This window comes from Pseudolysinimonas sp. 10J20-29, assembly GCF_055809595.1.
Genome location: NZ_CM147917.1, coordinates 448,558 through 504,705 on the forward strand (window position 1 = coordinate 448,558; position 56,148 = coordinate 504,705).

At 69.8% G+C, this 56,148-nt stretch carries 57 protein-coding genes, 1 pseudogene and 2 riboswitches (2 of these 60 cut by a window edge); of the genes and pseudogenes, 40 read left to right on the forward strand and 18 right to left on the reverse strand.

Translation table 11 applies throughout. The annotated features are described in order from the left end of the window. Together greA and AC0L6Y_RS02245 are read right to left on the reverse strand one after the other, a co-directional pair. A protein-coding gene (gene greA / locus AC0L6Y_RS02240) for a transcription elongation factor GreA (protein ID WP_473554529.1) crosses the window boundary here: on the reverse strand, positions 1-191 show its beginning. It extends 301 nt beyond the left edge of the window; only the first 191 of its 492 coding nucleotides appear in the window; its start codon is at positions 189-191; its stop codon lies beyond the left edge, outside the window. A 96-nt stretch (positions 192-287) separates the two neighbouring features. Next, complete coding sequence (locus tag AC0L6Y_RS02245; RefSeq protein ID WP_473554534.1) at positions 288-683, reverse strand: DUF4307 domain-containing protein; 396 nt, start codon at positions 681-683, stop codon at positions 288-290. Between the two features lie 39 nt (positions 684-722). On the opposite strand from AC0L6Y_RS02245, the gene AC0L6Y_RS02250 reads away from it, so the two are divergent. Next, the gene (locus AC0L6Y_RS02250; RefSeq protein WP_473554539.1) at positions 723-971 is read left to right on the forward strand and encodes a hypothetical protein; all 249 of its coding nucleotides are present in this window, start codon (positions 723-725) and stop codon (positions 969-971) included. Here the strand turns inward: AC0L6Y_RS02250 and trhA are convergent. Continuing rightward, a complete protein-coding gene (gene trhA, locus AC0L6Y_RS02255) occupies positions 943-1,710 on the reverse strand; it encodes a PAQR family membrane homeostasis protein TrhA (protein WP_473554544.1) in 768 nt (255 codons plus the stop codon). The two genes, AC0L6Y_RS02250 and trhA, sit on opposite strands and share 29 nt — an antisense overlap. Before the next feature lie 72 nt (positions 1,711-1,782). Here trhA and AC0L6Y_RS02260 point away from each other — a divergent pair, with 72 nt between their 5' ends. The 3 genes from AC0L6Y_RS02260 (at position 1,783) to AC0L6Y_RS02270 (ending at position 5,282) form a co-directional block, all read left to right on the forward strand. Continuing rightward, complete coding sequence (locus tag AC0L6Y_RS02260) at positions 1,783-2,568, forward strand: isoprenyl transferase (protein WP_473554549.1); 786 nt, start codon at positions 1,783-1,785, stop codon at positions 2,566-2,568. A 24-nt stretch (positions 2,569-2,592) separates the two neighbouring features. Then, positions 2,593-3,714, forward strand: coding sequence for an aminotransferase class V-fold PLP-dependent enzyme (locus AC0L6Y_RS02265; RefSeq protein ID WP_473554553.1), 1,122 nt, complete (start codon positions 2,593-2,595; stop codon positions 3,712-3,714). 218 nt (positions 3,715-3,932) lie between these two features. Then, complete coding sequence (locus tag AC0L6Y_RS02270) at positions 3,933-5,282, forward strand: PhoH family protein (protein WP_473554556.1); 1,350 nt, start codon at positions 3,933-3,935, stop codon at positions 5,280-5,282. A 13-nt stretch (positions 5,283-5,295) separates the two neighbouring features. Here the strand turns inward: AC0L6Y_RS02270 and AC0L6Y_RS02275 are convergent, their stop codons facing one another. The 6 genes from AC0L6Y_RS02275 to xseA form a co-directional block, all read right to left on the reverse strand. Next, positions 5,296-6,045 carry an endonuclease/exonuclease/phosphatase family protein gene (locus AC0L6Y_RS02275; RefSeq protein ID WP_473554560.1) on the reverse strand — a complete coding sequence of 250 codons (750 nt, stop codon included), beginning with the start codon at positions 6,043-6,045 and terminating at the stop codon, positions 5,296-5,298. 70 nt (positions 6,046-6,115) lie between these two features. Further along, positions 6,116-7,474, reverse strand: a complete 1,359-nt coding sequence (locus AC0L6Y_RS02280) for a class II fumarate hydratase (protein WP_473558634.1) — start codon at positions 7,472-7,474, stop codon at positions 6,116-6,118. A gap of 83 nt (positions 7,475-7,557) precedes the next feature. After that, positions 7,558-8,136 (reverse strand): carbonic anhydrase, encoded by a 579-nt coding sequence (locus AC0L6Y_RS02285; RefSeq protein WP_473558639.1) that lies wholly within the window; start codon positions 8,134-8,136, stop codon positions 7,558-7,560. 38 nt (positions 8,137-8,174) lie between these two features. Next, the gene (locus AC0L6Y_RS02290) at positions 8,175-8,828 is read right to left on the reverse strand and encodes a DUF4245 domain-containing protein (RefSeq protein ID WP_473554564.1); all 654 of its coding nucleotides are present in this window, start codon (positions 8,826-8,828) and stop codon (positions 8,175-8,177) included. After that, positions 8,825-9,052: an exodeoxyribonuclease VII small subunit gene (locus tag AC0L6Y_RS02295; protein WP_473554569.1), complete on the reverse strand. Its 228-nt coding sequence runs from the start codon at positions 9,050-9,052 to the stop codon at positions 8,825-8,827. The genes AC0L6Y_RS02290 and AC0L6Y_RS02295 overlap by 4 nt, the downstream gene beginning before the upstream one ends. A gap of 10 nt (positions 9,053-9,062) precedes the next feature. Beyond that, positions 9,063-10,301, reverse strand: coding sequence for an exodeoxyribonuclease VII large subunit (gene xseA, locus AC0L6Y_RS02300; protein WP_473554574.1), 1,239 nt, complete (start codon positions 10,299-10,301; stop codon positions 9,063-9,065). A gap of 81 nt (positions 10,302-10,382) precedes the next feature. Between xseA and AC0L6Y_RS02305 the strand changes: the two genes are divergently transcribed. After that, positions 10,383-11,462, forward strand: coding sequence for a 4-hydroxy-3-methylbut-2-enyl diphosphate reductase (locus tag AC0L6Y_RS02305; RefSeq protein ID WP_473554580.1), 1,080 nt, complete (start codon positions 10,383-10,385; stop codon positions 11,460-11,462). Then, a complete protein-coding gene (locus AC0L6Y_RS02310; RefSeq protein WP_473554584.1) occupies positions 11,462-12,040 on the forward strand; it encodes a DUF6264 family protein in 579 nt (192 codons plus the stop codon). The genes AC0L6Y_RS02305 and AC0L6Y_RS02310 overlap by 1 nt, the downstream gene beginning before the upstream one ends. Before the next feature lie 49 nt (positions 12,041-12,089). Here AC0L6Y_RS02310 and fbaA read toward each other — a convergent pair whose 3' ends face one another. Next, positions 12,090-13,121: a class II fructose-bisphosphate aldolase gene (gene fbaA / locus AC0L6Y_RS02315; protein ID WP_473554588.1), complete on the reverse strand. Its 1,032-nt coding sequence runs from the start codon at positions 13,119-13,121 to the stop codon at positions 12,090-12,092. A gap of 218 nt (positions 13,122-13,339) precedes the next feature. Further along, positions 13,340-13,678: pseudogene (locus AC0L6Y_RS02320) on the reverse strand (RbsD/FucU family protein); the annotation flags it as partial. A gap of 161 nt (positions 13,679-13,839) precedes the next feature. Here AC0L6Y_RS02320 and AC0L6Y_RS02325 point away from each other — a divergent pair. The 5 genes from AC0L6Y_RS02325 (at position 13,840) to glpX (ending at position 19,637) form a co-directional block, all read left to right on the forward strand. Then, positions 13,840-14,526 (forward strand): FadR/GntR family transcriptional regulator, encoded by a 687-nt coding sequence (locus AC0L6Y_RS02325; RefSeq protein WP_473554595.1) that lies wholly within the window; start codon positions 13,840-13,842, stop codon positions 14,524-14,526. Positions 14,527-14,636: 110 nt separating this feature from the next. Then, the gene (locus AC0L6Y_RS02330; protein ID WP_473554599.1) at positions 14,637-16,079 is read left to right on the forward strand and encodes a four-carbon acid sugar kinase family protein; all 1,443 of its coding nucleotides are present in this window, start codon (positions 14,637-14,639) and stop codon (positions 16,077-16,079) included. A gap of 20 nt (positions 16,080-16,099) precedes the next feature. Next, positions 16,100-16,999 (forward strand): NAD(P)-dependent oxidoreductase, encoded by a 900-nt coding sequence (locus AC0L6Y_RS02335; protein ID WP_473554604.1) that lies wholly within the window; start codon positions 16,100-16,102, stop codon positions 16,997-16,999. A gap of 49 nt (positions 17,000-17,048) precedes the next feature. Further along, positions 17,049-18,497, forward strand: coding sequence for a GntP family transporter (locus AC0L6Y_RS02340; RefSeq protein ID WP_473554608.1), 1,449 nt, complete (start codon positions 17,049-17,051; stop codon positions 18,495-18,497). A 144-nt stretch (positions 18,498-18,641) separates the two neighbouring features. Continuing rightward, positions 18,642-19,637, forward strand: coding sequence for a class II fructose-bisphosphatase (gene glpX, locus AC0L6Y_RS02345; RefSeq protein ID WP_473554613.1), 996 nt, complete (start codon positions 18,642-18,644; stop codon positions 19,635-19,637). Between the two features lie 256 nt (positions 19,638-19,893). On the opposite strand, the gene AC0L6Y_RS02350 is transcribed toward glpX, so the two are convergent. Beyond that, positions 19,894-21,207, reverse strand: coding sequence for a DNA recombination protein RmuC (locus AC0L6Y_RS02350; protein ID WP_473554619.1), 1,314 nt, complete (start codon positions 21,205-21,207; stop codon positions 19,894-19,896). Between the two features lie 196 nt (positions 21,208-21,403). Here AC0L6Y_RS02350 and AC0L6Y_RS02355 point away from each other — a divergent pair, with 196 nt between their 5' ends. Both AC0L6Y_RS02355 and AC0L6Y_RS02360 read left to right on the forward strand, forming a co-directional pair. Beyond that, positions 21,404-22,897, forward strand: coding sequence for a CoA-acylating methylmalonate-semialdehyde dehydrogenase (locus AC0L6Y_RS02355; protein ID WP_473554622.1), 1,494 nt, complete (start codon positions 21,404-21,406; stop codon positions 22,895-22,897). Between the two features lie 73 nt (positions 22,898-22,970). Continuing rightward, complete coding sequence (locus AC0L6Y_RS02360; protein WP_473554626.1) at positions 22,971-23,363, forward strand: glutaminase; 393 nt, start codon at positions 22,971-22,973, stop codon at positions 23,361-23,363. Positions 23,364-23,416: 53 nt separating this feature from the next. Here AC0L6Y_RS02360 and AC0L6Y_RS02365 read toward each other — a convergent pair whose 3' ends face one another. Next, positions 23,417-24,010, reverse strand: a complete 594-nt coding sequence (locus AC0L6Y_RS02365) for a 3'-5' exonuclease (RefSeq protein ID WP_473554631.1) — start codon at positions 24,008-24,010, stop codon at positions 23,417-23,419. Between the two features lie 69 nt (positions 24,011-24,079). Between AC0L6Y_RS02365 and AC0L6Y_RS02370 the strand changes: the two genes are divergently transcribed. From AC0L6Y_RS02370 to AC0L6Y_RS02390, 5 genes are all read left to right on the forward strand, one after another. Beyond that, positions 24,080-24,628, forward strand: coding sequence for a hypothetical protein (locus tag AC0L6Y_RS02370; RefSeq protein ID WP_473554639.1), 549 nt, complete (start codon positions 24,080-24,082; stop codon positions 24,626-24,628). A gap of 241 nt (positions 24,629-24,869) precedes the next feature. Next, complete coding sequence (locus AC0L6Y_RS02375; RefSeq protein WP_473554643.1) at positions 24,870-25,745, forward strand: NHL repeat-containing protein; 876 nt, start codon at positions 24,870-24,872, stop codon at positions 25,743-25,745. Positions 25,746-25,772: 27 nt separating this feature from the next. Then, entirely contained in the window at positions 25,773-26,849 is a 1,077-nt protein-coding gene (gene ychF / locus AC0L6Y_RS02380; RefSeq protein WP_473554648.1) for a redox-regulated ATPase YchF, read from the forward strand. After that, complete coding sequence (locus AC0L6Y_RS02385) at positions 26,842-27,213, forward strand: zinc ribbon domain-containing protein YjdM (RefSeq protein WP_473554652.1); 372 nt, start codon at positions 26,842-26,844, stop codon at positions 27,211-27,213. Before ychF ends, AC0L6Y_RS02385 begins: the two co-directional genes overlap by 8 nt. 162 nt (positions 27,214-27,375) lie before the next feature. Further along, the gene (locus AC0L6Y_RS02390) at positions 27,376-28,149 is read left to right on the forward strand and encodes an SDR family NAD(P)-dependent oxidoreductase (protein ID WP_473554656.1); all 774 of its coding nucleotides are present in this window, start codon (positions 27,376-27,378) and stop codon (positions 28,147-28,149) included. A gap of 12 nt (positions 28,150-28,161) precedes the next feature. On the opposite strand, the gene AC0L6Y_RS02395 is transcribed toward AC0L6Y_RS02390, so the two are convergent. Further along, positions 28,162-28,623, reverse strand: a complete 462-nt coding sequence (locus tag AC0L6Y_RS02395) for a DUF4395 domain-containing protein (protein ID WP_473554661.1) — start codon at positions 28,621-28,623, stop codon at positions 28,162-28,164. Between the two features lie 119 nt (positions 28,624-28,742). Here AC0L6Y_RS02395 and AC0L6Y_RS02400 point away from each other — a divergent pair, with 119 nt between their 5' ends. Together AC0L6Y_RS02400 and AC0L6Y_RS02405 are read left to right on the forward strand one after the other, a co-directional pair. Beyond that, positions 28,743-29,195, forward strand: a complete 453-nt coding sequence (locus tag AC0L6Y_RS02400; protein ID WP_473554666.1) for a hypothetical protein — start codon at positions 28,743-28,745, stop codon at positions 29,193-29,195. A 37-nt stretch (positions 29,196-29,232) separates the two neighbouring features. Next, entirely contained in the window at positions 29,233-29,754 is a 522-nt protein-coding gene (locus tag AC0L6Y_RS02405; RefSeq protein ID WP_473554669.1) for a GNAT family N-acetyltransferase, read from the forward strand. Here AC0L6Y_RS02405 and AC0L6Y_RS02410 read toward each other — a convergent pair. After that, entirely contained in the window at positions 29,751-30,194 is a 444-nt protein-coding gene (locus AC0L6Y_RS02410) for a hypothetical protein (protein ID WP_473554675.1), read from the reverse strand. The two genes, AC0L6Y_RS02405 and AC0L6Y_RS02410, sit on opposite strands and share 4 nt — an antisense overlap. Before the next feature lie 354 nt (positions 30,195-30,548). Between AC0L6Y_RS02410 and AC0L6Y_RS02415 the strand changes: the two genes are divergently transcribed. From AC0L6Y_RS02415 to gcvP, 7 genes are all read left to right on the forward strand, one after another. After that, positions 30,549-31,745: an SHOCT domain-containing protein gene (locus AC0L6Y_RS02415; RefSeq protein WP_473554681.1), complete on the forward strand. Its 1,197-nt coding sequence runs from the start codon at positions 30,549-30,551 to the stop codon at positions 31,743-31,745. A gap of 18 nt (positions 31,746-31,763) precedes the next feature. After that, positions 31,764-32,978 (forward strand): TFIIB-type zinc ribbon-containing protein, encoded by a 1,215-nt coding sequence (locus AC0L6Y_RS02420; RefSeq protein WP_473554687.1) that lies wholly within the window; start codon positions 31,764-31,766, stop codon positions 32,976-32,978. 8 nt (positions 32,979-32,986) lie between these two features. Continuing rightward, positions 32,987-33,310, forward strand: coding sequence for a hypothetical protein (locus AC0L6Y_RS02425; protein WP_473554693.1), 324 nt, complete (start codon positions 32,987-32,989; stop codon positions 33,308-33,310). A gap of 39 nt (positions 33,311-33,349) precedes the next feature. Next, positions 33,350-33,898, forward strand: a complete 549-nt coding sequence (locus AC0L6Y_RS02430; protein ID WP_473554698.1) for a DUF4190 domain-containing protein — start codon at positions 33,350-33,352, stop codon at positions 33,896-33,898. 63 nt (positions 33,899-33,961) lie between these two features. Further along, positions 33,962-34,050, forward strand: a riboswitch (glycine riboswitch). Further along, positions 34,051-34,204, forward strand: a riboswitch (glycine riboswitch). A gap of 36 nt (positions 34,205-34,240) precedes the next feature. Beyond that, the gene (gene gcvT, locus AC0L6Y_RS02435; RefSeq protein ID WP_473554701.1) at positions 34,241-35,374 is read left to right on the forward strand and encodes a glycine cleavage system aminomethyltransferase GcvT; all 1,134 of its coding nucleotides are present in this window, start codon (positions 34,241-34,243) and stop codon (positions 35,372-35,374) included. Continuing rightward, positions 35,371-35,730, forward strand: coding sequence for a glycine cleavage system protein GcvH (gene gcvH, locus AC0L6Y_RS02440; protein ID WP_473554707.1), 360 nt, complete (start codon positions 35,371-35,373; stop codon positions 35,728-35,730). The genes gcvT and gcvH overlap by 4 nt, the downstream gene beginning before the upstream one ends. Before the next feature lie 6 nt (positions 35,731-35,736). Further along, positions 35,737-38,784, forward strand: a complete 3,048-nt coding sequence (gene gcvP, locus AC0L6Y_RS02445) for an aminomethyl-transferring glycine dehydrogenase (RefSeq protein ID WP_473554712.1) — start codon at positions 35,737-35,739, stop codon at positions 38,782-38,784. A gap of 22 nt (positions 38,785-38,806) precedes the next feature. Here gcvP and AC0L6Y_RS02450 read toward each other — a convergent pair whose 3' ends face one another. After that, a complete protein-coding gene (locus AC0L6Y_RS02450; RefSeq protein WP_473554718.1) occupies positions 38,807-39,604 on the reverse strand; it encodes a CPBP family intramembrane glutamic endopeptidase in 798 nt (265 codons plus the stop codon). Further along, positions 39,597-39,995 (reverse strand): thiol-disulfide oxidoreductase DCC family protein, encoded by a 399-nt coding sequence (locus AC0L6Y_RS02455; RefSeq protein ID WP_473554724.1) that lies wholly within the window; start codon positions 39,993-39,995, stop codon positions 39,597-39,599. The genes AC0L6Y_RS02450 and AC0L6Y_RS02455 overlap by 8 nt, the downstream gene beginning before the upstream one ends. A gap of 256 nt (positions 39,996-40,251) precedes the next feature. Between AC0L6Y_RS02455 and AC0L6Y_RS02460 the strand changes: the two genes are divergently transcribed. The 3 genes from AC0L6Y_RS02460 to AC0L6Y_RS02470 all read left to right on the forward strand — a co-directional run bounded on the left by AC0L6Y_RS02460 (position 40,252) and on the right by AC0L6Y_RS02470 (position 44,936). Beyond that, positions 40,252-42,027 carry an ABC transporter family substrate-binding protein gene (locus tag AC0L6Y_RS02460; protein ID WP_473554728.1) on the forward strand — a complete coding sequence of 592 codons (1,776 nt, stop codon included), beginning with the start codon at positions 40,252-40,254 and terminating at the stop codon, positions 42,025-42,027. Between the two features lie 189 nt (positions 42,028-42,216). Further along, positions 42,217-43,755, forward strand: coding sequence for an ABC transporter permease (locus AC0L6Y_RS02465; RefSeq protein ID WP_473554732.1), 1,539 nt, complete (start codon positions 42,217-42,219; stop codon positions 43,753-43,755). A gap of 2 nt (positions 43,756-43,757) precedes the next feature. Next, entirely contained in the window at positions 43,758-44,936 is a 1,179-nt protein-coding gene (locus tag AC0L6Y_RS02470; protein WP_473554738.1) for an ABC transporter permease, read from the forward strand. A gap of 5 nt (positions 44,937-44,941) precedes the next feature. Here AC0L6Y_RS02470 and AC0L6Y_RS02475 read toward each other — a convergent pair whose 3' ends face one another. Then, the gene (locus AC0L6Y_RS02475; protein WP_473554744.1) at positions 44,942-45,538 is read right to left on the reverse strand and encodes a PH domain-containing protein; all 597 of its coding nucleotides are present in this window, start codon (positions 45,536-45,538) and stop codon (positions 44,942-44,944) included. A gap of 47 nt (positions 45,539-45,585) precedes the next feature. Here AC0L6Y_RS02475 and AC0L6Y_RS02480 point away from each other — a divergent pair, with 47 nt between their 5' ends. The 10 genes from AC0L6Y_RS02480 to AC0L6Y_RS02525 form a co-directional block, all read left to right on the forward strand. After that, positions 45,586-47,250, forward strand: a complete 1,665-nt coding sequence (locus AC0L6Y_RS02480) for an ABC transporter ATP-binding protein (protein WP_473554749.1) — start codon at positions 45,586-45,588, stop codon at positions 47,248-47,250. 34 nt (positions 47,251-47,284) lie between these two features. Further along, positions 47,285-48,925 (forward strand): ABC transporter substrate-binding protein, encoded by a 1,641-nt coding sequence (locus AC0L6Y_RS02485; RefSeq protein ID WP_473554754.1) that lies wholly within the window; start codon positions 47,285-47,287, stop codon positions 48,923-48,925. Between the two features lie 21 nt (positions 48,926-48,946). Then, positions 48,947-50,734: an ABC transporter substrate-binding protein gene (locus AC0L6Y_RS02490; protein ID WP_473554760.1), complete on the forward strand. Its 1,788-nt coding sequence runs from the start codon at positions 48,947-48,949 to the stop codon at positions 50,732-50,734. Positions 50,735-50,791: 57 nt separating this feature from the next. Beyond that, complete coding sequence (gene typA / locus AC0L6Y_RS02495) at positions 50,792-52,693, forward strand: translational GTPase TypA (protein ID WP_473554765.1); 1,902 nt, start codon at positions 50,792-50,794, stop codon at positions 52,691-52,693. A gap of 166 nt (positions 52,694-52,859) precedes the next feature. Beyond that, positions 52,860-53,513 carry a hypothetical protein gene (locus tag AC0L6Y_RS02500; protein WP_473554770.1) on the forward strand — a complete coding sequence of 218 codons (654 nt, stop codon included), beginning with the start codon at positions 52,860-52,862 and terminating at the stop codon, positions 53,511-53,513. A gap of 108 nt (positions 53,514-53,621) precedes the next feature. Further along, positions 53,622-54,092 carry a hypothetical protein gene (locus AC0L6Y_RS02505; protein WP_473554774.1) on the forward strand — a complete coding sequence of 157 codons (471 nt, stop codon included), beginning with the start codon at positions 53,622-53,624 and terminating at the stop codon, positions 54,090-54,092. After that, complete coding sequence (locus tag AC0L6Y_RS02510) at positions 54,089-54,511, forward strand: hypothetical protein (protein ID WP_473554780.1); 423 nt, start codon at positions 54,089-54,091, stop codon at positions 54,509-54,511. The genes AC0L6Y_RS02505 and AC0L6Y_RS02510 overlap by 4 nt, the downstream gene beginning before the upstream one ends. A gap of 9 nt (positions 54,512-54,520) precedes the next feature. Further along, on the forward strand, positions 54,521-54,841 hold the full coding sequence (gene fdxA / locus AC0L6Y_RS02515; RefSeq protein WP_473554782.1) for a ferredoxin: 321 nt from the start codon (positions 54,521-54,523) through the stop codon (positions 54,839-54,841). A 6-nt stretch (positions 54,842-54,847) separates the two neighbouring features. Continuing rightward, positions 54,848-55,945, forward strand: a complete 1,098-nt coding sequence (dapC, locus tag AC0L6Y_RS02520) for a succinyldiaminopimelate transaminase (RefSeq protein ID WP_473554785.1) — start codon at positions 54,848-54,850, stop codon at positions 55,943-55,945. A 91-nt stretch (positions 55,946-56,036) separates the two neighbouring features. Continuing rightward, positions 56,037-56,148 carry the 5' end (the start) of a citrate synthase gene (locus AC0L6Y_RS02525; protein ID WP_473554790.1) on the forward strand. It continues 1,187 nt past the right edge of the window, so the window shows 112 of its 1,299 coding nt (coding positions 1-112); its start codon is at positions 56,037-56,039; the stop codon falls past the right edge of the window.

Sequence of the window (56,148 nt, forward strand, 5' to 3'; positions counted from 1 at the left end):
GCCTCGATCTTGCCCTGCTCGTCCTTGGCGGCGTGGTAGCCGCCGTTCTCCTTGAGGTCGCCCTCTTCGCGCGCCGCCTCGATCTTCTTGGCGATCTCGATCCGGGCCGGGCCGCTGAGGTGCTCCAGCTCGGCGGAGAGTCGATCGAATGACTCCTGCGTCAGCCACGTGGTTGCTGCGGTGTCGCTCATGCGGGTTCTCCTGGTGCGCAAATGGACGAAGACGCTCCCTCAACAAATGAGACCGGCCAGAGGCCGGTCCGGATGCTGCGTGAGAGTTGATTCAGACTAGGTCAGGCGGCACTCGGAGATCAAGCCGACGACCGCGGGCTCCGAGGTGATGATCCGCTCTTCGAACACCCGCGTGTAGGTGTCCGAGGCGGGCAGGTCGACGATCTTCCAGCCGACGATCGCGTGCTGCTCGTTCTGCACCTCGAGTGCGCAGCGCACCGTGGCACCCGGGGTGACGGAGACCTCGAAGCGCAGCAGGACCTCGTCGTCGCTGACCAGGTCGTAGCCGACGTCGCGGGTTTCGAGCGTCGCCTCCGGCGAGAACAGCCCGGCCCACACGACCCACGCGCCCACGACCACGGCGGTGCCGATCCCGGCCGCGATCGCGATCAGGCGGTGCCGGCGGGCACGCGTGGGAGTTCGGCCGTATCGGGCATCTAGGTCGGTCGTCATAAGCTGGTCTCAGGCTATTCGGTTTCGGGAAGGCACGACGTGTTCTGGACTTTTTCCGCGGTGACGGGCGTTCCCGCTCTCCGCTTCGAGGTGGACGAGAATGCCGTCACCCCCGGCGTCATCGGCTTCGTCGTGACCTTCCTCTTCATCATCGCGGTCGTGCTGCTGCTGCTGGACATGGTGCGGCGGATGCGGCGCCTGCGCTATCGCACCGAGATCCGCGCGCGGCTCGAGGCAGAGGCGGAGGCCGAGGCGGAGGCTAGCTCGTCACCGGATTCAGCACGATGAGCAGGATCGCGGTCCAGTGGCACAGGAACGCGATCACCGTGCACGAGTGGAAGATCTCGTGGAAGCCGAAGACGCCCGGCACCGGGTTGGGGCGCTTGAGCGCGTAGAACACGGCGCCGACGGTGTACGACAGCCCGCCGACGACGACGAGCACCATCATGGCGATGTTGGCGTTGAACAGGTCGACGATGTAGAGCATCGCCGCCCAACCGAGCGCGATGTACAGCGCGACGTACAGGATGCGCGGCGCCTTCAGCCAGAAGATGCGGAAGGCGATCCCGAGCAGTGCGCCGGCCCAGATGATCGCGAGCAGGATGACGCTCTTCGGGTAGGGCAGCGCGTTGATCGCCAGCGGGGTGTACGTGCCCGCGATGAGCAGGAAGATGTTGGAGTGGTCGAGCCGCCGGAACACGGCCTTGACCTTGGGGCTCCAGTTGATTCGGTGGTAGACCGCCGAGATGCCGAACAGCAGCAGCGAGCTCGCCATGAACACGGCGGAGCTCCACTTGGCCGCCGCGCCGTCGGCGAGCACGATGAGCACGATGCCGGCCGCGATCGCGAGGGGGAACGTGCCCGCGTGGATCCAGCCGCGCCAGGTGGGCTTCGCCTCCGACTGATGCAGGTCGGTGGCGTCGTCGAGCAGCGGGATGTTCGGCAGGTCGGTGCCGTCGCCGAGCGGCTTCGTCGCGGCCGAGAGCGCGCTCTCGGGGAGTTTCGGGGTGCGGGGTGCGCGGCTCATGCCGCGATCCTAGAACGTCGCGTGAACTCGAAGCTGAATGCCGGGCCGCCCCGAGCGGACTAACGTGGTCTCGTGACTGTGCGGCAGAGCAAGACCGGCCGGGGGCTCCTCTACGGCCTGTACATGCGGCGACTGCGTCGCCAGCTCGAGGGCGCCGCTCCGCCGCACCACGTCGGCATGATCGTCGACGGGAACCGTCGCTGGGCGCGCGAGCGGGCGCTCGAGACGGCCGCGCACGGGCACCGCGCGGGCGCCGAGAAGATGCGCGAGTTCCTCAGCTGGTGCGACGAGGCCGGCATTCGCGTGGTCACGATCTATCTGCTGTCCACCGACAACCTGTCGGGCCGCCCCGACGAGGAGCTGCATCAGCTCTTCGAGATCATCGGCGACCTCGCCAACGATCTCTCCCGCGCCGCCGACTGGCGCATCCAGCACGTCGGAACGAGCGAGGGTCTGCCCGAGCCGCTCGTCGCGACGCTGCGCGCCGCGGAGGACCGCACGGCCGGCAACGGCGGGCTCCACGTGAACCTCGCGGTCGGCTACGGCGGCCGACGCGAGATCGCGGATGCGATGCGCAGCATCGTGCGCGCCCACGGCAAGAACGGCGGCAGCATCGACGACCTCGCCGAGCTGCTCACGCCGGAGCTGATCGGCGACCATCTGTACACGCAGGGTCAGCCCGACCCCGACCTCATCATCCGGACCTCGGGCGAGCAGCGGCTCTCCGACTTCCTTCTGTGGCAGAGCGCGCACAGCGAGTTCTACTTCGTCGAGGCCCTGGGACCGGACATGCGCGAGGTCGACTTCCTGCGCGCCCTTCGCAACTTCGCCACCCGCGAACGGCGTTTTGGGCAATGATGGAGGGTTCCCCGAGGAGGCCCCATGAACATGGACGACTACGTCGCACGCTTTGACACCGAGCCTGGCTACCTCGACTTCGCGAACCTCGGTCCGATCGGCACCGCCGTGCAGGACGAGCTTGCCGCGCACCTCGGACTGCTCTCGCACGCCCGCTTCGGCGCTTTCGAGGCGCTGCGCGCGCTCGACGTGCGGATGCGCGACGCCGTCTCCGCGCTCGTCGGCGTTCCGGCGGATCAGATCTCGGATCAGCCCAACACGAGCCAGGGCCTCATGCACGCGATGTTCGGGGTCACCGGCGGCGTGGCGCTCTCGCCCGCGGACTACCCGGGCCTGACCTTCGCCGCCCAGCGCGCCGCGGATGCGCTGGGGGTGCTCACCCCGCGCTGGATCGAGACGGATCACGGCCGCATCACCCCGGGGAACCTGCGCGAGCAGCTCGACGACTCGATCACCGCGGTCGCGCTGAGCCTGGTCGATTTTCGCACCGGCTACCTCGTCGATCTGGAGGGCATCCGCCAGGTGATCGGCGACCGACTGCTGATCCTGGACGCGATGCAGGGCTTCGGCGTCGTGGACGCGCCGTACGAGCTGGCCGATGTCGTGGTCGGCAGCGGGCGCACCTGGGTTCGGGCGGGCTGGGGCACCGGCTTCATGGTGCTCAGCGAACGCGCCCTCGACCAGCTGACCCCGGTCTGGACGGGATACGTCCCGGACGGCAACACCCTGGAGGAGCCGAACGAGGTGCCCCCGCCGGTGCGCGGTGCGCGCGCGTTCGGCCTGAGCGACCCGGATCCGCTCGCCCAGGCCCGCCTGTCGGCGGCGCTGGAGGAGATCGATCGGGTCGGCGTCGCCGCGATCGGGGCGAAGGTCGCCGAGAAGGTGTCGCGCCTGATCGACCTCGCCGACGAGTTCGCCCTGCCGGTGGTGTCGCCGCGCGCCGAGCACGAGCGCGCCGGGATCGTCGTGGTGGAGCCCGAGCCCGAGCACCTCACGGTGCTGGCGGCGGCGCTGCACAATCACGGCATCAGCGCGGCGGTCGGCGGCGGTCGGGTGCGACTGAGCGCCCACGCGACGACGAACGATGAGACGCTCGCGATGCTCCGCTCGGCGTTCCTGTCCTTCTCGACCGCGATCCCGGGCTGAGCGGGCCCCGCACGGCGTCGACCGCCGGGGGAGCGTTCACCCGTTCGTAACACTCCTCGCGCGTGTCGAAACACGGCCGTCTCACGAACGGGCATAGCGTCAGAGCATCAGACACGGCGTCTGATCGGAACGGCCACCTATAAGTTCGTTCCGCGAGGTTTGTGGCCGTTTCGCTCACAGGATCCAGGTGCCCCCGGGCGCTTGGGGATGGAGTGGATGTGCCAGCGCTCGATAACCCCCAGCACCAGCAGTTCACCGCAACGTCGCAGAAGCAGGGGGAGCGCACGTACGTGCTCGACACCTCCGTCCTGCTCAGCGACCCGAAGGCGATCTACCGCTTCGCGGAGCACGCCGTCGTCTTGCCGGTGGTCGTCGTCACCGAACTCGAGGCGAAACGCCACGATCCGGAGATCGGCTACTTCGCGCGGCAGGCCCTGCGGCTGCTGGACGAACTGCGCGTCGAGCACGAGCGCCTCGACTTCCCGATCGCGGTGGGCGACGCCGGCGGCTCGGTGCGCGTGGAGCTCAACCACTCCAACATGTCGGTGCTGCCCTCGGGGCTGCAGCTGAACGACAACGACTCCCGCATCCTCGCGGTGGCCTCGAACCTGGCGGCCGAGGGGCTGCATGTGGTGGTGGTCTCCAAGGACCTGCCGCTGCGCGTCAAGGCGTCCTCCATCGGCCTCGCGGCCGAGGAGTACCGCGCCGAGCTCGCCGTCGACTCCGGCTGGACGGGCATGGCCGAGATCGCCGTCTCGGGCGAGCAGATGGCTGACCTGTACGACGCCGACACCCTCACCACGAAGCTCGTCGCCGACATGCCCATCAACACCAACCTCGTCATCACCTCGGAGCGCGGCTCGGCGCTCGGCCGGGTGACCGGCGAGCGCGAGCTGAAGGTCGTTCGCGGCGATCAGGACGTGTTCGGCCTGCATGGCCGCAGCGCCGAGCAGCGCCTGGCGATCGATCTGCTGCTCGACCCGGAGGTCGGCATCATCTCGCTCGGCGGCAGCGCGGGCACCGGCAAGAGCGCCCTCGCCCTGTGCGCGGGACTCGAGGCGGTGCTCGAGAAGCAGCAGCACCGCAAGATCATGGTGTTCCGCCCGCTCTACGCGGTCGGCGGCCAGGAGCTGGGATACCTCCCGGGCGACAAGGACGAGAAGATGAACCCGTGGGGCCAGGCGGTGTTCGACACGCTCGGCGCCCTGGTCTCGGACAACGTGCTCGAGGAGGTCGTGGACCGCGGCATCCTGGAGGTGCTGCCGCTCACCCACATCCGCGGCCGGTCCCTGCACGACGCCTTCGTGATCGTCGACGAGGCGCAGTCGCTGGAGCGGAACGTGCTGCTCACGGTGCTCAGCCGGATCGGCCAGAACTCGCGGGTGGTGCTCACCCACGATGTGGCCCAGCGCGACAACCTGCGGGTGGGGCGTCACGACGGTGTCGCGAGCGTGATCGAGACGCTCAAGGGGCATCCGCTGTTCGCGCACATCACGCTCACGCGCAGCGAGCGCAGCGCGATCGCGGCCCTGGTGACCGAGCTGCTGGAGGGCAACCCGGTCGCTTGACGAACACGCGACCTCAGCGGGCCGAGCGGAACCAGCCGTTCGCTCGGCCCCGAGGCTGAGGCCGCGCCGCCCGGATGACGTGCTGCTCGTCGCTCTCGGGCAGCTTCGACGTCACCAGGATCGCCATGTGGTCGGAGGCGCCCTGCGGAAGCGTCGTGACGCTGTCGATCGAGAGCCGCGCCGAGGTGGCGAAGTCGAAGTGCCCGCGGAAGAACTTGTAGCGGGTGTAGGTGAGCGAATCGCTCAGCGACAGGTCGTAGCCGGACTTGGCGATGCGGTTGCTCAGCGAGTTCTTGAAGATCGGGTAGTTGTAGTCGCCCACCATGAGGTGCGGCAGCTCCGGACCGAGCTCCTCGATCTGCGCGTGCGCGGCGGCGATCTGCGCGCGCCGCAGCGAGTTGAGCGCCGTGAGCGGGGCGGCGTGGAACGACGCGACGATGAACTCCCGACCGGAGTCGGTGTCGAGCATGCGGCTGGCGAGCAGTCGTTCCGCGGCCGGGCGGGCGAGACGGTCGTGCAGCGACTTCTTCAGGGCGAAGGCCTGCGAGGCCTGCGCCTCGAACCGATCCTTGCGGTGGTAGATGGCCAGGCCGAGCCGATTGCGCTGGGTCGCCTCGGCGAGGTGCATCGGTCCCAGCTCGTCGGGCAGCGCGAGGGTGTCGGCCTCCTGCAGGCACAGGAAGTCGAGGTCGAGTTTCTCGGCAAGCTCGACGAGCTCACCGCTCGCCTTGTGCTTCTCGAGGTTGTAACTGAGAGTCCTCACGCTCTCAAACTACGCCTGTCGCGCGGCGTCCGGCGACATCCGAACGCCGCGTGAAGCGATCTCGGAGCGATCACCCGGGGTGGGTCATGCTCAGCACGTCGAGCGCCGCGTCGAGCTGCTCGAGGGTGAGCTCGCCGCGCTCGACGAAGCCGAGGTCGAGCGTCGCCTCGCGCACCGTGATGCCCTGCTTGACGGCGTGCTTGGCGATCTTGGCCGCGTTCTCGTAGCCGATGAACTTGTTGAGCGGGGTCACGATCGAGGGCGACATGCCGGCGAGGGCGGCCGCGCGGTCGAGGTTCGCCTCGAGTCCGTCGATCGTCTTGTCGGCGAGCGCGCGCATCGAATTGGCGAGCAGGCGGTTCGACTCGAGCAGCGCCGTGCCCATGACGGGGATGGCGACGTTGAGCTCGAAGCTGCCGGAGGCGCCCGCCCAGGCGATCGTCGCGTCATTGCCGATGACGCGCGCCGCGACCATGAGCACCGCCTCGGGGATGACCGGGTTGACCTTGCCGGGCATGATCGACGAGCCCGGCTGCAGGTCGGGGATCGCCAGCTCGCCGAGGCCGGTGTTGGGGCCCGAGCCCATCCAGCGCAGGTCGTTGCAGATCTTGGTGAGGCTGACCGCGATGACGCGCAGCGCGCCGGAGGCCTCGACGAGGCCGTCGCGCGCTCCCTGGGCCTCGAAGTGGTCGAGGGCTTCGGTGATCGGCAGCTGGCTGGAGCTGGCGAGCTCGGCGATGACCTTCTGCGAGAAGCCCGCGGGGGAGTTGATGCCGGTGCCGGTGGCGGTGCCGCCGAGCGGCACCTCGGCGACGCGCGGAAGCGCCGACTGCACGCGCTCGATGCCGAGGCGGATCTGGCGGGCGTAGCCGCCGAACTCCTGGCCGAGCGTGACCGGGGTGGCATCCATCAGGTGGGTGCGACCCGGCTTCACGGCCGTCTTCCACAGCTCGGCCTTCGCCTCCAGCGCGACCGCGAGGTGCTCGAGCGCCGGGATGAGCTCGCCGAGCAGCGCGCCCGTGACGGCGAGGTGCACCGAGGTGGGGAACACGTCGTTCGAGGACTGCGACATGTTCACGTGATCGTTGGGGTGCACCGGCGAGCCGAGCTTGGCGGTCGCGAGCGTCGCGAGCACCTCGTTCATGTTCATGTTCGAGCTGGTGCCGGAGCCGGTCTGGTAGGTGTCGACCGGGAAGTGCTCGTGGTGCTGCCCCGCGATGATCTCGTCGGCGGCCGCGACGATCGCGCCCGAGATGCCCTCGTCGAGGTTGCCGAGCTCGTGGTTCACGATCGCGGCCGCGCGTTTGATGCGGGCGAGCGCCACGATCTGCGCGGGCTCGAGGCCCGATCCGGAGATCGGGAAGTTCTCGACGGCGCGCTGGGTCTGCGCGCGGTACAGCGCGGAGGCCGGAACGCGCACCTCGCCCATCGTGTCGTGCTCGATGCGGAACTCTTCGTTGGTCACGGCGGTGTGCTGCCTTTCAGGCTCGCGGATTCGGTCTGCGGTGGCGTCTAGGCGGGGTCGATCGACCCCACGACGAAAGCCGCGTCGACGCGGCCCTCATCGAGTCGGTAGTTCGCTCCGACCACGGCCAGCGTACCCGCGGCGATGGCGTCGGAGATCAGTTCGGAGTCGGCGACGAGGCCGGCCACCGTGTTGTTGAGGTGCTCGCGCCCGACCTGCTCGGCGTCGCGCGACTCGATGGCGCGGACCGCGCGGCGGATCGGTGCGATGTGGCCGGCGATGTGCGGCGGAATCGGCCCCGTCTCGGGGTTGTCGAGGTCGATCGCCGCCTGCACGGCGCCGCACGCGTCGTGCGCGAGGACGACGATGAGCGAGACGCCCAGCACGGCGACGGCGTACTCGAGCGAGGCGATCGCCGAGGCGGAGACCACCTGGCCCGCGTTGCGCACGACGAACAGGTCGCCGAGGCCCTTGTCGAAGATGATCTCGGCGGCGAGACGGGAGTCGCTGCAGCCGAAGAGCGCGGCGTTCGGCGCCTGACCGCCCGCGAGCTCGTTGCGGTGCTCGGCATCCTGACGCGGGTGCAGCGGCGTGCCGGCGACGAATCGCTCGTTGCCGCGCGCCATCTCGCGCCAGACCTGGGCCGGGGTGCGTCGTTCGATCGTCACGGGAGGACCTCCTTGCCGATGGCTTCCGCCAGGATTGCGAATTCGGTGTCGTCGGCGGTGCCGCTGATCACCACGGTCGAGCCGTCGATCTCGGTCACGAGCGCGAACTCCACGTTGCCCGGATCGTCCACGTCGCGCCGGTCGTAGCTGATCCAGTCGAGCCCGCCGAGGCGCACGGTGGGGCCCGCCGCAGCATCCAGGACCTGCTCGGCGACCCAGGACGGGTTCGCGGCGATGCCCTGCGTGATCGCGAGGTACTGGGTCTCGGCGGTCACGAAGCCGATCTCCCAGCGGACGACATCGTCGGCGGTGTCGGTCGCGAGCCGGGCGCGGTTGGCGTACCACTCGGCGGGAACGACCGGGGCGATCAGCGGCTCATCGACCGCGGGCTGGGCGTCGTCGGCGGCGGCGAGATAGTCGACGGGCTGCTGCGTCGGCCCCGCGTCGGGACGAACGACGACGAGCACGAGGAAGGCGACGATGCCGAAGGAGGCCAGGAGCGCGAAGATCAGGCTGAACACCGAGCGGTTGCCGCGGTGCCGGGCCGTGGCGGCGGCCTTGCGCGCCGCCGTCTCCTCGGGAGTCTCGGCGCGACCGAGCTCGGCGACGATGGGCCGGCCCTGCTCGTCGCGCGTGGGGTACTTGCTCACGAGGTGGCGTCCTCGGCCGCGGCACGGGCCTGGTCGAGCCGTGCCTTCGCGCCGAGCAGCCACTCCTCGCAACGGCGCGCGAGCGCTTCGCCGCGTTCCCACAGGGCGAGCGACTCTTCGAGGGTCGCGGAGCCCTGCTCCAACTCGGTCACGACACGGACAAGTTCGTCGCGCGCCTGCTCGTAGCTCAGCGCGGCGACGTCCGGGGGAGAAGTGTCGGCCACGACTCCCACTCTAATCGCGGGAGGCGCCCTCGTTCGCCGCCTCGTCAACGGTGGTGGAGACGCGTCCGTCGGCGAGGGTCAGCACGAGGCGATCTCCCGGAGCGGCCTGGTCGGCCGTGCGCAGGATCGCGCCATCCGCGCGCTGCGCGATGGCGTAGCCGCGCTCGAGCGTGCGCTTCGGCGACAGGGCGCGCAGCTGCCCGACCAGTTCGGCGGTGCGCAGCTGGGCGCGCTCGATCCGGTAGTCCATCAGCTCCGCCCCGCGTGCGACCCAGCGCGTCAGCTCCTCGGCGCGCGAGTCGACGAGGGTGCGCGGGTCGACGAGCACCGGACGCGAGCGCAGCTGGCCGATGCGATCGATCTCGTGCGTGATCAGCCCGGTCACCCGCATCGCGATGCGTCCGCGGGCCTGCTGCACCCGCGCCAGCTCCTCGGCCACATCCGGCACGACCCGCTTCGCGGCATCGGTCGGCGTCGAGGCGCGCAGGTCGGCGACCTCGTCGAGCAGCGGTCGGTCGGCCTCGTGGCCGATCGCGCTCACGAGCGGCGTCACGCACGCGGCGGCGGTGCGCACCAGCTGCTCGTCGCTGAACACCAGCAGGTTCTGGAAGTCGCCGCCGCCGCGGGCGACGATGATGACGTCGACCTCGGGATCCGCATCCAGCGTGCGGATCGCGGCCGACACCTCGCCGGCGGCCCGATCGCCCTGCACGGCCGCGTGCACGACCCGGAAGCGCACCTCCGGCCAGCGCAGCTGGGCGTTCCGCAGGACGTCCTTCTCGGCGTCGGAGTCCTTGCCGGTGACCAGGCCGATGCACTGCGGAAGGAACGGCAGCCGCACCTTGCGGTCCGGCGCGAACAGCCCTTCGTCGGCGAGCTTCCGGCGCAGCTTCTCGAGGCGCTCGAGCAGGTCGCCGAGCCCCACGTGGCGAAGCTCGTAGACCTGCATGGTCAAGGTGCCGCCCTTGACCCAGAAGTTCGGCTTGACGAGCGCGATGACGCGGTCGCCCTGGGCGAAGTCGGAGGTGAGCTTGGCGCGCGTCGACGACCACACGGTGAAGCTGACCGTGGCATCCATGCCGAGGTCTTTGAGCTTGCCGTAGACGTTGCCGCCGGAGACGCCCCACTGCGTGATCTCGCCCTCGACCCACACGGTGCCGAGACGGTCAATGTAGCCCTTGAGCTCGTGCGAGAGTCGCGCGACGGGCCAGGGCGCTTCGGCGGTGGCGGGGGCGGTCGGATCGGTCATTGCCGTCAGGGTACCGCTCGCGGCGGACCGCGGCCGGGGTCTCCCCAGGCGCGGGGCAACTCGCCCCCGTAGAATCGGGGCGTGTCCTCCATCACGAACGGCGCGCTCGGCGTCACCCTCGAGCCTCCCCGCGAACGCGTTCGCCGCGAACCGCTGCCCAACCTGAGCGTCGAGGGCACCAAGCGCGTTCTGCTCGCGGCGCCCCGCGGCTACTGCGCCGGGGTCGACCGCGCCGTGATCGCCGTCGAGAAGGCCCTGGACCACTACGGCGCTCCCGTCTACGTGCGCAAGCAGATCGTGCACAACGTGCACGTCGTGAGCGAGCTCGAGCAGCGCGGCGCGATCTTCGTCGACGAGGTCGACGAGGTTCCGCCCGGCTCGCATCTCGTCTTCAGTGCCCACGGCGTCTCCCCGATGGTCGTCCAGGCGGCCGCCGATCGCGAGCTGCAGGCGATCAACGCCACCTGCCCGCTGGTGACGAAGGTGCACCGCGAGGCGACGCGCTTCGCGGGCCAGAACAAGCAGATCCTGCTGATCGGCCACGCCGGTCACGAAGAGGTCGAGGGCACGATGGGGCACGCCCCCGAGCGCACGATCCTGGTCGGAACCCCCGAGGACGCGGACACCATCCAGGTGGATGACCCCGACAACCTGGTGTGGATCTCGCAGACCACGCTGAGCGTCAACGAGACCATGGAGACGGTGCGCCGCCTCCGCGTGCGCTTCCCGAACCTGCAGGATCCGCCGAGCGACGACATCTGCTACGCCACCCAGAACCGCCAGGTCGCGATCAAGAAGGTCGCGCCCGGCGCCGACCTGGTGATCATCGTCGGCAGCGCCAACAGCTCCAACTCCGTGCGACTCGTCGAGGTCGCGCTCGAGCACGGCGCGAAGGCCGCCTACCGCATCGACTACGCCGACGAGATGCGTCCCGAGTGGTTCGAGGGCGTCGCCTCGGTCGGCGTCTCGAGCGGCGCCAGCGTGCCCGAGGTGCTCGTGGCCGAGGTGCTCGAAGACCTCGCCGCGGCCGGCTTCGGCACGGTCGAGGAGGTGCGCACGGCCGAGGAGGACCTCATGTTCTCGCTGCCGAAGGAGCTGCGCACCGCGCCGAGCGGCGAGAAGGACGCGCGGGGCCTCGGCGGTCGCGCGCGCACCACCTGATGAGCGACACCCCCGACAAGCCCGACTCGCGGCCCGCCCCGCAGTACGGCGAGTACGCGACGCCGGAGGAGGTCGCGCGGATCACCGGGCGCCCGGTGCCCGGGAGCGAGCCCGCGCCGCCGCCCGTCCCGTCTCCGTCGCCGGCCGAGCGCTCGACCAGCTGGCCGAGCGACGAGCGGCCCGCGCGCCCGCCGCTGCGCTGGGACCCGCCGGTGACGATCGCCCTGCTGATGGTCGGGCTGTGGAACGTGATCACGTCGATTCCCGCGTTCTGGAATCTGGACCGCGAGCTCGCGCGGTCCTTCGCCGCGATGCCCGCCGACCTCGGCGTCGACCTGAGCGACGTCCAACTGGGCGAGCCGACACTGATCGGCGGGCGGATCCTGCTCGGCGTCTGGATCGTGCTGTTCCTCGTCGCCCTGGGCGTCTCGGTCACCCGGCTGCGCGCTCGCCGCCGGGCGTTCTGGGTTCCGCTCGTCGCGGGCGTCGTCGCCATCCTGGCCGTCGTCGTCGCGATCACGGCGATCATGCTGATCGATCCGGGCCTGGCCCCGCTGCTCACGACCTCCGGGGCTTAACGACAACGGGCGGCCCGAAGGCCGCCCGTTGTGGTGTTCGTGCTGAGGTCTAGCGCGAGATCGCGTTGCCGACCGAGCCGAGCTGGCGGGTCGCCTCGACGACGCGCGCGGCCATCGCCGACTCGGCGAGCTTGCCCCAGGCGCGCGGGTCGTAGACCTTCTTGTTGCCGACCTCGCCGTCGACCTTGAGCACGCCGTCGTAGTTCTTGAACATCGTGTCGGCGATCGAGCGCGTGAACGCGTACTGCGTGTCGGTGTCGATGTTCATCTTGATGACGCCGTTGGCGACCGCCTCGGCGATCTCGGCATCCGTCGAGCCGGAGCCGCCGTGGAAGACCAGGTCGAGCGGCTTCGGGCCGGTGCCGTACTTGGCGGCGATGCCGGCCTGGATCTCGCCGAGCAGCTCGGGGCGCAGCTTCACGCCGCCCGGCTTGTACACGCCGTGCACGTTGCCGAAGGTGAGGGCGGCGATGTAGCGGCCCTGCTCGCCGAGGCCGAGCGCCTCGACCGCGGCGGTCACGTCGCCGAGGGTCGTGTAGAGGGCCTCATTGCTGCCCTCGTGCTGCACGCCGTCCTCTTCGCCGCCGACGACGCCGATCTCGACCTCGAGGATCGAGTTGATGGCCTTCATGCGGGGGAGGAGGTCCTGCGCGATCTTGAGGTTCTCGTCGAGCGGCACCGCGGATCCGTCCCACATGTGGCTCTGGAAGATCGGGTTGCCGCCCGCCTTCACCTGCTCCTCGGAGGCCGCGATGAGCGGCTCGACGAATCCGCCGAGCGCGTCCTTCGGGCAGTGGTCGGTGTGCAGGGCGACCGTGATCGGGTAGTTCTTGGCGACCTCGGTCGCGAAGGCGGCGAACGCGAGCGCGCCCGAGGCGCGGGCCTTCACGCTCTGGCCGGCGAAGTAGTCGGCGCCACCGGTCGTGACCTGGATGATGCCGTCGGATCCGGCTTCGGTGAGTCCCTGGAGGACGGAGTTGATGGTCGAGGACGACGACACGTTGATCGCGGGGAAGGCGAAGCCCTTCGCCTTGGCGGTGTCGAGCATCTCGGCGTACTGTTCCGGCGTTGCGACGGGCATGGTGGATTCTCCTCGTGCGAGGCCGGCGTAGGTGGGTTCCGGCTCGTTCTGAGTCTATTGATCGTGGCTGGGGGCGCGCGAACCTGCGCCCCGATCCGTCCTGCTGGTGCCGCGCGACGACTCAGTCGCCGACGATGACGCCCTTGTGCAGGATCATCGCAGCCCCACGGCCGCGGGTCGAGGGTGTGCACGACGGCGTAGGCGTCGCGGGCGCGCCTGTAGAAGTCGAGGCGCGGGATCACACCCCACTCGAGCTCCTTCGGGTGCGAGGAGCGAGCCGCGGCGAGCGCGGCGTCGTGCGCCGGCGTGGTGGTGGCAGGGTTCCCGTCGACTTCCATGCGCTCCAGCGGATGCGTCAGGAAGGTGTCCAGCGGGAACACCTGAAGAATCGTGGCGATCGCCTCATCGACCCCGACTCGGCCGAGCCGGTGCACCGGAAGCCCGGTCGCCGCCGCCGGGTAGTTCGAGTCGACGACCACGAGCTGGTCGCCGTGTCCCATCTGATCCAGGGTGCGCAGCAGTTCCCCGTCCAGCAGCGGGTCGATTCCTTTGAGCATCAGTGCTCCTCTCGTGGGCCGATCCGGGCGCGGCCCCGGCGCACCCCGAGTGTATTGATCGCGACTCGGCGTGCGCGAACCGGTGTGAGGATGCCGCAGATACACTGGGCGCGATTCGACCGGCGGGCGGGAGGTGGCAGGCAGTGGCACGGAAATCCCTTGTGAGCGTCGTCGCTGATGCGCTGCTGGACCAGATCGTCAGCGGGGAGCTCGCCGTCGATGACGCACTGCCGACGGAGGCGGTGCTGTGCGACACCTACGACGTCAGCCGGATGACCGTCCGCGAGGCGCTCAAGACTCTTCAGGCGCAGAACGTCGTGCGGGTCGTGCCCGGACGCGGGACCTACGTGACGCCGGTCTCGCAGTGGACCGACGTCGCGCCGGTGCTGCGGATGGCATCGCACGGCGCCGACAAGGGCGAGACCTCGCTGCAGCTGGTCGAGGTGCGCCGCATGATCGAGACCGGTTCTGCCGCCTTGGCGGCGACGCGTCGCACGGAGGCGGACGTGGCCGCACTTGAACGGCACCTCTCCGAGATGCGCCAGGCGCACGAGAAGAGCGACCTCGAGGCGTTCGTCGCGGCCGACATCGCCTTCCATGACGTCATCTTCCGCGCGACCGGCAACGTGTTCGTCGGGGTCATCTTCGATCCGCTGGCGCGCGTGATGCGGGAGAAGCGCGAGCAGACCTCTGCCGTTCCCCAGATCCAGGCCAACGCGATCGCCCAGCACGCCGCCGTGCTTGAGGCCGTGGCCTCGGGAGATCCGGAGCGGGCGCGCATCGCGATGGATGCGCACATGACGCAGACCTCGGACGATCTGCGGCACTACGTGCTCGCGAACTCCTAGGGCTCCCGCCGGCGGACTCGGGCCGTCTCGATCCGGTGCTTCCGCGCCGGGCTTGACTTCGCGGACCCCGAATGTAAGATGTCTGACATCAGACTACAAGGGAGTATGTGATGGTCACCGAGCACGCCCTCCTCGCCGGGTATCCCCGCGAGACGGAGATCGATCCGCAGCGGGTCGCCGATCAGGCAGTCGCTGACGCATCCGTGCTCGTCGTCCTGGATGACGACCCCACCGGCACGCAGTCGGTGGCCGATCTGCCGGTGCTCACCTCCTGGGAGCCCGACGACTTCGCCTGGGCCTTCGGCCAGAATGCCCCCGCCGTCTACGTGCTCACCAACACGCGCAGCCTCGCCGAGGACACCGCGGCCGAGCGCAACCAGCAGATCGTCGTCAACGCGCTGGCCGCCGCCGAGCGCAGCGGCGTGACGGTCTCCTTCGCGAGCCGCAGCGACTCGACGCTGCGCGGGCACTATCCGCTCGAGACGGATGTGCTCGCCGCCACCTCCCTCGACGTCACCGGTCGCGCCGTCGACGCCGTCATCATCGTCCCCGCGTTCCCGGATGCGGGCCGCATCACCATCGACTCCGTCCACTACATGCGCACCGCCGACGGCCTCACCCCGGTCGCCGAGACCGAGTTCGCGCGAGACGCCACCTTCGGCTTCACGCACTCGGACCTGCGCGCCTACGTCGAAGAGAAGTCGGCCGGTCGCTGGAAGGCCGACGGCGTCACCGCCCTCACCCTCGACATCGTGCGCGGCGGAGCCGAGGGCATCGCCGAGGTGCTGGCCGGGCTCCGCGACTCGGCGCCCGTCGTGGTCGACATCGTCACGGAGAACGACCTGCGCGCCCTCGCGCTCGGTCTCGCCGCCGCCGAGGCCGCCGGCAAGAACCTGCTCTACCGGGTCGGCCCGCCGTTCGTGCGCGCCCGCGTCGGCCAGGCGCCGCACGCGCCGCTGACCGCGACCGACGTCTACGGCGACGCCGGCTCGGCCGCCGTCGGGGGGCTCATCGTGGTGGGCTCGCACGTGGGCCTCACGACGCGTCAGCTCGACCGGCTCACCGCTCGCCAGCCGCTGGCGCGCATCGCCGAGATCGATGTCGAGCGCGTCCTCGACGAGGAGGCTGCCGAAGGCCACATCGCGGGTCTCGTCGCCGACATCGTCTCGAGCCTCGGCGAAGGCGACGTGGTCGTCCACACCAGCCGACTGCTGCGCCGCACCGACAACGCGGACGAGAGCCTCGAGATCTCACGCCGCGTCTCGGCGGCCGTCGTCGAACTGGTGCAGCGCGTGCTCGCGGCTTGCCCGCCGCGCTTCGTGATCGCGAAGGGCGGGATCACCTCCAGCGACGTCGCCGCACACGGCCTGAGCATCCGCCACGCGATCGTGCGCGGCCCCATGCTTCCCGGACTGGTGTCGCTGTGGGAGCCGGTTGACGGCCCCGCGAAGGGCATTCCGTACATCGTGTTCGCCGGCAACGTCGGCGACGACGAGTCACTCGCCGACGTCGTCCGCATCCTGTCCCACACCTCCGTGCCCGTCGCGGCCTGAACCTCACGAGAAGAGAAACCATGTCAACGTCGACCACTTACACCGTCGCCGCGCTCGGACTCGGCGCCATGGGACTGCCCATGGCGACGCGCCTGGCCAGCCAGCTCCGCGTCAACGGCTTCGATATCGCCCCCGCGCGGCTCGAACTCGCCGAAGCCGCGGGCATCACCCCGCACACCAGCGCCGCGAGCGCCGTGACCGGGGCGGATGCCGTGCTTCTGGCGGTGCGCAACGGCGAGCAGCTGCGGGAGGTGCTCTTCGGCTCGGCCGGGATCGCCTCGTCGCTGAGCGCCGGGGCCGTCGTGATCATGACGAGCACGGTCGGAATCGACGACGTCATCGACGTCGCCACCCGACTCGACGAGCTCGGCATCCAGCTGGTCGACGCGCCGCTGTCCGGAGGACCGGCGCGCGCGGGCCAGGGCGACCTGCTCATCGTCGTCGGCGCCGAGCCGAGCGCGCGGGAGCGGGCGATGCCGGTGCTCGAGCTCCTCGCCTCGACCCTGACGATCATCGGCGACAAGCCGGGCGACGGCCAGGCCTTCAAGACCGTCAACCAGCTGCTCTGCGGCGTCCACATTGCCGCCGCGGCGGAGGCGCTGGCGCTCGCCGACCGGCTCGGACTCGACGCCGAGAAGACTCTCGAGACGCTCGCGGCCGGCGCCGCCGGCTCGTTCATGCTCGCCAACCGCGGGCCGCGCATGCTCGAGGCCTACCGCGACGGCGGAGCCGAGGTGCTCAGCCGCCTCGACATCTTCGTCAAGGACATGGGCATCGTCACCAGTGCCGCCCGCACCGCGGGCCTGCCGACGCCGGTGGCGTCGGCAGCGGAGCAGCTCTACCTGCTCGGCGCCGCACAGGGTTCCGCGGCGCTCGACGACTCGGCCGTGATCACCGTGATCGCGCCGTCCACCAACTGATCCGACAGCACTACCCTTCATCAATCGAAAGTCAAAGGAGACACCCCGCATGGAAACCCCTGTCCTTCTCGGCATCGCGGCGGCAGGCATCGCCCTGCTGCTCGTGCTGATCATCAAGTTCAAGGTGCAGGCCTTCGTGGCGCTGCTGCTCGTGAGCCTGCTCGTCGGACTCGCCGCGGGCATCCCGCTCACCACCGTCGCCGCGACGGAGGACACCCCCGAGCGGCTCGGCATCATCCAGGCGATCGTGGCCGGCATGGGCGGCACGCTCGGAACGGTCGCGATCCTGGTCGCGCTCGGCGCCATGCTGGGGCGTCTGATCGAGGTCTCCGGCGGCGCCTCCAGCCTCGCCGGTCGCTTCACCTCGCTGCTCGGACCGAAGCGGGTCTCGGCCGCGCTCACCGCCGCCGCCCTCGTGCTGGCGATTCCGGTCTTCTTCGACGTCGGCTTCATCATCCTGGTGCCGATCATCTACGGCTTCTGCAAGGCGGCCGGGGTCAACCCGGTCAAGTTCGGCCTCCCGGTCGCGGGCATCATGCTCGCCGTGCACGTGGCCGTCCCGCCGCACCCCGGCATCGTCGGCGGTGCCGCGCTTCTCGGCGCGGACCTCGGCTGGGTGACGATCATCGGCCTCGCGGTCTCGATTCCGCTCGGTGTGCTCGCCCACTTCGTGGCGAAGTTCCTGAACCGTCGTGAGTTCACGATGCTCCCGGCGACCGCCGCCCAGTTCGCCGCCTTCGGCTCGGAGTCGACGGAGCCGACCGGCGGATCCGGCTCGGGACGCACCGGCACGCTCACCAAGACCGAGGCGCCGCCGACCGCGGGCACCATCCTCACGCTCATCCTCGTGCCGCTCGCGCTCATCATGCTCGGCACCGTCGCCACCACGGTGCTTCCGGCCGGCGACGCCATGCGTCCGTTCTTCGCCTTCGTCGGCTCGCCGGTGTTCGCGCTGCTCGTCGCGCTCGTGCTCGCGTTCTTCCTGCTGACGGTGCGCCGCGGCTGGTCGCTCGCGCACACCGGACAGGTCATGGAGGCGGCGCTGCCGCCCGCCGCGATCGTCATCCTCGTCACCGGTGCGGGCGGCGCGTTCGCGCGCATCCTCACCGAGAGCGGCGTCGGCAAGGCTCTTGCCGACACGATGGCCTCGACCGGGCTGCCGATCCTCGTGCTCGGCTTCCTCGTGGCACTCGTGCTGCGCGCCTCGCAGGGTTCCGCCACGGTCGCGATCCTCACCACCGGCGGGCTGCTCGCCGCCACCGTGGCCGACGGAAACTTCTCCGTCGTGCAGGTCGCGCTCATCGCCATGGCGATCGCGTTCGGTGCGCTCGGACTCTCGCACGTCAACGACTCCGGCTTCTGGGTCGTCACGCGCTACCTCGGGCTGAGCGTTGCCGACGGACTGCGCACCTGGACCGTGCTGACCACCATCCTCGGTGTCGCGGGCTTCCTGCTCGTGAGTGTGATCTGGGGAGTGGTGAGCGCCGCGGGGCTCTGACCCGCGCCACCTCCGCTGCGGGGCGCATCGGCCACCACCGACGCGCCCCGCAGTGCTTGCCCTCCCGCGGCCCGATAGGCTGGGAGAGCGCGTTCGCCACCATCGCGCATCCCGCCCTTTCACGACGACGAAAACGGATGCCCCATGGTGACCACCGAAACCGGAACACTCTTCCTCCACCCCGACCGCAACCTCGCAATGGAGCTGGTGCGCGCGACCGAGGCCGCCGCCATCCGCGCGACCCCGTTCATCGGCCACGGCGACAAGCTGGGTGCCGACGGCGCCGCGGTGGACGCGATGCGCAAGTTCCTCGGCACCGTCAACTTCGCCGGCACCGTCGTCATCGGCGAGGGTGAGAAGGACAAGGCGCCGATGCTGTTCAACGGCGAAGTCGTCGGCAACGGGCGCGGCCCGGCCTGCGACATCGCGGTGGACCCGATCGACGGCACCTCGCTCACCGCTTCCGGTCGACGCAACGCGATCTCGATGATCGCCGCCGCCGACCGCGGCTCCATGCTCGACGCCTCGAGCGTGTTCTACATGGACAAGATCGTGGGCGGGCCGGAGGCGATCGGCGTCGTCGACATCCGCCAGTCGGTGGCCGAGAACGTGCGGGCGATCGCCAAGGCCAAGGGCAAGAGCGTCGCCGAGATCCAGGTCGGCGTGCTCGACCGGCCGCGCCACGAGGGGCTGATCGCCGAGATCCGCGCCGCGGGCGCCGGCACGCGACTGCTGCTCGACGGCGACGTCGCCGGCGGCATCGACGCGGCCAGCTACGACGGACGCCTCGACCTGTGCATCGGTGTCGGCGGCAGCCCCGAGGGTGTGGCGACGGCGTGCGCGATCAAGGCGCTCGGCGGGCTGATCCAGACGCGGATGGCGCCGCTGGACGACGACGAGAAGCAGCGCGGCATCGACGCGGGCCTCAAGTTCGACTACGTCTATGAGGCCGACGAGCTCGTCAAGGGCGACAACACCTTCTTCGTCGCGACCGGCGTGACCGACGGCAACCTGGTCGCCGGGGTCCGTCGCAAGGGCCCGATCATCCGCACCGAGTCGATCGTGCTGCGTGCGCGCTCGGGCACGATCCGCCGCATCACCGCCGACCACCTGGTCGAGAAGTGGCTCGACGAGGACTGAGCTTCAAGCCGGCCAGCGGCTGACGCTGACCGCCAGCCGTCGTTCCTCGAGACGTTGTGATCGTGGGAGAGGGGTGATCGCATCGGCGCGCCGCCGAACGGCTCCACTTGCTGCCCGCCACCATGCGGTCCTCACACGCCCCTCGAGCGGTGCCAAAAGCGCGATCTGAGCGCGCAACATCGCACCTTTCGCACCGCTCGAGTGGATGTCGCACGCACGCACATGCCCGCGTTCGCAACCTCGCGGGAAACGACGGCTAGTCGTCGTCCTCGTCGTCGGTCTCCAGCAGGCCGTCGACGAGTTCGACGGCGGTGAGGCCCTTCGGACGGTCCTCGATGAGCTTGGGTTCGCCGAGCACCTTCGCCTCGTCGAGGGCGTCGAGCTTGCGCGCGGTGACGAGCACGCGCGATTCGAGCGACGACGCGAACTGGTTGTAGCTCGACACCGTCGAGTCGATCGAGCGGCGCAGCTTCTCGGCGTGCTCGGCGAGGGTCGCCAGCCGGCCGTACAGCTCGCGGCTCAGGTCGAACAGTCGCTTGGCGTCTTCGGTGAGCACGTCCTGCTGCCAGGTGAAGGCGACCGTCTTGAGCACCGCCCAGAAGCTGACCGGGCTTGCCAGGGCGATCCGCTTGCCGAAGGCGTACTCGAGCAGGGTCGGGTCGGCGTCGAGCGCGGTCGAGAGCAGCGACTCGTTGGGGATGAAGGCGATCGTGAACTCGGGGCTCGACTCCAGCCCCGACCAGTACGTCTTGGCCGAGAGGGCGTCGACGTGGCTCTTGACCTGCTTCGCGTGCTGGGCGAGCAGGTCGCGGCGCCGCGCCTCCTGCTCAGGGCCGCCGGTGGCGGGGATCGCGGCCGACTCGATGTAGGCGTTGTAGGGCACCTTCGAGTCGACGGCGATCGACTTGCCGCCCGGCAGGTTCAGCACCATGTCGGGTCGTCGGGCGCCGGACTCCGAGGTGATGCTCGCCTGGGTCGTGAAGTCGACGCGGTTCAGCAGCCCGGCGGATTCGACCAGCGTGCGCAGCTGCGTCTCGCCCCAGACCCCGCGGGTGGCGTTGTTGCGCAGCGCGCTCGCCAGCTGCTCGGCCGTGGCGCGCAGCCGCTCCTCCGATTCGGCGGCGGTCTTCAGCTGCTGGCTCAGCTCGCCGTGTTGCTGCGAGCGCTGCGTCTCGAGCTCCGTCACCTTGGCCTGCATCGTGCGCAGCGTCTCCTGCACCGGGGTGAGCGCCTGCAGCACCTTGCTCTCGGCCTTCGCGTGCTCCTCGCGCTCGCGGCGTTCGATCTCGGTGCGGGTGACGAATTCGCGGTACTGATCCTGCTGCGCGGCGACCTGCTCGCGCAGCCCCGCCGCGGTCGCCTGCACGCGGGCCAGCTCGGAGCTGAGCTCGGCGCGAAGCGACGCCTCCTGCGTGCGCAGGTCGGCGAGGGCGGCCTGGTGCCGCGCCTCCACGACGCCGCGCGCCTCGCGCGCCGCGGTGGCCCGGGCGCGGCCGATCAGCACCCCGATGAGCACGCCGACCGCGACACCGAGCAGCAGGCCGACAAGCAGGGCGATGATCGGATCCATGCGCCCATGGTCGCACCCGGTGCCGACACCCGCCCCGACATCGCAAAGTCGGAGATTCCGTCCCGATGTCCACGAGTCGTGGACGTCAGCCCCGCGTCTCCGATTTTGCGGGGCAACGGGGCCCGCGAGTGCCACGAGTCCGGACGAAACCTGGGAGATAAATGTTCGGGAAATGTTCCGGGCGTAGGCTCACGTCATGACCACGAACATCCTCGATCACTGGGTCGCGGGCGCCGCATTCACCGGAGAATCCACGCGCACCGCCCCCGTCTACAACCCGGCGCGCGGCGTCGTCCAGAAGGACGTGCGGCTCGCCTCGACGGCCGACGTCAACGTCGCCGTCCAGGCCGCCAAAGCGGCCCTCCCGGCCTGGGCCGAAGCGAGCTGGGCGAAGCGCCAGCAGGTGCTCTTCGCCTTCCGCGAGATCGTCAACGCGCGCAAGGGCGACCTCGCGGCGATCCTGACGAGCGAGCACGGCAAGGTCACCTCCGACGCGCTCGGCGAGATCGCGCGCGGCCTCGAGGTCATCGAGTTCGCCTGCGGCATCCCGCACCTGGCGAAGGGCGAGTTCAGCCAGAACGTCTCCACCGGGGTCGACGTGTACTCGGTGCACGAGCCGGTCGGCGTCGTCGGCATCATCAGCCCGTTCAACTTCCCGGCGATGGTGCCGATGTGGTTCTTCCCGATCGCGATCGCGCTCGGCAACACGGTCGTGCTGAAGCCGAGTGAGAAGGACCCGTCCGCGGCGATCTGGATGGCCGAGGCGATGAAGGAGGCGGGCCTGCCGGACGGCGTCTTCAACGTCATGCACGGCGACAAGGAGAGCGTGGATGCTCTCCTCACCCACCCCGACATCGCGGCGATCAGCTTCGTCGGCTCGACCCCCATCGCGAAGTACATCTACGAGACGGCCTCGGCCAACGGCAAGCGCGTTCAGGCACTCGGCGGCGCGAAGAACCACATGCTCGTGCTGCCCGACGCCGACCTGGATCTGGTCGCCGACTCGGCGGTCAACGCGGGCTTCGGCTCGGCGGGCGAGCGCTGCATGGCGATCTCGGTCGTCGTCGCGGTCGAGCCGGTCGCCGATGACCTGATCGCGAAGGTCACCGAGCGCATGTCGACGCTGAAGGTCGGCGACGGCACGCGCGGCTGCGACATGGGCCCGCTCATCACGAAGGAGCACCGCGACAAGGTCGCCGGCTACCTCGATGTGGCAGCGGCCGATGGAGCCGAGATCGTGGTCGACGGGCGCGGCATCGAGGTCGACGGCGAGGCAGACGGCTTCTGGCTCGGCCCGACGCTGGTCGACAAGGTGCCGACGAGCTCGAAGGTCTACACCGACGAGATCTTCGGCCCGGTGCTCAGCGTGGTGCGCGTCGCCTCCTACGAGGAGGGTCTCGCGCTCATCAACGCCAGCCGATACGGCAACGGCACGGCGATCTTCACCAACGATGGCGGCGCGGCGCGCCGCTTCCAGCGCGAAGTGACGGTCGGCATGGTCGGCATCAACGTGCCGATTCCGGTGCCGGTGGGCTACTTCTCGTTCGGCGGCTGGAAGGACTCGCTGTTCGGCGACACCAAGGCGTACGGGCCGGATGCGATCCACTTCTTCACGCGGCAGAAGGCGATCACCAGCCGCTGGCTCGACCCGAGCCACGGCGGCATCAACCTGGGCTTCCCGCAGAACTGACGTGAATGCGGTGCGGGCCGCGGTCGCGCGACTCGCAGCCGCGAACGCGAGAACCGAACTTCGGGTCGAAATCGTGCGCGGTCGGGGGCTTCGGCGCGGCTCGTGGCGGATGGTGCCGCGCGGTGTCGTCTGGCGACTGGGCGCCCTCTGCCTCGACGAGACGGGCGCGTTGTTCGCCGCCGGCCAGGTGCTCGTGGTGACGCGTCCGACGCATCCGAACTTCCGCTCGAACCTGGCACTGGAGCGGAACGAGCTTCAGCGCCTCGCCGCCCGCGCGGGGATCGCTCCGGGCGAGACGGTCATCGTCGACGCGCGCCCGCTCGATCTGACGGCGGACGCCCTCGACCCCCCGCTCGCCGCGATCCCGGACGGGGTCGGCGTGGTGTGGGCGCCGGGCGCGACGCCGACGCCGCTGGCGCCCTACCTCGAGGAGCGAGTCGCCCTGCTGCTGGAGCCGCCCGGCTGAGCGCGCGCGTCGTCGACGGCGGCTGGCGCGCCGGTGTCGTCGCGGAGCCGGGCCTAGGGTGCCGTCGCGGCGGCGGCAGCCGGAGCCATCACACCCAGGCGAGCACCCGAGAGCTCCGCGAGCTGGTCGAGGCTGGCGGCGCCGTGTCGCGCGGCCGCGTGGACCATGATCGCCGCGCACGCCTCCGCGTCGGCGAGCGCCTCGTGGTGCGAGAAGTCGTCGAAGCCCGCGGCCAGGGCGACGCTCGGCAGTCGGTACGAGTCGAGGTGGTAGGTGCGCCTCGCGACCTGCAGGCTGCACAGGTAGCGAAGTTCGGGCAGCGCCAGCCCGGTCGCCTCGCAGCCGCCGCGGATCACGCCGATGTCGAACCCCGCGTTGTGGGCGACCAGGTCGTCCCCGTCGGTGAAGGCGAGCAGGTCATCCAGCTGATCGGCCCAGCCGGCGGCGCCGACGACCATGTCGGCGGTGATGCCGTGGATCGTGATGTTCCACGGTGCGAACTCGTCGTGGCCCGCGGGCGGCCGGATCAGCCAGCCGGTCTTGTCCACGACGCGACCGTCACGCACCTTGACGAGGCCGACGGAACACGCACTGGCGCGTGACCCGTTCGCGGTCTCGAAGTCGATTGCGGTGAAGTCCAGCGGCACGTCCCGACTCTGTCACGCACTTCCGACTTCGACGGGTGTGCGCGCCGAGAAGAGGCGACAATGGACCCGATGGCCTTCTTCCGCAAGCGCGCGCCGCGCAGGATCATCGGGCGCTACCGGGCTCCCGCGCCTTCGCCGCGCCCGCCGCTGGCGACCCTCGTGGACGAGGCGCGGATGGTCGCGCACGCGGCCGTGCGGATGGCCGTGAAGAACCGGATCATCGTCCTGGCGGCGGGGGAGCGGCGGGACTTCGACCCCGTGCTGCTGCGGGCGTTCACGCGCGAGACCCTCGAGCAGCTCGCGCAGCAGCAGCGCGCGGCGGCCGAGTACGAGCGGGCGGGACAGCACGCCATCCGGCGCGGCCCGGTGCTCGCCGGGCTCGCCGCGGCGCTCAAATCGGATGCCGTCGATCGCGAGTTCCTGGAGCAGATCGTCGAGGAGGCGCGGGACGCCGCGTGGTCGGAGCTGGCGTCGTCGCTGACGTCGCGGCTGGCCGACGACGTCGCGGCACGGCGTCAGGGGCCGAACTACCACGTCGGGCGGGACGAGCGCATCGCGGCCTTCGTGGCGCTCGACCTGCTCGACCTCGCGTACGACCGCGGTGTGACGCTGGATTGAGGGCCGCGTCGCCGCCGCGGTGTCGAGAGGGTGGACAGCTGGGTATACGCTGTGAGGATTCTTCCCCACGACGAGCGGACTGCTTTCGATGACGAGCTGGATCCCCCGAGCCGTGGCGGTCGCCGCGGGAACCGCTTTTCTGGCTTTCGCAGTGCCGGCTGCCGCGCACGCCGCGCCGCCCGCCCTTCCGAGTGGTGACGCGCTGTATGCCATCGCGTGCCCGTACTACACCGATGCGACGGTGCCCACGACGAACAATCAGCTGCTCATCGTGGACACGGCCGATGCGAGCGCCGTGAACCGCGGTTCCGGCGATGGCGGCGGCAATGCGACCTCCGACTCGAACTGCGCCGCGGGGGCGACGTGGAATCCGGTGACGGAGACGGCGTACTTCGTGTACTGGTCCGAGGATGACGAGTATCCGATGTTGGCGACGATCGATCGCGCGAGCGGCGTGGCGACCGTCATCGGCGAATTCACCGACGCGGGTGTTGTCAACGACTACATCGCGGCGATCGCGATCGGCGCCGACGGCTCCGCGTACGCAGTCGACTACGACGGGTACGAGCTGTTCTCGCTCGATCTCGCGACCGCCGAGCTCACGCTCATCAACGGCTCCGTCTCCTTCGGCGAGGACCCGTACGGCTTCGCCTTCAACCCCGCCGACGGCAAGTTCTACGCGGCCGACCAGGACGGCTACTTCTACGAGATCGATGTCAGCGATGGCACGCTGTCGCCGCTCGGCCAGCCTGCCGGCATCGCGATCGAGGGCGTCTACGGGTTCACGATCGATTCGAATGGCGTCGCGTGGTTCAACAACGACGAGGACTACCTCGACGAGTACGCGGCGCAGCTGTGGAGCGTCGACCTCGCCGACTTCGCCACCGCGGCGGAGTTCTCGGGCAACATCAGGACCGGCGCCAGCGAGTTCGTCTACACGGAGTCGTTCTTCGTCGCCCCGTTCGTCGATGCCCCGGCCGTGATCGAGCCCGCCGCCCCGGAGCTGGCCGAGACCGGGCCTGATGGCTCGGCGGCCGCACTGGCGGCATTCGCCGTGGCCAGCGTGCTGCTCGGTGCCGCTTTCCTGGCCTTGCGTCGCCGCGCGAGTCTGCGGTAGCTCCGCCCGCCGGTAGGCTCGACCCTCGTGGCTCTCACTATCGGCATCGTCGGACTGCCCAACGTCGGCAAGTCAACGCTCTTCAACGCGCTCACCAAGAACTCCGTGCTCGCGGCGAACTACCCGTTCGCCACGATCGAGCCGAACGTCGGCGTGGTGAACCTGCCCGACCCGCGGCTCGCGAAGCTCGCCGAGATCTTCGGCAGCGAGCGCATCCTGCCCGCGGCGGTGTCGTTCGTCGACATCGCCGGCATCGTGAAGGGCGCCAGTGAGGGGGAGGGGCTCGGCAACCAGTTCCTCGCCAACATCCGCGAGGCCGACGCGATCGCCCAGGTGGTGCGCGGATTCGCGGACGACGACGTCGTGCACGTCGCCGGAAAGGTTGACCCGGCCTCCGACCTCGAGGTGATCACCACCGAGCTCGCGCTCGCCGACCTACAGACTCTCGAGAAGGCGGTCGCGCGTCTCGAGAAGGAGGTCAAGGGCAAGAAAGCCGACCCGGCGGTGCTGGAGGCGGCGGTCGCCGCCCAGAAGGCCCTCGACGCGGGCACGCCGCTGTCGCGCGCGACCGGCGTGGACCTCGACCTGATCAAGGAGCTCGGCCTGATGACGGCCAAGCCGATCATCTACGTCTTCAACGTCGACGAGGCCGTGCTGACCGACGACGCCAAGAAGGCGGAGCTCGCCGCGGTCGTCGCGCCCGCGCAGGCGGTGTTCCTCGACGCCAAGATCGAGTCCGAGCTGATCGACCTCGACCCGGAGGATGCGGCCGAGCTGCTCGCCTCGACCGGCCAGGAGGAGTCGGGTCTCGACCAGCTGGCGCGCATCGGCTTCGACACCCTGGGACTTCAGACCTACCTCACGGCGGGCCCGAAGGAGGCGCGCGCCTGGACCATCGGCAAGGGCTGGAAGGCACCGCAGGCCGCGGGCGTCATCCACACCGACTTCGAGAAGGGCTTCATCAAGGCCGAGATCGTCTCGTTCGACGACCTGGTCGCGACGGGGTCGATCGCCGAGGCTCGCGCCAAGGGCAAGGCCCGCATCGAGGGCAAGGACTACGCCATGCAGGACGGCGACGTGGTCGAGTTCCGCTTCAATGTCTGAGGCTCTGCCGGCCTGCCCGGCGTGTGCCGAGAGCTACACGTACGAGTCCGGGGCGCTGCTGGTCTGCCCGATGTGCGCTCACGAGTGGATGCTCGGCGCCGAGTCGGGCGATGAAGACGACCTGGCCGAGGCTCCCGCGATCACGGATGCGGTCGGCAACGTCCTCGAGGACGGCGACACCGTCACGATCATCAAGGACCTCAAGGTCAAGGGTGCGGGCGGGGGCGTGGTGAAGGTCGGCACGAAGGTCCGCGGCATCCGCTTGATCTCGGACGGCGTCGGCGACCACGACATCGACGCGAAGGTGCCTGGCTTCGGGCAGATGCAGCTCAAGTCGAGCGTGGTCAAGAAGGTTCTCGTCTGACGAGCTGACGCCACCGCCTTGCCGTTGCGGGGATCGTCCACCCCGACGTCGACCAGGTGAAGTGCATTCTCGACGACGAGCGCCCCGCCTGTCAATGCGACGATAGTGCGGGGCGCTCGCGAGCGACCCCATCCGCTGTCGACTTCAACCGAAGGAACTTGCATGCCCGTCATCGCCATCATCGGAGCCGGACCCGGACTCGGAGCTGCGGTCGCTCGCAAGTTCGGACGGGAAGGCTTCGCCGTCGCCCTGATCGCGCGCAATCAGGCGAAGCTCGACGCACTGGCCGTGGAGCTCGAAGCGGAAGGCGTGACGGCCCGCGGCTATGCCGCCGACGTGCGGGAGCCCGCGACGCTCGAATCGGCACTCGCGCGTGCCGCCGACGAGCTGGGCCCGATCTCGACGCTGCAGTACAGCCCCCTTCCGTCCCGGGACTACCTGAAGCCGGTTCTCGACTTGACCCCGGAGCTGGCGCGGGAGGCGCTGCAGTTCTCCGCGCTCGGGCTCATCCACGCGGTGCGCGCCGTGCTCCCGGCGATGCGCGAGGCGGGCGGCGGCAGCATCATCCTGATCAACGGCGGCACCTCGGTGAAGGCGCGCGCCGGATTCGCCGGCACCTCTGTCGCTTTCCCCGCCGAGAGCGCCTACGGCGAGATGCTCTTCGAGACGCTCGAAGGTGAGAACATCCGGGTCCGTCAGCTGGTCATCCCCGGAGGGATTCCGAAGCGCAGCTGCCCAACGGCATCGACGACGTGGCGTCGCGGATCTGGGAGATTCAGCTCGCCGCGGGCCCGTTCCGCACGATGCTCATCCCGCTCGAGGACGGCCGAGAGTAGCGCCGACGTCGTTCAGTGGCCTGGCTGCACCACCCCGTTGAAAGGGACGACGTCCTGCCGGGCGGACATGTCGCCGAGTTCCACCGCAGCTCACGAGTAGGTCCGAGGTCCCTCAACCGGATCGACGCCGGAACAGCGGGTAGGCCTTGCAGCCCAGGCAGAATCCGGTGAGCGCGTTGATCGCCGCCATTCCGAAGGCGAGAGCCGTGAGGATGTAGCCGACGACATCAATGTCGATGATGAAGGCGATGAGCGCCACAGCGGTGAGCGCGAACCCGACTCCCTGAGCGAACCGCGGCGGACGGGCATCTTCCAGTGCGGTCGGCGCGGCGATCCGCGGCCACACGAAACGCGCGAAGAGCTGTGCCCACACGGACCATTGAAAACTCACGAACGCCGTGAACCCGAACACGGCCACCTGTGTTACGAGCAGGAAGATGCCCACGGGCCGAACGACGCCGACCGTCAGCAGGACGATGGCGAGCATGATCGCCGTTGCGCCGGCGCTGAACTTCAGGAGGCGCGGATCGACCCTGGCGCGAAGCGGGCAGGTGATGATTCCGGGACTCGGCATGGCGTCCTCCTCGGAAAGGATGACGCCGGTCAGGGCCCTCTGACAAGACCCCCTCCAGCTGCGAATGAACGGTGAGGTCTCCGCGTTGAACCGTCGCCTCGTCCGTGCATAATCGGGCCATGGGTGATCTCGCGGGCAGTGCCGGTCGGCCATCCGCCGCGCGGCAGCCGCTGACGGCCTATTCGCCCCCGGACCCGGAGTTGCGCGCCTTCGACCGCGGTGTGGGAACGCTGCGGGTCTCAGGTGAGCTCACGGGACATCTCGCATGCGTGGTGGGCAGGATGTGGTTCCCGCCGGGACGGGTGTGGCCGTGGTTCGTGATCGTCTGGGCCGATGGCACCAAGGAGTCGTCCTTCGAAGACTATGGGCCCTTGTGGCTCACTGTGCGTGAACTCGATGCCGGGTACTTGCAGCATCATGGCCCGAGCAAGGTCACGGAGAAGCGATTCCTCGGCATGCGGGGTCTCTCCGTCACGCCCGGTGCGCCGTGCCGCTTCGAGTTCGAATGGCTTCCGAGGGCGGAAGCGGAAGCCCAGTGGCGCCGACTCGGACTCGTCGATGCCGACTTCTGAGGGTAGGGCGCATCCAGGCGGACGCCGGAGCAGTGCCGTGACCGGATCGAGCTCACCGGTGCGCGTGCGCGCCTACGAAAGCTCCGACGCGGAGGGGACGATGCGCATCTTCCGCGATGCGATCACGATCACGGCGTCGGCGGACTACACGCCTGAACAGGTTGCCGCGTGGGCGAACACGCGTGGTCGCTCTCGCGACGAGTGGGATCGGTCGATGCGGGCGCGGGACAGCTGCGTCGCGCTCGTCGGCGAGCACCTGGCCGGGTTCTCCGATGTGGATGCCGGCGGCTACATCGACATGATGTTCGTGTCGCCGGAGTTCGCGCGACGAGGCGTGGCGCGGGAGCTGGCGAGGTTCCTGGAGGCCCGGGCGAGGGAGACCTCCGCGCGCCAGCTGTCCGCCAACGTCAGCATCACGGCCCGCCCGTTCTTCGAGTCGGTCGGCTTCCATGTCGTCGCCGAACAGCATCCGGTCGCGGGCGGTGTCGTCATGACGAACTACCGCATGGTCAAGGAACTTGAGGGAGCACCCCGGCGCTCGACGCCGCCGACCCGCTAGCGCGGGACCTCGACCGTCACCGTCGCGCCGCCGTACCCGTTCTGCTGGTCGCGAGCCTCGACGGTGACGCGGTCGACGCCCTCCGGGATCGCGACCGCACTGCTGGTCCGGGTGAAGGGCTGCTCGTTCGCGTGGTCGTGTGCGAGCTGATGCTCGGCGAGCACCTCGCCGTCGGCGGTCAGAACGCGCCACCCGTCGGCGTAGCGCTCTGCGCCGTCGTAGGGCGAGGAGATCGTCACCGCGATCGTGAACTGGTCGCCGCTTGCGGTGAGGACGGCGTCGATCACCTCGGGGAACCGCTGCGCGCTCTCGGTCTGCGACGGCTCGTCTGCCGTGCTGGACGTCGCCGACGCGACGGGGGCGGTCGTCGGATCCGGCTCCGCACCTCCGGCGCATGAGACGAGAAGCGATGCGCTCAGGATGACGCCGAGCGCACTCACGGTCCGCTGCGTCGTGGGCGTTCCGGATCGTCGCACCCGTCGACCCGCGCGCCGTTTCCGCGATGGGGCGACGACCGTCGCGCGGACCTCTGCGGAGCTGGCGCTATGGCGAAACACGTCGCCGATCGTACGCGCCCCGCGCTCGCCGCGGTTGTGGGTGCGACAGGCCGCCCGGCTTGCCAGGAGCGAGGGGCGCTCAACTAGGCTGGGTGCGCTCTGAAAAGTACTTGTGCGTGCGCGTTGCTTCAGGAGTGAGGTCGAACGATGGATCTTCTCCACGGTTGAGCGGCAGTGCGCCCTCCCGTATGGCGACCTCATTTCAGACGCAGACACCTCTCGAGACAGGAGCAATCAGTGGGACTCATTCAGGCAGCTGTCGGCGCACTCGGCGGAACACTTGCGGATCAGTGGAAGGACTTCTACACCGTTCCGACCGGCCTCGCGCCGACCGCCGCACTCGTCGCGGCAGTCCCGCAGGGTCAGAACGCTGGTCGCGGTTCGAACACCAAGGCCTCCGACAGCATCATCTCGAACGGCAGCAAGATCCTGGTCCCCGAGGGCTATGGGCTCCTCTTGATGCAGGACGGCGCCATCACCGGTTTCGCCGCGGAGGCGGGTGCCTACGAGTGGAGCAGCGAAGCTCAGGACTCCCAGTCCATCTTCGCGGGCAACGGGATCGTCAGCCCTCTGATCACGACCTCGTGGGAGCGGTTCAAGTTCGGCGGGCGGCCGGGATCGCAGCAGCGCGCCTACTTCGTGGCGCTCAAGGAGCTTCCGAATAACCGCTTCGGCACCCAGTCCGAGATCTACTGGGATGACGCGTACATGAACGCCCAGGTCGGCGCGATCACGCGCGGCACCTACACGATGAAGATCGTCGACCCGATCCTGTTCGTGAAGGCGTTCGTTCCCGCCAAGTACCTCGAGCCCGGTCAGGTCTTCGACTTCACCGACATCGAGAACGACGCGGCGTCGCAGCTGTTCAACGAGGTCGTGGGGTCGCTCGCGCCCGCCTTCTCGATGTACACGAACGACCCGTCCAAGGGCAACCGGATCACCAAGATCCAGCAGGACTCGATCGGCTTCGCCCACAGCCTCTCGGCGGCCGTGGAAGAGAACTACCAGTGGTCCTCGGCGCGCGGCCTGGAGATCGCCTCGACGGCGATCATCGCGATCGAGTACGACGAGAACACGCGTGAGCTGCTGCGCAACGTGCAGCGTGCCGACGCGCTCTCGGGCGCCCGCGGCAACTCGAACCTGCAGGCCTCGGTGGCGGCAGGCTTCGAGTCGGCGGGGGAGACGGGCGGCGCCGCCGGCATCTTCGGCATGGGGATGGCGGCCGGGGCCACCGGCCTCGGCGGACTCCAGCAGCCCGTCCCCGGTGTGGGCGCGCAGAGCACGCCTGCGGCCCCCGCGGCAGCGGCGGCTCCCGCGGCTCCCGCCGCGAACGACCCGATGGCCCAGCTCGCGAAGTTCAAGGAGATGCTCGACGCGGGGCTCATCACGCAGGAGGACTACGACGCCGCGAAGGCCAAGGCGCTCGGCCTGTAGGCGCGCGGGGTATTCGAGATGTCGAGTTCACTGCCAGCCGAACTGCCGGATTCGCAGCACCCCACCGACCCTGAGGAGTTCAGCACCCAGAACACCGACCTGACGGACGGCGTCAACCGGTGCCCGCGATGCGGGGCCACCGACATCCAACTGCGTCCGTCGGCGGGGAAGCTGATCTGCCTGTTCTGCCGGCACGAGTGGGCCGAGAGCCTGCTCGAGGAGGCGTCGGGCGACGAGGATCTCACCAGCCTGCGCGGCACGATCGTCGGGTCCGGGGCGGCAGACATCGACAACTCGGTCAGCGCCGTCGTCACCTTGAAGTGCGCGGGCTGCGGGGCCGAGGTCGTCGTCAACACCAGCGAGCAGCTGACCTCGCGCTGTCACTGGTGTCGCCATGTGCTGTCCATCAACGAGCAGATCCCGAACGGGGCGGTGCCCGACGCGGTACTGCCGTTCAGCGTGTCGCACGAGGATGCGGTCGCACGGATCAGCGCCTTCGCGAAGAAGCGCCGGATGTTCGCGCATGCGCGTTTCAAGAGCGAGTTCACGCCCGAGAACGTCGTTCCCGTGTACATGCCGTACATGGTGGTCGACGGCAACGTGAGCGCCGAGGTCTGGGGCGTGGGCGAGATCAAGACCCGGCAGTACACGCGCGGCTCGGGCGACAAGCAGAAGACGTACTACGACGCGGACATCTACCGGGTGCAGCGTCGCGTCGACTTCACGGTGGATGACCTCACCCTGGAGTCGTCGGGCGAGCGCGCGAACATCGACACGAAGCGGAACACCAACAACGTCATCAACACGATCCTGCCGTTCGACACCAAGAACGCGGTGCGGTGGAACGCGAGCTACCTCAACGGAGCCACCTCGGAGAAGCGCGACCAGGACGTGGAGCACCTCCAGCCGGCGCTCGAGAACCAGCTGCTGTCGATCGGGCGCTCCGAGGTCTCGGGCTCGGTGGCCACCTACGACCGAGGCGTCCGGTGGGAGCAGGAGCGGGTCGACGTGCACGGCACCAAATGGGTGTCGATGTACCTGCCGGTCTGGCTGTACTCCTTCCACCACGTCGAGAGAGGCAAGAGCATGGTGCACTACATCGCCGTCAACGGCCGCACCGGCGAGACCATGGGCAGCGTGCCGGTCTCGCACGGACGGCTCCTGCTCGCCGCGCTCACCGCGGGCACCTTCGTCGAATCCCTGGTGATCGCGTTCCTGGTGGTGAGCTCATGATGGAGACGATGTTCGGGACGTTCGAGCTGGCGGCGGGCATCCTGGCCTCCGTGCCCCACCTTCGCGAGGCGACCGAATCCTCGGAGGGCGGCGCGAACTGGCTGCTCGCCGCAGGTCCGGCGTCGGCCGCGGCGCTGTACGCGGCGCTCTACCGCTACTACCGCAACACGCACCGGTCGCACCAGTACGAGAAGGAGACTGCGGTCACTTCGCAGCCCGTCACGGGGAGCGACACCAAGGTCGACGAAGTGCGGGGCACCACGCGGAAGACCGTGCAGGGCGACAACGTGCGCAGTCACCGCCAGCGGGTGCAGCGTCTGACCGCGAGTTGAACTGACCCAACCTTCAGTTTGCGGTGTCAGGATGGTGACATGACCGATTTCGAAGACCTCCCGCTGTCGGCGCCCGCGCGGCGCGCTCTCGAGGCCGAGGGGCTCACCAGCCTGGAGCTCCTCGCCGCCAAGACCCGCGACGAGGTCGCGGAGGTGCGCGGCATCGCGCCCGGCACGGTGGCGATCCTCGAAGACGCGCTGCAGGCGCGCGGTCTGAGCTTCGCCGAAGCCGGGGCGCCCGTCGCCGACGCGAGCGCGGTCGAGGCCTCGCCGGTCGTGGCACCGGTCGAGCCGGTCGCCGCGGGCGCACCGGCGCCGTCCGCGCTGCCCACCTACAACGTGTTCGCGATCGTGGCGCTCGCCACGTCGTTCGTGATCCCGATCATCGGCGTCATCTTCGGCCACCTGGCGCTGCGCGAACTGAAGACGAGCGGGCAGCAGGGTCGCGAGATGGCGATCGCGGGCCTCGTGGTCGGCTACGCGCTCAGCGCCGCATATCTGCTGGCGATCTTCGCGACGCTCGCGTTCAGCTTCATGATGCTGCTCGTGCCGCTGGCGCTCATCCCGATCTCGATGATGGGCGCGTAGGCGACGTCGACTCGGTTCGGCGAGCGACCTTGCTAGGCTGAGCCCACAATCGAAGATCGGGCCGCACGCGATGCGGGAGAGCTTCCGCACGGAAGCACCGAAGGAGCAAGCCTCCCCGCCAATCTCTCAGGTACGAGTACCGCATCGACAGGCCGCTCTGGAAAGAGCTTCGCAGCGTGAAGCTGGTCGAGTAGCCGACATCGTCGGCGTATCGAGACCGGTTCCGCGCAGACGCAGCCGCCCACGGTGAAAGCGCCGCCCCTGGCCGGGCGTCGTGAAACTCTCAGGCACCGGTACAGAGGGGGAGTTCCACCCGCAGCCCGCCGTGCTCAGGAGAACTCCGTGACCGATCGACTCTCGCCCCTCGATGCGACGCATCGCGCTCTCGGCGCCAGCTTCACCGACTTCGCCGGGTGGCAGATGCCCGTGCGCTACAGCTCCGACCTGGCCGAGCACCACGCGGTGCGCAGCGCCGCGGGCATCTTCGACATCTCGCACATGGCCGAGTTCATGGTCGCAGGACCGCAGGCGGCCGCGTTCCTCGACGCCGCGCTGTGCGTCGACGCCAGCGCGATCCCGCTCTCGCGCGCCAAGTACACGATGATCCTCGCCGAGGACGGCGGGATTCTCGACGACCTGATCGTCTACCAGAACGCCCCCGGCGAGTACCTCGTGGTCGCGAATGCGGGCAACCATGACGTCGTGGCGGCGGCGCTCGCCGAGCGCATCCAGGGCTTCGAGGCGGTCGTGACCGACCTCACCGAGGCGCTCGCCCTCATCGCCGTGCAGGGCCCGAGCTCGCGCGCCATCCTCGAGGCGACCGCGGGGCTTGAGCACCGCGACGAGTGGGCGATGGGGCACACGCTCGACGAGCTGCCCTACTACGCCTGCATGGGCATGTCGTTCCAGGGCTCCGCGCTGCTGGTGGCGCGCACCGGCTACACCGGCGAGGACGGCTTCGAGCTGTACGTCGAGGCGGCCCGGGCGGCGACGCTCTGGGATGCGCTGAGCGCGGCCGGCGGCGAGCACGGCCTGGTGCCGTGCGGTCTCGCCGCGCGCGACACGCTGCGGCTCGAGGCGGGCATGCCGCTCTACGGCCACGAGCTCGGCACCGAGATCCGGCCCGCGCAGGCGGGCCTGGCGCGCGTCGGACTGCCCAAGACCAAGACCGCCGACTTCTTCGGCCGCGCCGCGCTCGAGGCCGGTGCGCCCGAGGGCGCCCGCGTCCTGGTGGGCCTCGCCGCCGAGGGCAAGCGCGCCGCGCGTGCGGGCTATCCCGTGCTGCACGCCGACGCGCCGGTCGGCGAGGTGACGAGCGGGGCGCTGTCGCCGACGCTCGGACACCCGATCGCGATGGCCTACGTCGACCCGGCCGTCTCGGCGGTCGGCACCGAACTCGAACTCGACGTCCGCGGCAGCCGCATTCCGGCCACCGTGGTTGCCCTGCCCTTCTACCGGAGAGAGTCACGATCATGAGCGAACTGCAGTACACCGCCGAGCACGAATGGATCTCGGTCGACGGCGACATCGCGACCGTGGGCATCACGCCCTACGCCGCCGACAAGCTCGGCGACGTCGTCTACGTGGACCTGCCCGCGGCCGGCGCGAGCGTCGCGGCGGGCGCCGTCGTCGGCGAGATCGAGTCGACCAAGTCGGTGGGGGAGCTGTTCGCCCCGGTCGACGGCGAGGTCGTCGAGTCGAACCAGGCCGTCGTCGACGACCCCTCGCTCGTCAACGCCGACGCGCTCGGCGCGTGGCTGATCAAGGTGCGCTTCTCGGCGCTGCCGACCCTGCTCAGCGCGGACGAGTACGCCGCCCTCACGAACGAATAGGACACCATGCGGGAGCTCTTCGCCGACCGTCACATCGGCACCGATCCGGCTGCTCAGAAGACGATGCTCGAGGCGGTCGGCTTCGACTCGGTCGACGCGCTCATGGACGCGGCGGTGCCCTCCGCCATCCGGGTGGCGGAGCACGGTCCGGGCTCGGGCGACGTGCGCGCGAGCTCCCTGCCGGCCGCCGCCACCGAGCGCGAGGCGCTCGCCGAGCTGCGGGTGCTGGCGGGCCGCAACCGGGTGCGGCGCTCGATGATCGGGCTCGGCTACGTCGACACGATCACGCCCGCGGTGATCCAGCGCAACGTGCTCGAGAACCCCAGCTGGTACACCGCGTACACCCCGTACCAGCCGGAGATCTCGCAGGGACGCCTCGAGGCGCTCATCAACTTCCAGACGATGGTCGCCGACCTCACCGGTCTCGCCACCGCGAACGCGTCGATGCTCGACGAGGCGACCGCGGTCGTCGAGGGCATGCTGCTCGCGCGCCGCGCCTCGGGCTCTGGCTCGAACGTCTTCGTCGTCGACGCGGATGCGCTGCCGCAGACGCGCGCCCTGCTGGCGCACCGCGCCGAGGCCGTCGGCATCGAGCTCGTCACCCTCGACCTCAGCGGGTCGAGCACCCCGCACACCCCGAGCGGGTCGAGTAGCCCGCAGGGCGTATCGAGACCCCCCGCCGAGACCGGGTCGAGCACCCCGCCCACCCCGAGCGGGTCGAGTAGCCCGCACACCCCGAGCGGGTCGAGTAGCCCGCAGGGCGTATCGAGACCCCCCGCCCCCGCCCTCCCCGACTGCTTCGGCGTGTTCGTGCAGTACCCCGGCGCCTCGGGCCTGCTCTGGGATCCGACCGAGGTCGCCGCCGCCGCCCACGAGCGCGGCGCTCTCGTGGTCGCCGCGACGGACCTGCTCGCCCTCACCCTGGTGACCGCTCCCGGCGAGTTCGGCGCCGATGTCGCGGTCGGCTCCAGCCAGCGCTTCGGCGTGCCGATGGGCTTCGGCGGACCGCACGCCGGCTTCATGGCCGTGCGCGCGGGCCTCGAGCGCCAGCTTCCGGGCCGCCTCGTCGGCGTCTCGCAGGACGCGGCCGGCTACCCCGCCTACCGTCTGTCGCTGCAGACGCGCGAGCAGCACATCCGCCGCGAGAAGGCGACCTCGAACATCTGCACAGCCCAGGTTCTGCTCGCGGTGATGGCCTCGATGTACGCCGTCTACCACGGCCCCGGCGGGCTCAAGCGGATCGCCCACGAGACGAACCGGCAGGCGAACCTGCTCGCCGACGCGCTGCTCGCGGGCGGCGTCGAACTGGTGCACGACTCCTTCTTCGACACCGTGCGCGTGCGCGTGCCCGGTCGCGCCGCCGAGGTGGTCGCGGCCGCCGCCGAGCGCGACGTGCTGCTCTGGCAGGTCGATGCCGACACCGTGCACGTCGCCTGCGACGAGACGACGACGAGCGAGGACCTGGATGCGGTGCTCGCCGCCGTCCTCGGTGACGCCGCCCCGACGGTCGGCTTCAAGCCGGTGCACCGCAGCATTCAGTCGGAGCTGCACCGGCAGTCGGAGTACCTGACGCATCCGGTCTTCCACACGCACCGCTCGGAGACGGGCATGATGCGCTACCTCAAGTACCTGGCCGACAAGGACTACGCGCTCGACCGCGGCATGATCCCGCTCGGCTCGTGCACGATGAAGCTCAACGCGGCGACCGAGATGGCGGCGGTCACCTGGCCCGAGTTCGCCGGGCTGCATCCCTTCGCCCCCGAGTCCGATGTGCTCGGCTACCTGGAGCTGATCGAGCAGCTGCAGGACTGGCTCGCCGAGGTGACCGGCTACGACGCGGTGTCGCTGCAGCCGAACGCCGGCTCGCAGGGCGAACTGGCCGGGCTGCTGGCGATCCGCGGCTACCACCGCTCGCGCGGCGAGGCGCAGCGCGCCGTCTGCCTCATCCCGTCGAGTGCGCACGGCACGAACGCGGCGAGCGCCGTGCTCGCGGGGATGCGCGTCGTCGTGGTCGCCTGCGACGCGCTCGGCAACGTCGACCTCGACGACCTGCGCGCCAAGGTGACCGAGCACGCGGACGACCTCGCCGCGCTGATGATCACCTACCCGTCGACGCACGGCGTCTACGAGCACGACATCCGCGAGATCACCTCCGCCGTGCACGCGGCGGGCGGTCAGGTCTACATCGACGGCGCCAACCTGAACGCGCTGCTCGGCTACGCGCGCTTCGGCGACCTCGGCGGCGACGTGAGCCACCTGAACCTGCACAAGACGTTCTGCATCCCGCACGGCGGGGGCGGCCCGGGGGTCGGGCCGGTGGCGGCGAAGGCGCACCTGGCCGAGTTCCTGCCCTCGCATCCGATGCAGCAGCGCGAGGTGGTCGCCGGACGCGACGGCGCCACGCTGCCCGAGCACGCGAACATCGTGAGCGCGGCGCCCTACGGCAGCCCGAGCATCCTGCCGATCTCGTGGGCGTACGTGCGCATGATGGGCGCCGACGGCCTCCAGCGGGCGACCGGTGCCGCGGTGCTCGCCGCCAACTACGTGGCCGCGCGCCTGCGCGAGCACTTCCCGGTGCTGTACGCGGGCGAGCACGGCCTCGTGGCGCACGAATGCATCCTCGACCTGCGGCCGCTGCGCGAGGCGACCGGCGTGAGGGTGGATGACGTGGCCAAGCGCCTGATCGACTACGGCTTCCACGCGCCGACGATGTCCTTCCCGGTGGCCGGCACCCTCATGGTGGAGCCGACCGAGAGCGAGGACCTCGCCGAGCTGGACCGCTTCGTCGACGCGATGATCCAGATCAAGGCGGAGGCGGATGCGGTGGCGGCCGGCGACTGGCCGCGCGACGACAACCCGCTGGTGCGTGCGCCGCACACCGCCCACGCGGTGATCGCGGGGGAGTGGGAGCGGCCGTACAGTCGCGAGCAGGCCGTGTACCCGGTGCCCGAGCTGGTGCACCGCAAGTACTGGCCGCCGGTGCGCCGGATCGATCAGGCCTACGGTGACCGCCATCTGGTGTGCGCGTGCCCGCCCGTGGAGGCGTTCGCCTAGCCGGGCCGGGCCGGCGCCCGGCTCAGCCGGGCAGTCCGAAGAGCTCGGGGAACGCGGCGGCCGCCCACGGGTAGCCGACGAAGATGGCGGCGTCGAGCAGCAGATGCGCGACGATGAACGGCACGACGCGGCGCGTGCGCGAGTAGATCCAGCCGAACAGGATGCCCATCGCGACGTTGCCGAGGAAGGCGCCGACGCCCTGATACAGGTGGTAGCTGCCGCGCAGGAGGGCGGCGCTGACGATGATCGTCCAGCGCCGCCAGGCCAGGTCGCCGAGCCGGGCGAAGAGGTAGCCGAGCACGATCACCTCCTCCTGCAGCGCGGCGCGCAACGCCGACAGGAGCAGCACGGGGATGGTCCACCAGTAGGCGTTGAGGCCGCTCGGGTCGACCGCGACGCTGAGACCGAGCGCGCGCCCGGCGAGGTACACGCCGATGCCGGGAATCCCGATGCCGAGCGCGAGGGCGGCGCCCCACAGCACGTCGCGCGCCGGCCGCGTCCCGTCGATCCCGAGTCGGCCGAGGTGGGGTCGCTGCGAGCTCCACAGCAGGAAGCCGACGAGCACGACGGGCACGAGGGCGAAGCCGATCGACAGCAGCTGGTAGATCAGGTCGAAGATCTCCCGGGTGCTGCGCGACGGGTTCAGGGTCGCCGTCTGCTCGGCGAGCGGCACCTCGAGGGTGAGCCGGTTGAGGATCGCGACGATCGAGTAGACGGCCGACTGCCCGAGCGAGAGCCCGAGCACGATCGCGATCTCCCAGCGGATCCGCGCGCGGCCGGGTGCGCGGACGTCGAGCCCGCGGATGGCCGACTCAGTCACGCGGCATCGCGCAGGCGGGGGTGCCTCCGGGGAGGCGGTGGCGGAAGCGGGCAACCAGGCTGTATCCGGCGGCGGCAATCCACGACCACGGCGGCGTGGCGATCAGCCAGCCGAGGAGTCGCAGTCCGAACCGCGGCTGGCGGCGCAGCAGCGCCGACAGGGCGAGGTGTCCGGCGTACTGGCGACGCGGCGTCACGTACCAGGCGTACCGCGCGACATCGTCGTCACTGAGCGCGTAGACAGATAGATCGGTCCACTGCGACGGCTGCGCCTCGGGGAATACGGGCAGCGCGTCGCGAAGCCGAGCGACCCACGTTGTGCAGAATGCACAATCGCCATCGAAGATGAGCAGGTCGGAGTGCACGGATGTCGACAGCGGGCGCGAGTTCATTGACCCCATGGTAAGCGCGGTGGGCGGTGATTTCCCGGCGTCCTCACGGCTCCGGCGCAACGAATCCGCACATCACGAGGTTTTCCTGCACACATCCGCACCGAACGCAAAGAATCTTCGTTTCCGTTTCCGCAGTGTAACGATTCCTCCCAAAGATTTTGCACCTCTCCCGTCACGTCCCTAGGGTCGGTAGTTATCTGGGCGCGGCGCGGGGGGTCCTCCTGCGCCACGCCGTCACATTGCCAGGAGGATATGCATGAATATTCGGAAGACAGCCGCCATTGGCGCTGTCGTTGCGGCGGGTGCGCTCGTACTGAGCGGCTGCACCAACCCGTATACGTCGGAGGTCATCGAGGGCACCTCGATCACCGTCGCGTACAACGACAACTTCTTCAACTACAACGACGACAGCTCCGCGGGCAACAACACCGCGAACGGCAACGTCCGGTACATGACCAGCTCGGACTTCTCGTACTACGACGCGACGCCGGAGCTCATCCGCAACACCGACTTCGGCTCCTTCGAGAAGATCAGCGATGACCCGCTGACCGTCGAGTACACGATCAACAGCAACGTGAAGTGGTCGGACGGCACCGACGTCGACGAGGCCGACATGCTGCTTCAGTGGGCGGCGCTCTCGGGCAACGTGACCGACTTCGCTCCCGCCTCGACCGCGGGCCTCTCGCTCGTGACGGCGACGCCCGAGGTTGACGACCACAAGATGACGCTCGTCTACGACGACGCGTACGTCGACTGGGAGCTCGCCTTCGGCATGGGCGTCTCGGCGCACGGCACCGTCATGCTCGCCTACCCGGACGAGTACCCGGCCGGTGAAGAGGACGCGGCCAAGGCCGACCTCATCACGGCGATCCAGGAGGGCGACACCGAGTGGCTCGCCCCCGTCGTCGAGGTCTGGAACAACGGCTACGGCTACACCACGATGCCCGACAACGAGCTCCTCTACCTCTCGAGCGGCCCGTACATCGTGTCCGACATCGCCGAGAACGAGTTCATCACGCTGACCGCGAACCCCGAGTTCAGCTGGGGCCCGTCGCCGCACTACGAGACGATCACGATCCGCACGATCAGTGACTCGACCGCGGCGCTGCAGGCCCTCGAGAACGGCGACATCCAGATCTGGACCGGCCAGCCGACCGCCGACATCCTCGAGCTCGCTCAGGGTCTCGCGGGCGTCAACGTCGAGTCCGGCGTCCAGGCCGCGTACGAGCACATCGACCTGACCTTCAACAACGGCGGTCCGTTCGACCCGGCGACCTACGGTGGCGACGAGGAGACCGCGAAGCTGGTGCGCCAGGCGTTCCTGCTGACCCTCCCGCGTGACGAGATCGTCGAGAAGATCATCTCGCCGCTCAACCCCGACGCGTCGGTTCGCAACTCGCAGCTCGTCATCCCCGGCGCCCCGTCGTACGACGGAATCGTCGCCGAGAACGGCTCGGACCTCTACGCGGCGACCGACATCGACGCGGCCAAGGCTCTCCTCGAGCAGGCCGGTGTCGACACGCCGATCGACGTCAACTTCTGGTACCCCGAGGGCAACGTCCGTCGTGGCCAGGAGTTCGAGCTCGCGCAGGCCTCCGCGGCCCTCGCCGGCTTCAACGTGATCGACACGAGCGAGCCCGACTGGGCGTTCACCGACCCCGAGGCGTTCCCCGTGAACCCGCACGACGTGGTCGTCTTCGCCTGGGCCTCGACGAGCCTCGCGATCTCTGGTTCCGACCAGATCTTTGCGTGCTACGACGAGCCGCTCAACAAGGCCGGTAACTACAACGGCTACTGCAACCCGACGGTGGACGAGCTTCTTGCGACGCTCGAGGTCACCTCGGACCCCGACACTCAGGCCGACCTGCAGCTGCAGATCGAGCAGGAGCTGTGGGGCGACGCCTACGGCGCCACGCTCTACCAGTTCCCGGGTCTCTGGGTCTCGAGCGACACCGTCACCGGTGTCAAGGGCAACCCGCTGAGCCCGGACTACTTCTGGAACTTCTGGGAGTGGGCTCCGGTCGACGCGTAGGGATCATCCCTCGCCGGCGGGAAGACGCACAGCCGTCTTCCCGCCGGTGTCGACCACTCTCGTGCGCGCGCGCCGCAGCGCATGCTCGCGGCGCGCGCGCACGTTCGGAACCGTGTCGGTTGACCATCAACCGCTCCGCCCCTGACGCAAAGAACCAGAAGATATGACTCCCCAGATCGTGGTCCGCGCATGCTGACCTTCGTGCTTCGGCGCACGCTCGCGACGTTCCTCGTCCTTCTCGCCGCCTCCTTCGTCGTCTATCTGCTGACGGCCTACTCGGGCAACCCGCTCCAAGACCTGATCGGGTCGCGGGACCCCAACCGCGAAGAGCTCATCGCCGAGCGCATTCGCGAACTGAATCTTGAGACTCCGGTGCCGCTGCGCTACTTCAGCTGGCTGGCCGGGGTCGGCGGCTGCTTCATCGGTCAATGCGACCTCGGGCAGTCCTATGTGACCAACCAGGAGGTCACCGCGGCTCTCGCGGCGGCCGTCCCCGCGACGCTGTCGCTCGTGACCGCGGCGACGTTCATCGCGATCATCCTCGGCATCGCCGTCGGCATGGTCTCGGCGCTGCGCCAGTACAGCGGCTTCGACTACACGATCACCTTCATCACCTTCGTGCTCTACTCGCTTCCCGTCTTCTGGGTCGCGGTGCTGCTCAAGGAGTGGGGCGCGATCCGGGTCAACCAGTTCATGGCCGATCCCGCGGTCCCCATCCTCGGCGTGATCGCCTTCGGCGCACTCGGCGGGCTCATCTGGCAGGCCGTCATCGGCGGGCCGGTGCGGCGTCGCGCCACGACGTTCGCGGTGGCGGGGCTCGTCTCGGGCGGCATCCTCGGCATTCTGCTGGCGACCGGGTGGTTCTCGCAGCCGTCGATCGGCATCATCGGGCTCGTCATCCTCGGCGTGGGCACGGCCGCGATCGTGCTGCTCGCCGCGGGCGGGCTGCGTCAGCGCCCATACCTGATCGCCGTCTTCGGCACCGTTGCCGTGCTGATCGGCCTCTGGTACCCGCTGCAGTTCCTGTTCTTCAGCATGCGCGAGGTCGTCTGGATCATCCCGCTGACGCTGCTGGCGAGCATCGCCATCGGCGTTCTGCTCGGCCTCATCTTCGGCGGCGAGAACCGCGCGACGCTGGCACGCTGGGCGGGCATCACCGGCGGTGTCGTCGGACTCGTGCTGATCCTCGACCGCATCCTGCTGGTCTTCGACGAGTACAGCAACAAGATCCCGCTCTCCTACGGCATCATCCCCACCATCGGGGCGACGACGCCGAACCTGAGCGGCGACATCTGGATCGACGCGCTCGACCTCATCGCGCACCTGATCCTGCCGACGCTCGCGCTGACCCTCATCTCGTTCGCGGGCTACACGCGCTACGCGCGAGCGAGCCTGCTCGAGGTGATGAACCAGGACTACGTGCGCACCGCGCGGGCCAAGGGCCTCAGCGAGCGCGTCGTCGTGCTGCGCCACGCCTTCCGCAACGCGCTCATCCCGATCACCACGATCGTCGTGCTCGACTTCGGCGCGCTCATCGGCGGCGCCGTCATCACCGAGCGGATCTTCGGCTGGCAGGCGATGGGAACCCTCTTCATCAACGGACTGACGCACACGGATGTGAACCTGGTGATGGGCTTCTTCCTGATCACCGGAATCCTGGTGGTGGTCGCGAACATCCTCGCCGACCTCGTGTACTCGGCCCTTGACCCCCGGATTCGAGTGAGCTGATCATGACGAACACCAAACCCAGCGCGGACGCCGCCGCCAACGAGATGACGATCGAGCAGCGCGAGACCGCGGGGCTCAGCCAGGGCACCATCGTCCGCCGCCGCTTCCTGCACCACCGCGGCGCTGTGATCTCGCTCGGCGTGCTGATCTTCATCACGCTCTTCGCCTTCAGCTCGGTCGGCACCGTCGTGGGCGGCTCGGGTCGCCTGATCGTCGACGCCGACACCGGCCGCCAGGTCGTGGACGGGTTCCGCCTCGCCGGCTGGTGGTGGGCCGACTGGTACACCAACTACCCGATCGTCAACGGCGGCAGCCCGACGCTCACGCTCTTCCCGTTCTCGATCGGCGAGCACCCGTTCGGCCAGGACACCCTCGGCAAGGACGTCTTCGCCCGCGTCATGCGCGGCACCCAGCAGTCGCTGACGGTCACCGTCATCGTCGGTCTGCTCTCGACGATCATCGGCATCCTTGTCGGGGCGATCTCGGGCTACTTCCGCCGCTGGGCCGACCAGCTCCTGATGCGCTTCACCGACGTCATCATCATCATTCCGCTGCTGGTGCTCGGTGCCGTGCTCGGCCGCACGATCGGCGGCAACGCGATCCTGCTGGCGATCCTGCTCGGCCTGATCGCCTGGCCGGGCCTGGCGCGTCTGGTGCGCGCCGAGTTCCTCTCGCTGCGCGAGCGCGAGTTCGTGGATGCGGCGCGGGTCGCCGGCGCCTCGGATGCGCGGATCATCTTCCGCCACATCCTCCCGAACGCGGTCGGCGTCATCATCGTCAACACGACGCTGCTGATGAGCGCGGCGATCCTGCTCGAGACCTCGCTGAGCTACCTCGGCTTCGGCATCAAGTCGCCCGACGTCTCGCTCGGCCAGATCATCACCGAGTACCAGGAGGCGTTCAAGACGCGTCCGTGGCTGTTCTGGTGGCCGGGTCTGATCATCGTGGCGATCGCGCTCACGATCAACTTCATCGGCGATGGTCTGCGCGACGCGTTCGACCCCCGCCAGAAGCGCGCCCTCACCCGCAAGGCGCGGGCGCTCGCCTCGTCGACCGCCGTCCGCACGGCCGCCGTCGGCGGGGGCACGGTCGGCGGAGCCGGAGTCGGCGAGTCCGGCGAGGAACTGCGCTCGGAGGCCGAGGAACGCGACCGGCGGAACCCGCCGCGGGACGACTCGTGACCGCGCTACGCGAACGTCGTCGCGACGAACGCCGCGGCGCCGAGGGCCGCGAACGCCGCGATCGTTCCCAGGTGCCAGCGGCGCTCCACGCTCGCGCCCTCCGCGGGCAGGCCGAGCTCGGCGCGCCGCGCCAGTTCCGTGCGAACCAGGTAGGCGGCGGCTCCCGAGTCGCTGCCGGCGCTGTCGCCGGGGCGCGCCATGCCGTCCACGTGCGTTCCCTCGGGCAGATGACGCAGATCCTCGCGCCCCACGCGCATCGCGGCGAGTCGGCCCGGAGCGGGCGCCGCCCAGGCCACGATGCGAACGCCGTCGGCCACAAGGGTGAACGCGAAGCGCGTCTCGACCTGGCTGATCGCGCTCCACGGCACGGTGAAGGTGCGCAGCACGTTGCGCACCGTGACGCCGCTGTCGTCGATGCGCACCAGGGGGCGCCAGTAGATCGCCCACGTCGCCAGCGCGATCAGGCCCAGCGTCGGCGCCAGCCGCGCCGCGTCGACGGGCTCCGGTCCGAGCGCGATGCTGACCAGGGACAGCGCGGCCAGTGCCGCGATGACCACGGTCAGGACTTTGCCCCACACCGGGGCGATGACGTGAGTCGACACAACCCCATGATTCCATCTCGCACCAGCACAGAGAGCCGAGCACGACTGTGAGCACGACAGCGACCGATCCGGCCGCCCCCATCCTCGAGGTCTCCGGACTCGGCGTCGACTTCTGGGTCGACGGCGAGTGGGTGTCCGCCGCGCGCGACATGGACTACTCGCTCAGCCCCGGAGAGGTGCTCGCCATCGTGGGCGAGTCCGGTTCCGGCAAGAGCACCAGCTCGATGGCGATCCTCGGACTGCTACCCGACAACGGGCGCGCGCTCGGCAGCGCCAAGCTCGCCGGGCAGGAGCTCATCGGGGCCGACCTGCAGACCCTGCGCAAGGTGCGCGGCAACCGCATCGCGGTGATCTTCCAGGAGCCGATGACGGCTCTGAACCCCGTCTACACGATCGGGTTCCAGATCATCGAGGCGCTGCAGGTGCACACCAACCTGTCGAAGGCGCAGGCGCGCGAGCGCGCGCTGGAGCTGCTGGAGATGGTGGAGCTTCCGGACCCGCAGAAGGCGTTCGACTCCTACCCGCACCAGCTCTCCGGCGGCCAGCGCCAGCGTGCGATGATCGCGCAGTCGATCTCGTGCGACCCGCTGCTACTCATCGCCGACGAGCCGACCACGGCCCTCGACGTGACCGTGCAGGCCGAGATCCTCGACCTGCTGCGCAACCTGCACACGCGCCTCAACTCGGCGATCATCCTGATCACCCACGACATGGGTGTCGTCGCGGACCTCGCCGACAAGATGATCGTGATGAAGGACGGCGAGGTCGTCGAGTCCGGCACCGCGATGCAGGTCTTCCGCGAGCCGCAGGTGGCGTACACGCAGGAGCTGCTCGCCGCGGTTCCCAAGCTCGCCGCCGAGGGGCCCGCCGTCAGCGTCGCGCAGCGCGACGCTGCCGTGAAGCCGGTGCTGTCGATGCGCGACCTCGTGATCGAGTACCCGAAGCGCGGCCGCGTGCCCGCGTTCCGCGCCGTCGAGGGCGCCACGCTCGACATCTACCCGGGCGAGGTTCTCGCCCTGGTCGGCGAATCCGGATCGGGCAAGACCACGATCGGCCGCGCCGTCGTGGGCCTGGTTCCCTCGCACTCGGGCGAGCTGTCGGTGGACGGCCGCAACATGGTCGGCATCTCGCGGAACGACCTGCGCGAGGTGCGCCGCAGTCTCGGCATCGTGTTCCAGGATCCCGGATCGTCGCTCAACCCGCGCTGGCCCATCGGCCAGTCGATCGGCGAGCCGCTCGTGCTGGCCGGCGAGAAGGACCAGAAGGTCGTCGACAAGCGCGTCGAGGACCTGCTGGAGCTCGTGCACCTGCCGCGCAACTACCGCAACCGCTTCCCGCATGAGCTCTCCGGCGGTCAGCGTCAGCGCGTCGGCATCGCCCGCGCGCTCGCGCTGAAGCCGCGCGTCCTCGTCGCCGACGAGCCGACCAGCGCGCTCGACGTCTCGGTGCAGGCGCGCGTGCTCGAGCTGCTGCAGGAGATCCAGCGCGAGCAGCAGTTCGCCACCCTGTTCATCAGCCACGACCTCGGCGTCGTCGACCTGCTCGCCGACCGGATCGCGGTCATGCACCGTGGGCGCATCGTCGAGGTGGGGACGAGCTCCGAGGTGCTCCGCAGCCCGAAGGATCCGTACACGCAGCGCCTCATCTCGGCGGTGCCGCTGCCGGACCCGGAGGCCCAGCGCGAGCGACGCGAGCAGCGTCTTCAGGGCTGACCTCCTCTCACCTCGCCTGGCTATGCTGAGCAGGATGCGAGCACGGGTGAGGGCGGCGGCCACGATCGCGACGGCGTGCGCCGTCCTCGCGGCGACCGCCGCGTGCGGTCCGGTCAGCTCGTCCGTCGTCGCCGATCCCGAGAATGTGGTCTCGATCGCGGTCACCGAGCCGGGGTCGCCGATCACCCCCGAGTACGCGACCGACCCGGCCGTGCAGCGGATCCTGCCCGCCATCGCCTCCGGGCTGGTGCGGCTGGAGCCCACCGGCGCGCCCATTCTCGAACTGGCCGAGTCGATCGAGAGCGCCGACAACATGCGCTTCGTGGTGACGGTGGACCCCGAGGCGCGGTTCAGCAACGGCGAGCCGCTGGACTCCGCCTCCTTCGTGGAGGCGTGGCGCGAGCGGGCGCACTTCGGTGACGCCCTCACGGATCGGACCGGGTTCGCTGATTTCGCCGGCGTCGCCGAGTTCGTCAGTAGCATCGACTCCGACGAGGCGGACGACGTCGAGGACCCTCAGTTCGATCTGGTCGAGTCGGGGGCACTCGAGATCGTGGACGAGTCGACGTTCGCCGTCACCCTCGAAGAGCCGGACGCCAGCTTCGTTCGGCGACTCGCGCAGCCGCTGTTCCTGCCGCTCCCGGCCACCGCATTCGAGGATCCGGAGGCCTTCGAGGCGGCGCCGGCGGGGGCGGGGCCGTACATGCTCGCCGATGCGGACTCGTGGGTACCGGGGGACCGTCTCGACCTGATCCCGAATCCGCACTACAGCGGCACCCGCACCATCCAGAACTCGGGCGTCTCGTTCCGCTTCTATCGCACGTCGACGATCGCGTTCGCGGAGCTGCTCGCCGGCGAGATCAACGTCGTCGACGAGCTCCCCGACCGCACCGACGGGTCGCTCTCCGCCCTGCTGCACGGCCGGGTCAGCGAGGCGGCCCTCCCGACGCTCGTCTCGCTGGTGCCGCCGCGGTCGGTGGGCAACCTTGCCGGCGAGGAGGGGATCCTGCGGCGCGCGGCCCTCTCCCACACGGTCGACCGCGCGATCCTGGTGCGCGACCTGACCGATGGGGCCGCCGCGCCCGCCCTCGGCTTCCTGCCGGTCAGCTTCGGCGTGAGCGGCAACGAGGACGCCTGGACGGACCGCGCCAACGACGAGCTCGCGCGCTCGCTCTGGCGCCAGGCCAACGACTACTCGGACTGGGAGGGGGCGCTCACGATCGCGGTCGTGGCGGGAACCCCGGAGGTGCGACTCGCCGCCGAGATCGGCGAGCGGTTCGACGCGGTGCTGAACCTCGACGTTCAGATCGTCGCCTTCGGGAGCGCGGAGGAGCTGGCGGCGGCGCTCGGCGACCCGGATGAGCCGCTCACCGCGTTCACGCTGCGCACCACCGCGGTCGACACCGGCTCCCTCGGGGCAGCGCTGTCGACGGTGCTGCCGAGGTCGTTGACGACGGCGAGCATCCGGCAGCGGATCGCGCAGGCGGCGACCGCGAGCGACGACGACCGGGCCACCGTCTTCGCCGTGGCGGCGCTGGGGGAGCTGTGGCAGACCGTGCCGATCATCCCGATCTGGTCGCCGACCATCCGCAGCGGCTACGCTCCCGGCGTCACCGGGGTCGAGCACGAGTGGGGCGCGGTGCTCGACTACACGGCGATCGTGGCCGCGCCGTGACGTCGGAGTAGGCGAACGCCGGTGACGATCCAACGGTGGATTGCCGCGGCGACGGGCCTCGCCGTGGCGCTGTCGCTCTCGGCGTGCACCTCCTCGCGAGTCGTCGCCGGAAGCGAGGTGCGCATCGCGGTCGCGGCGCCGCTCACCTCGCTCAACGCGGCGAGCGAGTCCGGTCGCACCTCGAGCACGGCTGCCGAGGTCGCCGAGCTCACCGGAACCGGGTTCGGCTATCGCGACGCGAACGGCGCGCTCGTGCTCGACGAGTCGTTCGGCACCGCCGAGATCTTCGCCCTCGATCCGCTGACCGTGCAGTACACGATCGCGCCGGGTGCGCGGTGGTCGGACGGGGTCGCGGTGGATGCGGTCGACCTGCTGCTGACCTGGGCCGCCACCTCGGGTGCGGTCGGCGAGCCGGGCGCCGGTGCGGAGGGAGCCGACGAGCCGGACCCGGGCGTCGTGTTCGACGGCGCCGCGACCGGCGGCATCGCCTTCGCCACGCAGACCCCGCAGCTCGGGGGCGAGCGGGTGCTCTTCGTGCACTTCGACCGGTACCTGCCCGACTGGCAGACGGTGCTCGCGCCGGGGGTGGCCGCGCACGCGCTCGCGCAGTTCGCGCTCGACCTCGACCCGGACCTCGACCCGGAGGCACGCGCCGCGGAGGCGAAGGCGGCGGTGTCCGACGCGATCCTGACGCGCGACCGCGTCGCCCTTGCCGCGCTCGCCGAGGCGTGGAATCACGCGCTCGACGTCGACGACGGCGTGCTCCCGGAGCCGTCGCTGCGGGTTGCCAGCGGGCCCTACGTCGTCGACGAGCTCGCCGCAGACGACATCGTGCTGCGCCCGAATCCCGAGTACGACGGCGACCGGCTCCCGGCCTTCGAGACGGTGCGGCTGCGGGTGGCGGCCGATCCGGCCGAGGCGATCGACCGGCTCCGGGCGGGGGACCTCGACGTCGTCCCGGCGCGGCTCGGCGACATCGCCGGCGACACCGTCGGCGACGCGCTCACCGGCCTTGACGGCGTGCGGCTCGAGTACGGCATCGAGACCCGCATCGAGCACCTCGATCTGCAGTTCGGCGACGCCCGCAGCGGAGCCTTCGACGACCCGCTCGTGCGCGAGGCCTTCCTGCTGACCATCCCGCGCGCGGCGCTCGTCTCCGAACTGCTCGGGGAGTTCGCGCCGGACGCCGTGCCGCTGCAGTCGTTCGTGGTGGGGGAGACCTCGCCCGACTACGCGGCGGTCGCGGCCGACAACGGCTCCGCCCGGTTCGCCGAACCCGACCTGGTCGAAGCGGAACGGCTGCTGGCCGAAGCCGGGCAGTCCGATCCGCGCGTCTGCATCCTCTTCGACGCGGACGACCCGCGGCGCGCGCTCGCCTTCTCCCTGATCGCCGAGAGCGCCGCCGGCGCCGGCTTCCGGGTGAGCGACTGCTCGCGCTCCGACTGGCGGAGCGCGCTCGGCGTCGCCGGCGCCTACGACGCAGCGATCTTCGCCTGGGACCCGCAGGCGCTCGGCGGGGATGCGCTCGCTGCCGTGTACCGCAGCGACTCCGCGATCGCCAACCTGAACCGCTACGCGAACGATGAGGCGGACCGCCTGATCGACCTTCTCGCCACCCCGCTGACGCCCGAGGAGCGCGCGGCCGCACTCGCCGAACTCGACGCCGAACTCTGGTCGGATGCCTACGGTCTGCCGCTGTTCAGCTACCCGACCGTGACGCTCGTTCGCGACACCGTCGAGTCGGTTTCGCCCTCGCCGTTCACCCGTGGTATTGCCGGGAACGCGTGGGAGTGGCGTCCAGCCCCCTAAACTGGACGCTGGCCACTTTCTGCGCCGCATCCCCACATTCTTTTTTGAGGTATTTCCATGGCTACCGTTCGCCGCTCCGATCTGCGCAACGTGGCGATCGTCGCCCACGTCGACCACGGCAAGACGACCCTCGTCGACGCCATGCTGCGTCAGACCAACTCGTTCAGCGCGCACGAGCATCTCGAAGACCGCGCCATGGACTCGAATGACCTCGAGCGCGAAAAGGGCATCACGATCCTCGCCAAGAACACCGCCGTCAGCTACGACGGCAAGTTCGCGACCGACGGCCCGATCACGATCAACGTGATCGACACCCCCGGCCACGCCGACTTCGGCGGTGAGGTCGAGCGCGGCCTCAGCATGGTCGACGGCGTCGTCCTGCTGGTGGACGCCTCCGAGGGGCCGCTGCCTCAGACCCGCTTCGTGCTGCGCAAGGCGCTCGCCGCCAAGCTCCCCGTCATCCTGGCGGTCAACAAGACCGACCGTCCCGACGCGCGCATCGACGAGGTCGTCGAAGAGAGCCACGACCTGCTCCTCGGCCTCGCGAGCGACCTGGCCGACGAGGTGCCCGACCTCGACCTCGACGCGATCCTCGAGGTTCCCGTGGTCTACGCCTCCGGCCGTGCCGGTGCCGCCAGCCACAACAAGCCCGAGAACGGCACCCTGCCGGACAACGACGACCTCGAGCCGCTGTTCGAGGCGATCCTCGAGCACGTGCCGGCTCCCGAGTACGACGACGAGCACCCGCTGCAGGCGCACGTCACCAACCTCGACGCGAGCCCGTTCCTCGGTCGTATCGCCCTGCTGCGCGTCTTCAACGGCACGCTCAAGAAGGGCCAGACGGTCGCCTGGGTCAAGCACGACGGCAGCCACCAGAACGTGCGCATCACCGAGCTGCTGAAGACCCGCGCGCTCGACCGCTACCCGGCGGAGGAGGCCCACGCGGGCGACATCGTCGCCGTGGCCGGAATCGAGGACATCACGATCGGCGAGACGATCGCCGACCCCGACGACATCCGCCCGCTTCCCGCGATCACGGTCGACGACCCCGCCATCTCGATGACGATCGGCACCAACACCTCGCCGTTCGTCGGCAAGGTCAAGGGGCACAAGCTCACGGCGCGCATGGTCAAGGACCGCCTCGACCGCGAGCTGATCGGAAACGTCTCGATCCGCGTGCTCGACATCGGCAAGCCGGATGCCTGGGAGGTGCAGGGACGCGGCGAGCTCGCGCTCGCCATCCTCGTCGAGAACATGCGCCGCGAGGGCTTCGAGCTCACCGTCGGCAAGCCCCAGGTCGTCACGCGCGACATCGACGGCAAGAAGCACGAGCCGTTCGAGCACCTCACGATCGACACCCCCGAGGAGCACCTCGGCGCGATCACCCAGCTGCTCGCGGCGCGCAAGGGCCGCATGGAGTCGATGTCGAACCACGGCACCGGCTGGGTGCGCATGGAGTTCATCGTCCCCTCGCGCGGGCTCATCGGATTCCGCACCGAGTTCCTCACCATCACGCGCGGCACCGGCATCGCCAACGCGATCTCGCACGGCTACGAGCCGTGGGCCGGACAGATCAACACCCGCACCAACGGCTCGATCGTGGCCGACCGCTCGGGTGTCGCGACGCCGTTCGCGATGATCGCCCTGCAGGAGCGCATGAGCTTCTTCGTCGAGCCGACGCAGGAGGTCTACGAGGGCATGGTCGTCGGCGAGAACTCGCGTGCCGACGACATGGACGTCAACATCACGAAGGAGAAGCAGCTCACGAACATGCGTTCGTCGACCTCGGACTCCTTCGAGAAGCTCACCCCCTCGCGCAGGCTGACGCTGGAGGAGTGCCTCGAGTTCGCCCGTGAGGACGAGTGCGTCGAGGTCACCCCCGAGGTGGTTCGCATCCGCAAGGTCGAGCTCGACGCCACGCAGCGCGCGCGCAACCTGTCGCGCTCCAAGAAGCAGTAGCGGCGAGGCGCGCGGGCGCCGCGGCGCCCGCCGGTCTGCGGCGGACGGTTGACGCGATGCCTCGACATCCCTAGGTTGTTGAGCATTGCGTGAATAATCCGCCGTGCGACAGTTCCACGGAGTTCGGCACGGCGACAACGTCATCAGACGCCCGTGGAGGTTCTCCGTGCGCCAACGTTCGACCGCTCGTCTCATCGCCCTGATCGGGGCTGCCGCCCTGGCCGTGGGGCTCTCCGGCTGTGTCGGCGCCTCGGACGCCGACCCGGAGGCGCTCATCTCCGCATCAACGGAACCGACGCCGGAGCTCACCGAGGGCTCCGCCGCCGAGTCTGGTGATGAGGGCTCCGGTTCCGACACCGACGCGGCTGGCGAGTCCTCGGCGGGAGGAACCTCCTCCGATGGGGGTTCCGGTTCCGGTTCTGGTTCCGGTTCGGGGTCGAGTTCCGAGGCCGAGCCCGACGCGGACTCCGACACGGGTTCCGACGCCGCGGAGGACACCGCCAGCGCCCGCGGGCCGGCGGTCGAGATCCTCGAGCAGCGCTGCCGCAGCGGCCGGCTGAACGTGACGGTCACGGCGAGCTTCGACTCCGGCTACCGCGAGGGTATCCGGTCGGTGCTGCTGGAGCGGCAGAACGAGTACGGCGTCTGGCTCGACGCGGATGCCACCTGGATGGGCTACGAGACCGGCGACGGGGATCGCTGGACCGGCAGCCCGCCGGGATCCAAGTCCCAGCGGGCCAAAGATCTGCTGCGCATCACCGTGAAGGCCGACTCCGGCGAGGTCACGACGCTCGAAGAGACCATCACGGTCAACTGCTGACCTCGGCGCGGCCGCCGTGCACGCGGGGCGGTGGGGTGCGGACGAGCCGGGGACCTTCCTCGGGTTCGGTCGTACACTGAAAGCGGAAACCGAGAGAGTGAGACCCCCATGTCGATTCATCGTTCCTCGCGCACCATCACGCTTCTCGTGGCCGCGGCCCTCGTCACCTCGACGCCGATGCTGCTGTCCGGATGCGGACTCATCCCGAACCCGGTCGAAGGCGTCATCGAAGGCGTCACCGGGGGAGATGTCGATCTTCCCGGCGGCAGCGTTCCCGATGACTTCCCGAGCGACGTGCCGCTCATCGACGGTGAGGTGATCTTCGGCACCGGCTTCGGCAGCGACACCGAGAAGATCTGGAACGTCACCATCAAGGTCGGCAGCAACGTGCTCGACCAGGTCGCCGCCGACCTGGAAGGGGCTGGCTTCACCTCCAGCGGCGAACCCCAGATCGCGGGCGACGCCGGAACCCTCCTGTACCAGAAGGGCGACCTCAACGTGCTCGTCGTCATCGCCGAAGACACCGAATCCGACGGGTTCATCGCCAACTACACCGTGACCCGCGGAACCGGCGAGTGAGCGCAGCGCACCCGCAGCAGCGCGCCCTCCACATGGTGGCGGTCGTGCTCGATGTGCTCGGCGTCGCCTTCGCCGGAGGGATCGGCTTCATCGTCGGCGCCGTTCTGACCTTCACCCACCGGCTCTCCGCTCCGTGGGGCCTCGTGCTCGCGTTCGCCATCGTGCTCGCCCTGATCGCGGGCTTCCGGCTCGCGATGGGCGGTCGGCTCCACGCCGCCGCGGCGGCCCTCGGGGTCGTGCTCGCCACCGCGCTCCTGGCCCTGCCGGGGGCGGGCGGCTCGGTGCTGATCGTCGACGACGCACTCGGCTACGGCTGGGCGCTCGCGCCCGCGCTCATGTCGGCCATCGTCATCGCCTGGCCGAAGCCCCGGCCGCGCCGCATCGTGCACGCGGCAGAAGGTGCGGCGCGGCGACCCTAGAATGGTCGGGTGACCTACGTGATTGCCCTCCCGTGTGTCGATGTCAAAGACCGTGCGTGCATCGACGAGTGTCCCGTCGACTGCATCTACGAGGGCGACCGGATGCTCTACATCCACCCGGACGAGTGCGTCGACTGCGGCGCCTGCGAGCCGGTCTGCCCCGTTGAGGCGATCTACTACGAGGACGACCTGCCCGAGAAGTGGTCGGACTACTACACCGCCAACGTCGAGTTCTTCCAGGAGGTCGGCTCGCCGGGCGGTGCCGCCAAGGTCGGCGTGATCGCCGGAGACCACCCGGTCGTGTCGGCGCTGCCGCCGCAGGCCCACTGAGCGCCCATGGCGCTGTCTCTTCCCGACTTCCCGTGGAACTCCCTCGCGCCGGCCGCCGAGCGGGCGCGCGCGCATCCCGACGGCATCGTTGACCTGTCGGTCGGGTCTCCCGTCGACCCGACCCCCGAAGTGATCCGCGACGCGCTGCGAGACGCCACCGACGCGCACGCCTACCCGCAGACGGCGGGCACCCCGGCGCTGCGCGAGGCGATCGTCGACTGGTACGCGCGCCGCCGCGGCGTCGACGTCGAGGTCGCCAACGTCATGCCGACGATCGGCTCGAAGGAGCTCGTCGCGCTACTTCCCACGCTGCTCGGACTCGGCCGCGGCGCCGTCGTCGTGCACCCGACGATCGCGTACCCGACTTACGCCGTGGGGGCGCTCATCGCCGGGGCGACGCCGCTTCCGAGCGACGACCCCGAGGACTGGCCCGCCGAGACGCGCCTGGTCTGGCTGAACAGCCCCGGCAATCCGGACGGGCACATCGACGGGATCGACTACCTGCGTCGCGCGGTCGAACGCGCCCGCGAACTCGGCGCCGTCATCGCCAACGACGAGTGCTACGCCGAGCTCAACTGGGCGGGCGACGAGCCGACGCCGTGCATCCTCGACCGCCGCGTGATCGGCGACTCGCGCCGCCTCACGCTCTCCGTCTACTCGCTCAGCAAGCAGTCGAACCTGGCCGGGTACCGCGCCGCGTTCGTCGCCGGCTGCAGCGACCTGATCGGGGAGCTCCTCGAAGCGCGCAAGCACGCGGGACTCATCCCGCCGGCGCCGGTGCAGGCGGCGATGGCCGCCGCGCTCGGCGACGAGGTGCACGTCGGCGAGCAGCGCGAGCGGTACCGTGTGCGCCGCGCCCGGCTGCTGCCGGCGCTCGAGGCGGCCGGGTTCCGCATCGACCGGAGCGACGCGGGGCTCTACCTCTGGGCGACGCGCGGCGAGCACGGTCGAGCCAGCGTCGACGCGCTCGCCGAGCTCGGCATCCTCGTCACCCCCGGCGACTTCTACGGCAGCGCCGGCGACGAGTTCGTCCGCATCTCGCTCACCGCCACCGACGAGCGGATCGATGCGGCGGTCGCGCGTTTGGCGGGACTCGCCAAGTAAATCCCCGCGTAGCGTTGGAGGGTCCCTCCAACACTTGGGGCTCGCTTCTGGCGGGCGGCAAGCTATCGCCGGAACCCCCTAGGCTGTAAGAGTGAATGACGTCACTAGGGGCCCCGACAAGATCTCGCTCACGTTTGGTGACATCAACGCCGAACTTCCCGTGCTGCGTGCCGTGGACGGACGCGACGCGGTCGACTGGTCCA

Excerpts from the sequence above, each read along its gene's own strand:
- AC0L6Y_RS02470 (WP_473554738.1), top strand. The coding sequence starts at position 43,758 with ATGACGAACACCAAACCCAGCGCGGACGCCGCCGCCAACGAGATGACG.
- typA (WP_473554765.1), top strand. The coding sequence starts at position 50,792 with ATGGCTACCGTTCGCCGCTCCGATCTGCGCAACGTGGCGATCGTCGCC.
- AC0L6Y_RS02455 (WP_473554724.1), bottom strand. The coding sequence starts at position 39,995 with ATGAACTCGCGCCCGCTGTCGACATCCGTGCACTCCGACCTGCTCATC.
- AC0L6Y_RS02245 (WP_473554534.1), bottom strand. The coding sequence starts at position 683 with ATGACGACCGACCTAGATGCCCGATACGGCCGAACTCCCACGCGTGCC.
- AC0L6Y_RS02390 (WP_473554656.1), top strand. The coding sequence starts at position 27,376 with ATGCCCGTCATCGCCATCATCGGAGCCGGACCCGGACTCGGAGCTGCG.
- AC0L6Y_RS02335 (WP_473554604.1), top strand. The coding sequence starts at position 16,100 with ATGTCAACGTCGACCACTTACACCGTCGCCGCGCTCGGACTCGGCGCC.
- AC0L6Y_RS02420 (WP_473554687.1), top strand. The coding sequence starts at position 31,764 with ATGTCGAGTTCACTGCCAGCCGAACTGCCGGATTCGCAGCACCCCACC.
- glpX (WP_473554613.1), top strand. The coding sequence starts at position 18,642 with ATGGTGACCACCGAAACCGGAACACTCTTCCTCCACCCCGACCGCAAC.
- AC0L6Y_RS02385 (WP_473554652.1), top strand. The coding sequence starts at position 26,842 with ATGTCTGAGGCTCTGCCGGCCTGCCCGGCGTGTGCCGAGAGCTACACG.
- AC0L6Y_RS02310 (WP_473554584.1), top strand. The coding sequence starts at position 11,462 with ATGAGCGACACCCCCGACAAGCCCGACTCGCGGCCCGCCCCGCAGTAC.
- AC0L6Y_RS02430 (WP_473554698.1), top strand. The coding sequence starts at position 33,350 with ATGACCGATTTCGAAGACCTCCCGCTGTCGGCGCCCGCGCGGCGCGCT.
- AC0L6Y_RS02485 (WP_473554754.1), top strand. The coding sequence starts at position 47,285 with ATGCGAGCACGGGTGAGGGCGGCGGCCACGATCGCGACGGCGTGCGCC.
- AC0L6Y_RS02330 (WP_473554599.1), top strand. The coding sequence starts at position 14,637 with ATGGTCACCGAGCACGCCCTCCTCGCCGGGTATCCCCGCGAGACGGAG.
- AC0L6Y_RS02265 (WP_473554553.1), top strand. The coding sequence starts at position 2,593 with ATGAACATGGACGACTACGTCGCACGCTTTGACACCGAGCCTGGCTAC.
- AC0L6Y_RS02465 (WP_473554732.1), top strand. The coding sequence starts at position 42,217 with ATGCTGACCTTCGTGCTTCGGCGCACGCTCGCGACGTTCCTCGTCCTT.
- AC0L6Y_RS02395 (WP_473554661.1), bottom strand. The coding sequence starts at position 28,623 with ATGCCGAGTCCCGGAATCATCACCTGCCCGCTTCGCGCCAGGGTCGAT.
- AC0L6Y_RS02425 (WP_473554693.1), top strand. The coding sequence starts at position 32,987 with ATGTTCGGGACGTTCGAGCTGGCGGCGGGCATCCTGGCCTCCGTGCCC.
- AC0L6Y_RS02280 (WP_473558634.1), bottom strand. The coding sequence starts at position 7,474 with ATGGGCGAGGTGCGCGTTCCGGCCTCCGCGCTGTACCGCGCGCAGACC.
- AC0L6Y_RS02505 (WP_473554774.1), top strand. The coding sequence starts at position 53,622 with ATGTCGATTCATCGTTCCTCGCGCACCATCACGCTTCTCGTGGCCGCG.
- AC0L6Y_RS02400 (WP_473554666.1), top strand. The coding sequence starts at position 28,743 with ATGGGTGATCTCGCGGGCAGTGCCGGTCGGCCATCCGCCGCGCGGCAG.
- AC0L6Y_RS02340 (WP_473554608.1), top strand. The coding sequence starts at position 17,049 with ATGGAAACCCCTGTCCTTCTCGGCATCGCGGCGGCAGGCATCGCCCTG.
- AC0L6Y_RS02370 (WP_473554639.1), top strand. The coding sequence starts at position 24,080 with ATGGCCTTCTTCCGCAAGCGCGCGCCGCGCAGGATCATCGGGCGCTAC.
- gcvP (WP_473554712.1), top strand. The coding sequence starts at position 35,737 with ATGCGGGAGCTCTTCGCCGACCGTCACATCGGCACCGATCCGGCTGCT.
- AC0L6Y_RS02285 (WP_473558639.1), bottom strand. The coding sequence starts at position 8,136 with ATGGCGCGCGGCAACGAGCGATTCGTCGCCGGCACGCCGCTGCACCCG.
- gcvH (WP_473554707.1), top strand. The coding sequence starts at position 35,371 with ATGAGCGAACTGCAGTACACCGCCGAGCACGAATGGATCTCGGTCGAC.
- dapC (WP_473554785.1), top strand. The coding sequence starts at position 54,848 with ATGGCGCTGTCTCTTCCCGACTTCCCGTGGAACTCCCTCGCGCCGGCC.
- xseA (WP_473554574.1), bottom strand. The coding sequence starts at position 10,301 with ATGACCGATCCGACCGCCCCCGCCACCGCCGAAGCGCCCTGGCCCGTC.
- AC0L6Y_RS02350 (WP_473554619.1), bottom strand. The coding sequence starts at position 21,207 with ATGGATCCGATCATCGCCCTGCTTGTCGGCCTGCTGCTCGGTGTCGCG.
- trhA (WP_473554544.1), bottom strand. The coding sequence starts at position 1,710 with ATGAGCCGCGCACCCCGCACCCCGAAACTCCCCGAGAGCGCGCTCTCG.
- AC0L6Y_RS02460 (WP_473554728.1), top strand. The coding sequence starts at position 40,252 with ATGAATATTCGGAAGACAGCCGCCATTGGCGCTGTCGTTGCGGCGGGT.
- AC0L6Y_RS02355 (WP_473554622.1), top strand. The coding sequence starts at position 21,404 with ATGACCACGAACATCCTCGATCACTGGGTCGCGGGCGCCGCATTCACC.
- fbaA (WP_473554588.1), bottom strand. The coding sequence starts at position 13,121 with ATGCCCGTCGCAACGCCGGAACAGTACGCCGAGATGCTCGACACCGCC.